Source organism: Deinococcus phoenicis, assembly GCF_000599865.1.
Classification (GTDB): domain Bacteria; phylum Deinococcota; class Deinococci; order Deinococcales; family Deinococcaceae; genus Deinococcus; species Deinococcus phoenicis.
In genome coordinates this window covers 53,864-94,591 of sequence record NZ_JHAC01000012.1, presented here as the reverse complement: position 1 = coordinate 94,591, position 40,728 = coordinate 53,864, and the positions used below count along the sequence as shown (strand labels likewise).

The 40,728-nt window shown below is 71.3% G+C and carries 40 protein-coding genes and 1 pseudogene (1 of these 41 running past the window's edge); 11 read left to right on the top strand and 30 right to left on the bottom strand.

All coding sequences use genetic code 11. From position 1 onward, the window contains the following. Positions 1-204: 204 nt before the first annotated feature. Positions 205-672 carry an S-ribosylhomocysteine lyase gene (locus tag DEIPH_RS04665; RefSeq protein ID WP_034354601.1) on the bottom strand — a complete coding sequence of 156 codons (468 nt, stop codon included), beginning with the start codon at positions 670-672 and terminating at the stop codon, positions 205-207. A gap of 100 nt (positions 673-772) precedes the next feature. Here DEIPH_RS04665 and lspA point away from each other — a divergent pair, with 100 nt between their 5' ends. Continuing rightward, a complete protein-coding gene (lspA, locus tag DEIPH_RS04660) occupies positions 773-1,294 on the top strand; it encodes a signal peptidase II (RefSeq protein ID WP_034354598.1) in 522 nt (173 codons plus the stop codon). Between the two features lie 98 nt (positions 1,295-1,392). On the opposite strand, the gene rpmB is transcribed toward lspA, so the two are convergent. Beyond that, entirely contained in the window at positions 1,393-1,608 is a 216-nt protein-coding gene (gene rpmB / locus DEIPH_RS04655) for a 50S ribosomal protein L28 (protein ID WP_034354595.1), read from the bottom strand. A 183-nt stretch (positions 1,609-1,791) separates the two neighbouring features. Then, a complete protein-coding gene (locus DEIPH_RS04650) occupies positions 1,792-2,061 on the bottom strand; it encodes a GlsB/YeaQ/YmgE family stress response membrane protein (protein ID WP_034354592.1) in 270 nt (89 codons plus the stop codon). A 329-nt stretch (positions 2,062-2,390) separates the two neighbouring features. Here DEIPH_RS04650 and thrC point away from each other — a divergent pair, with 329 nt between their 5' ends. Continuing rightward, on the top strand, positions 2,391-3,428 hold the full coding sequence (gene thrC / locus DEIPH_RS04645) for a threonine synthase (protein WP_034354588.1): 1,038 nt from the start codon (positions 2,391-2,393) through the stop codon (positions 3,426-3,428). A 175-nt stretch (positions 3,429-3,603) separates the two neighbouring features. Then, positions 3,604-4,512: a homoserine kinase gene (thrB, locus tag DEIPH_RS04640; protein WP_034354585.1), complete on the top strand. Its 909-nt coding sequence runs from the start codon at positions 3,604-3,606 to the stop codon at positions 4,510-4,512. A gap of 15 nt (positions 4,513-4,527) precedes the next feature. On the opposite strand, the gene DEIPH_RS04635 is transcribed toward thrB, so the two are convergent. Then, a complete protein-coding gene (locus DEIPH_RS04635; RefSeq protein WP_235183175.1) occupies positions 4,528-5,190 on the bottom strand; it encodes a hypothetical protein in 663 nt (220 codons plus the stop codon). A 30-nt stretch (positions 5,191-5,220) separates the two neighbouring features. Between DEIPH_RS04635 and DEIPH_RS04630 the strand changes: the two genes are divergently transcribed. Next, a complete protein-coding gene (locus tag DEIPH_RS04630; protein ID WP_034354582.1) occupies positions 5,221-6,372 on the top strand; it encodes an alpha/beta hydrolase family protein in 1,152 nt (383 codons plus the stop codon). A gap of 13 nt (positions 6,373-6,385) precedes the next feature. Here DEIPH_RS04630 and DEIPH_RS04625 read toward each other — a convergent pair whose 3' ends face one another. Beyond that, entirely contained in the window at positions 6,386-8,608 is a 2,223-nt protein-coding gene (locus tag DEIPH_RS04625; RefSeq protein WP_034354578.1) for an MMPL family transporter, read from the bottom strand. Between the two features lie 312 nt (positions 8,609-8,920). On the opposite strand from DEIPH_RS04625, the gene DEIPH_RS20115 reads away from it, so the two are divergent. Continuing rightward, positions 8,921-9,079 carry a hypothetical protein gene (locus DEIPH_RS20115; protein WP_161636033.1) on the top strand — a complete coding sequence of 53 codons (159 nt, stop codon included), beginning with the start codon at positions 8,921-8,923 and terminating at the stop codon, positions 9,077-9,079. A 4-nt stretch (positions 9,080-9,083) separates the two neighbouring features. On the opposite strand, the gene DEIPH_RS04620 is transcribed toward DEIPH_RS20115, so the two are convergent. After that, entirely contained in the window at positions 9,084-9,863 is a 780-nt protein-coding gene (locus DEIPH_RS04620) for an APH(3') family aminoglycoside O-phosphotransferase (RefSeq protein ID WP_034354575.1), read from the bottom strand. 31 nt (positions 9,864-9,894) lie between these two features. After that, positions 9,895-10,764, bottom strand: coding sequence for an alpha/beta hydrolase (locus tag DEIPH_RS04615; RefSeq protein ID WP_034354573.1), 870 nt, complete (start codon positions 10,762-10,764; stop codon positions 9,895-9,897). A 43-nt stretch (positions 10,765-10,807) separates the two neighbouring features. Between DEIPH_RS04615 and DEIPH_RS04610 the strand changes: the two genes are divergently transcribed. From DEIPH_RS04610 to DEIPH_RS04600, 3 genes are read left to right on the top strand one after another with little or no spacing between them, the layout of a single operon-like run. Beyond that, positions 10,808-11,707, top strand: a complete 900-nt coding sequence (locus tag DEIPH_RS04610) for a hypothetical protein (RefSeq protein ID WP_034354570.1) — start codon at positions 10,808-10,810, stop codon at positions 11,705-11,707. After that, on the top strand, positions 11,704-12,084 hold the full coding sequence (locus tag DEIPH_RS04605) for a hypothetical protein (RefSeq protein WP_034354566.1): 381 nt from the start codon (positions 11,704-11,706) through the stop codon (positions 12,082-12,084). Before DEIPH_RS04610 ends, DEIPH_RS04605 begins: the two co-directional genes overlap by 4 nt. 36 nt (positions 12,085-12,120) lie before the next feature. Continuing rightward, the gene (locus tag DEIPH_RS04600; protein ID WP_034354562.1) at positions 12,121-12,951 is read left to right on the top strand and encodes a CDP-alcohol phosphatidyltransferase family protein; all 831 of its coding nucleotides are present in this window, start codon (positions 12,121-12,123) and stop codon (positions 12,949-12,951) included. On the opposite strand, the gene DEIPH_RS04595 is transcribed toward DEIPH_RS04600, so the two are convergent. The 7 genes from DEIPH_RS04595 to DEIPH_RS04565 all read right to left on the bottom strand — a co-directional run bounded on the left by DEIPH_RS04595 (position 12,930) and on the right by DEIPH_RS04565 (position 19,081). Beyond that, positions 12,930-13,604 carry a DUF2270 domain-containing protein gene (locus DEIPH_RS04595; protein ID WP_034354559.1) on the bottom strand — a complete coding sequence of 225 codons (675 nt, stop codon included), beginning with the start codon at positions 13,602-13,604 and terminating at the stop codon, positions 12,930-12,932. The two genes, DEIPH_RS04600 and DEIPH_RS04595, sit on opposite strands and share 22 nt — an antisense overlap. A 63-nt stretch (positions 13,605-13,667) precedes the next feature. Continuing rightward, a complete protein-coding gene (locus tag DEIPH_RS04590; RefSeq protein WP_034354556.1) occupies positions 13,668-14,327 on the bottom strand; it encodes an MBL fold metallo-hydrolase in 660 nt (219 codons plus the stop codon). A 220-nt stretch (positions 14,328-14,547) separates the two neighbouring features. Then, on the bottom strand, positions 14,548-15,489 hold the full coding sequence (locus tag DEIPH_RS04585; protein ID WP_034354553.1) for a DNA polymerase III: 942 nt from the start codon (positions 15,487-15,489) through the stop codon (positions 14,548-14,550). A gap of 66 nt (positions 15,490-15,555) precedes the next feature. Further along, positions 15,556-16,308, bottom strand: a complete 753-nt coding sequence (locus DEIPH_RS04580) for a metallophosphoesterase family protein (RefSeq protein WP_034354550.1) — start codon at positions 16,306-16,308, stop codon at positions 15,556-15,558. 93 nt (positions 16,309-16,401) lie between these two features. Continuing rightward, positions 16,402-17,433, bottom strand: a complete 1,032-nt coding sequence (locus DEIPH_RS04575; protein ID WP_034354546.1) for a S66 family peptidase — start codon at positions 17,431-17,433, stop codon at positions 16,402-16,404. Positions 17,434-17,652: 219 nt separating this feature from the next. Further along, positions 17,653-18,162, bottom strand: a complete 510-nt coding sequence (locus tag DEIPH_RS04570) for a GNAT family N-acetyltransferase (RefSeq protein WP_034354543.1) — start codon at positions 18,160-18,162, stop codon at positions 17,653-17,655. Next, positions 18,155-19,081: a carbon-nitrogen hydrolase family protein gene (locus tag DEIPH_RS04565; RefSeq protein WP_034354540.1), complete on the bottom strand. Its 927-nt coding sequence runs from the start codon at positions 19,079-19,081 to the stop codon at positions 18,155-18,157. Before DEIPH_RS04565 ends, DEIPH_RS04570 begins: the two co-directional genes overlap by 8 nt. A gap of 154 nt (positions 19,082-19,235) precedes the next feature. Here DEIPH_RS04565 and DEIPH_RS04560 point away from each other — a divergent pair, with 154 nt between their 5' ends. Further along, entirely contained in the window at positions 19,236-19,619 is a 384-nt protein-coding gene (locus DEIPH_RS04560) for a hypothetical protein (RefSeq protein WP_235183174.1), read from the top strand. A gap of 44 nt (positions 19,620-19,663) precedes the next feature. Beyond that, positions 19,664-20,599 (top strand): metalloenzyme domain protein, encoded by a 936-nt coding sequence (locus DEIPH_RS04555; protein WP_034354535.1) that lies wholly within the window; start codon positions 19,664-19,666, stop codon positions 20,597-20,599. Between the two features lie 203 nt (positions 20,600-20,802). On the opposite strand, the gene DEIPH_RS04550 is transcribed toward DEIPH_RS04555, so the two are convergent. Together DEIPH_RS04550 and DEIPH_RS04545 are read right to left on the bottom strand one after the other, a co-directional pair. After that, positions 20,803-21,414: a phosphoribosylanthranilate isomerase gene (locus tag DEIPH_RS04550; RefSeq protein ID WP_034354531.1), complete on the bottom strand. Its 612-nt coding sequence runs from the start codon at positions 21,412-21,414 to the stop codon at positions 20,803-20,805. Then, complete coding sequence (locus DEIPH_RS04545) at positions 21,411-21,653, bottom strand: hypothetical protein (protein ID WP_034354528.1); 243 nt, start codon at positions 21,651-21,653, stop codon at positions 21,411-21,413. Before DEIPH_RS04545 ends, DEIPH_RS04550 begins: the two co-directional genes overlap by 4 nt. Before the next feature lie 64 nt (positions 21,654-21,717). Here DEIPH_RS04545 and DEIPH_RS04540 point away from each other — a divergent pair, with 64 nt between their 5' ends. Then, positions 21,718-22,956 carry a phosphotransferase gene (locus DEIPH_RS04540; protein WP_034354525.1) on the top strand — a complete coding sequence of 413 codons (1,239 nt, stop codon included), beginning with the start codon at positions 21,718-21,720 and terminating at the stop codon, positions 22,954-22,956. On the opposite strand, the gene cobT is transcribed toward DEIPH_RS04540, so the two are convergent. The 14 genes and pseudogenes from cobT to cobM all read right to left on the bottom strand — a co-directional run. Beyond that, on the bottom strand, positions 22,953-24,044 hold the full coding sequence (gene cobT, locus DEIPH_RS04535; protein ID WP_034354645.1) for a nicotinate-nucleotide--dimethylbenzimidazole phosphoribosyltransferase: 1,092 nt from the start codon (positions 24,042-24,044) through the stop codon (positions 22,953-22,955). The two genes, DEIPH_RS04540 and cobT, sit on opposite strands and share 4 nt — an antisense overlap. A 39-nt stretch (positions 24,045-24,083) precedes the next feature. After that, positions 24,084-24,599: pseudogene (gene cobU / locus DEIPH_RS20435) on the bottom strand (bifunctional adenosylcobinamide kinase/adenosylcobinamide-phosphate guanylyltransferase); the annotation flags it as partial. Next, positions 24,599-26,035 (bottom strand): cobyric acid synthase, encoded by a 1,437-nt coding sequence (locus tag DEIPH_RS04530; RefSeq protein WP_152544793.1) that lies wholly within the window; start codon positions 26,033-26,035, stop codon positions 24,599-24,601. The gene DEIPH_RS04530 and the pseudogene cobU, both read right to left, overlap by 1 nt. After that, on the bottom strand, positions 26,028-27,044 hold the full coding sequence (locus DEIPH_RS04525) for a pyridoxal phosphate-dependent aminotransferase (protein ID WP_034354522.1): 1,017 nt from the start codon (positions 27,042-27,044) through the stop codon (positions 26,028-26,030). The genes DEIPH_RS04530 and DEIPH_RS04525 overlap by 8 nt, the downstream gene beginning before the upstream one ends. Further along, positions 27,037-27,951, bottom strand: coding sequence for an adenosylcobinamide-phosphate synthase CbiB (gene cbiB / locus DEIPH_RS04520; protein WP_034354642.1), 915 nt, complete (start codon positions 27,949-27,951; stop codon positions 27,037-27,039). The genes DEIPH_RS04525 and cbiB overlap by 8 nt, the downstream gene beginning before the upstream one ends. Further along, entirely contained in the window at positions 27,948-29,273 is a 1,326-nt protein-coding gene (locus DEIPH_RS04515; protein ID WP_034354518.1) for a cobyrinate a,c-diamide synthase, read from the bottom strand. The genes cbiB and DEIPH_RS04515 overlap by 4 nt, the downstream gene beginning before the upstream one ends. Next, entirely contained in the window at positions 29,270-30,985 is a 1,716-nt protein-coding gene (locus DEIPH_RS04510; RefSeq protein WP_034354515.1) for a VWA domain-containing protein, read from the bottom strand. Before DEIPH_RS04510 ends, DEIPH_RS04515 begins: the two co-directional genes overlap by 4 nt. Next, positions 30,982-31,773 carry a class I SAM-dependent methyltransferase gene (locus tag DEIPH_RS04505; RefSeq protein WP_034354513.1) on the bottom strand — a complete coding sequence of 264 codons (792 nt, stop codon included), beginning with the start codon at positions 31,771-31,773 and terminating at the stop codon, positions 30,982-30,984. Before DEIPH_RS04505 ends, DEIPH_RS04510 begins: the two co-directional genes overlap by 4 nt. Beyond that, on the bottom strand, positions 31,770-36,140 hold the full coding sequence (cobN, locus tag DEIPH_RS04500; protein ID WP_034354510.1) for a cobaltochelatase subunit CobN: 4,371 nt from the start codon (positions 36,138-36,140) through the stop codon (positions 31,770-31,772). Before cobN ends, DEIPH_RS04505 begins: the two co-directional genes overlap by 4 nt. 10 nt (positions 36,141-36,150) lie before the next feature. After that, positions 36,151-37,131: a HoxN/HupN/NixA family nickel/cobalt transporter gene (locus DEIPH_RS04495; RefSeq protein ID WP_051517151.1), complete on the bottom strand. Its 981-nt coding sequence runs from the start codon at positions 37,129-37,131 to the stop codon at positions 36,151-36,153. A gap of 1 nt (position 37,132) precedes the next feature. Continuing rightward, positions 37,133-38,230 carry a CobW family GTP-binding protein gene (locus DEIPH_RS04490; protein WP_034354506.1) on the bottom strand — a complete coding sequence of 366 codons (1,098 nt, stop codon included), beginning with the start codon at positions 38,228-38,230 and terminating at the stop codon, positions 37,133-37,135. Next, complete coding sequence (gene cobJ / locus DEIPH_RS04485; protein WP_034354502.1) at positions 38,227-39,780, bottom strand: precorrin-3B C(17)-methyltransferase; 1,554 nt, start codon at positions 39,778-39,780, stop codon at positions 38,227-38,229. The genes DEIPH_RS04490 and cobJ overlap by 4 nt, the downstream gene beginning before the upstream one ends. Then, positions 39,777-40,553: a cobalamin biosynthesis protein gene (locus DEIPH_RS04480; protein WP_034354499.1), complete on the bottom strand. Its 777-nt coding sequence runs from the start codon at positions 40,551-40,553 to the stop codon at positions 39,777-39,779. Before DEIPH_RS04480 ends, cobJ begins: the two co-directional genes overlap by 4 nt. Then, a protein-coding gene (gene cobM / locus DEIPH_RS04475) for a precorrin-4 C(11)-methyltransferase (protein WP_034354496.1) crosses the window boundary here: on the bottom strand, positions 40,550-40,728 show its final stretch. The gene runs 589 nt beyond the window's last position; only the last 179 of its 768 coding nucleotides appear in the window; the start codon falls outside the window, past its right edge — the gene reads right to left on this strand; it ends in the stop codon at positions 40,550-40,552. The genes DEIPH_RS04480 and cobM overlap by 4 nt, the downstream gene beginning before the upstream one ends.

The window sequence follows — 40,728 nt, the reverse complement described above, 5'->3', positions numbered from 1 at the left end:
ACGCTCTTCGTTTGTCATGCTGCTCGCCTCAACCGAGGCTCAGAAAAGATACAGGCACCCGCTCCACCTGTCAACCCCCCATACGCCACGGCACCTTATAGATGGGATGGACTGCCAGAAGACGCCCTCTCAGACGAGCTTTCCAGACGAAACTTCCCCGGCTAGGCAGGTCGGGGAGGTCGGCCGCCGAGGGCCTCTGACGTTTCAGCGTTGCAGCAGAATCGTTTCCTGCACCTTGAGGCCCTGACTCAGAGCGTCACGGGCATGCTGACGGGCCGCGTCAAGGTCATGGTCACGGTAGTTGCCGCACTCCAGTTCGCTGACACCGGGAATGGGCCGGTCGTGGGCCTCGGTATCCCGCAGGGCGGCCTCGAAGGCGCGCAGGACACCCTCTTCATCCGGCGCACCGATGACGGCCATATACATGCCGGTTCGGCAGCCCATCGGGGAAACGTCCACCACGTTCTGAAGATGGTCGCGCAGGTAGCCGGCCAGCAGATGTTCGAGGGTGTGGATGGCCGCCGGATCAATCGCGCCCCGGTTGGGCTGAAGCAGGCGCAGATCGTATTTACTGATCTGGTCGCCGCGCGGGGTGGTCTTGACGCCCGCCAGCCGGATGTAAGGAGCCTGAACCTTGGTGTGGTCGAGATCGAAGGATTCCACGTTCGCCATGCCGTTCATTGTCGGTGGGCTGGGCCTGGACAATGTAACGCGGCGCCCGCCCCCCCTTCCCCACGGCTGCCGGGTCCGCCCGCTCCCTATACTGCGCGGCGTGCCCACCCTGCTCGACCGCCAGCGCTCCTTTCCCGCCTGGGTGCCGCTGCTTATCGCTGCCCTGCTGATCGCCGCCGACCAGGCCCTCAAGGCGTGGGCGCTGGCCCACCTCACCTACGGGGCCGCGCCCATTCCCTTTATTCCGGGGGTGCTGGACTGGGTGCTGACTTTTAACACCGGAGCGGCGTGGAGTCTCTTTTCGGGGTCGGCGGTCCCGCTGGCTGCGGCGCGGTTGCTGGTTGGGCTGGGGATTCTCACGTATGTGGTGGTTCGGCCCCCGGGCCGGTTTCTGTCCGTGGTGCTGAGCATGATCGCGGCGGGGGCCATCGGCAACACCATCGACGGCCTGCGCCTGGGGCGGGTGACCGACATGCTGCATGCGCCGCCGCTGAGTGCCGTCACGCGGGCGCTGAACGCCGGGGACTTCCCGATTTTCAACATCGCCGACGCCTGCGTGGTGGGAGGCACGCTGCTGCTCCTGATCGCCAGCTTCATCGGTGACCGGAAGCCGAAGGTCTGAGCGGCAAGCGGGCACACGGCCACTTGACCCTTCACAGAAAGCGCCCCTCTCCGGTCAGGACAGGGGCGCGCTCGGTTCAGCGAGAGGTGGGGCTGGGGTCAGATGAGGCTCTTGCGGCACTTGGTGCAGACGCGCATCCGCACGGCCACGCCGCCCCGGTTGACGGTGAGGGGCTGGAGGTTGGGCTTCTGGACCCGCTTGGTGATGCCGGTGACCTTGCGGCCGACGCCGCCCGCAGCCCGGGCCTTACCACGGCGAATAACCGAGTTCACCACGATCGGTCCCTTCCCGCATACTTCGCACACTTTCGACATGTTCGTACTCCTTCTTGAGCCTGGCCCGCTGTTGTGCCGGGGGCGGTGGCCTGAAAAAGGCCAGTGCCGCGCCGGGCAGGGTCAGGCAAGCCTTCCAACTGTAGCACACCGCGAGAAGACAGGAGGAGCTGGCGCACAAAAAAACCGGACCCCTCAGGGAGTCCGGCGGCAAGGCGCGGGAGCTTAACGCAGAACGCGCAGCGCCTTGAGAATCGCGATCAGAATAACGCTGCCCACGATGCCCCAGATGATGCTCCAGAAGCTGAAGCCGCTGCCGGCCACCTGGGCACCGCCGATGCCGAGCAGGTTCCCGAAGATCCACTGCGCGAGTAGCGCGCCGACAATACCGATCAAGATGTTCGCGACCGCACCTTGCTGGGCATCGGTCTTCATGATGAGGCTCGCGAGCCAGCCGCACAGGGCACCAACCAGAATCAGGATAATCCAACTCATCTTCTTCCCTCCAGGACGTTGAGATTCGAACGTCGTTCGTTCGTTGTGATCGCACAATGAGACCCGCTGCCCCCCCCTAGTGTGCCTACGCTTACCTTCTCAAGGCTGAGCAAAGGTGGGATGGATGTCCCGCTAATCCCACTTAAGCTCCGGGTACAGAAAGCGGCTGAAACGTCCTCATCTCTGACCGGAAACTGACGTGGGAACGGGGCTGGAGGTGGGCCGGCCCGCCTGTCTTACCTCCCCGGAATCTGGCAGGGGCCTGGGCCGTTAGCATGGGCGGACTGACCGCCCCCGGCCTGAAGAGGGCGGCACGGAGGAGCTGCCCCATGCCCGGACTGATCGAACGCTACCGCGAATACCTGCCTGTGACAGAACAGACGCCCCTGCTCAGCCTGCACGAAGGCAACACGCCCCTGATTCCCGCACCGAAGCTGAGCCGGCACCTGGGCGTGGACCTGTACCTGAAATACGAGGGGCTGAACCCGACCGGCAGTTTCAAGGACCGGGGCATGGTGATGGCGGTCGCCAAGGCGCTGGAGGACGGCGCGGACACGATCATCTGCGCCAGCACCGGGAACACCAGCGCCGCCGCCGCCGCCTACGCCGCCCGCGCGGGGCTGAAGTGCATCGTGCTGATTCCCGACGGGAACATCGCGCTGGGCAAGCTCGCGCAGGCGCTGGCCTACGGCGCACGCATCGTGGCCATCGACGGAAACTTCGACGCCGCCCTGCGGCTGGTGCGGCAGATCAGCGCCGAGCATCCCATCGCGCTGGTGAACTCCGTCAATCCCTACCGCCTGCAAGGCCAGAAGACGGGCGCCTTTGAGATCGTGGACGAACTGGGCCAGGCCCCGGACCTCCTCGCCATTCCGGTCGGCAACGCCGGGAATATCAGCGCGTACTGGATGGGCTTCCGCGAGTATCAGCAGGCCGGAAAAAGCAGCTCGCTGCCCCGGATGTGGGGCTTTCAGGCCGAGGGTGCGGCGCCCTTTGTCCGAAACGCCATTGTGGACGAGCCGCAGACCCTCGCCACGGCCATCCGCATCGGCAACCCGGCGAGTGCCGACCTGGCGCGTGCGGCGGTGCGGGAGAGTGGCGGCCTTTTCGATATGGCCTCCGACGAGGAGATCATGCACGCCTATAACCTCGTGGCGCAGGAGGGCGTGTTCTGCGAACCGGCCAGCGCGACCCCGGTCGCGGGATTGCTGAAGCTGCACGCGGCCGGAAAACTCGCGCCGGGCCAGACCGTCGTGGCGGTGCTGACCGGCAACGGCCTGAAGGACCCCGACGCGGCCCTGCGCGCGGTGGAAGCCCCGCAGGCGGTGGAGGCCAGCATGGAGCGGGTGCTGGAGAGCATCCTTTGAGGAACGGGGCGTGGGGTGTGGGCTTTGGGCTGCGGGGGGTGGCGGCCCGTGACCTGTGGCCTGTGGAGAAGGGGCCACCTTCTGCGGTCTGCCGCCTGCCTTCGGCCCCTGGATCTCTAGACGGGTTGACCCCCAGACACCCCAGACCCGCAGAGCCGCGCAGCGGAGACGGCGCATGACCTTTACTATCCGCGCCCCCGCCTCCAGCGCGAACCTGGGGCCGGGCTTCGACAGCCTGGGGCTGAGTGTGCCGCTCTTTACCACGCTGCGGGTAACAAAGCAGGCGGTGACAGAGGTGGTTCCGCTGGGGCCGGAGCTGGCGGACACACCCGCCGACGAGAGCAACTATGTCTACCGGGCGATGAGGCTGGCGGCGAAGCGGGCCGGGCGGCCCCTCCCACCTGCCCGTGTGGAGATCGAGACGGAGGTGCCGCTGGCGCGTGGCCTGGGCAGCAGCGCCGCTGCGCTGGTCGCGGGCATCGTGGCAGGAAATGAGTTGCTGGGAAGGCCCTTGGACGACGAGACGCTGCTGGACGTGGCGGCCCGCGAGGAAGGCCACCCGGACAACGTGGCCCCGGCGCTGTTCGGGGGCATCGTGGTTGCCACGCTGGACAAGCTGGGCACGCACTATGTCCGGCTGGACCCGCCCGCGCACCTGGGGGTCACGGTGCTGATTCCGGACTTCGAACTCAGCACCAGCAAGGCCCGCGCCGTGCTGCCAAAGGAATACAGCCGCGCCGACGCCGTGCATGCCCTCTCGCACGCCGCGCTGCTGGCCGCCGCGCTGGCACAGGGGCGGCTGGACCTGCTGCGGCACGCCATGCAGGACTATGTCCACCAGATCTGGCGCGCGCCGCTGGTGCCCGGCCTCAGCGACATTCTGGAGGAGGCGCACCGGCACGGGGCACTGGGGGCGGCCCTCAGCGGCGCGGGGCCGACGGTGCTGTGCTTTCACGATGTCCGCGAAAACACCGAGCGGCTGCACCGCTATCTGCACGGCGTGATGAACAAGAACGGGCTGACGGGGCGGGTGCTGGATCTGCCGATAGACACGGCGGGGACGGTGGTGGAACGGGGGCGCTGAAGGCGGAAGGGTCCCTCAGCGGTCCCCCTGGTCGCGGCACAGGAAGGTGCCCAGCAAGTACGTCTCGCCCCCACCGGTCCGGCCCAGATAGGGCGTGATGACCTGGGCCAACTGGCGCTGAAGGGCGCGGGCCTCCTGCGGCGTCAGGGTCAGCAGGTTCCAGCCCGAGAGCAGCACGGGCGAGGAGAGGTCGAGTGGGTCGAAGCGCTCGCCCTGCGCGGAGGCAATCTCGTAGTACGCCTCGCCGGAAGGGGTGAAGCAGGTCAGGGTGCCCCAGCCGGGCGGCCAACCCTCCCGCATGGCCGCCGCGAGGCTGCGCTCGAAGCGGTCGAGGTGAACGCGGCGGTTCTGAAGGCCGATCTGGCCGAGCGGCATCACCTCGAACGGCACGAAGAAGGCGGGGGCCGCCCGGTAGTGCCGGATGGCCCGGCCCGCCCGCGCCTCACGCCGGGTTTCTTGCAGCAGCCCCAGCGCCACGAAGCGGGTGACGAGCTTGTACATCGCCGGAATGCCCAGGCCCAGCCGCGCCGCCGCCTGCGCCACGGTCCGCTCTGCCCCCATGAAAGGGGCCAGCCGCCGCAACTGGTTCCGGTCGGTGACGACCTGCGCCCGCCGGACATCCCCGATCACCACCGGCCCGGCCACGGCGGGCAGGCTGCTTTCCTCCGGGGCTTTCATGGCAAGCAGCCTACCTTCTAGAGTGCGCGCATGAACAGCAAAGCGTTGCTCCTGGCGGGCCTGCTCGCCCTGGGACTGAGTTCCGCCCACGCGGGGGGCGTGGGTCAGGCCACGGCCTCCCAGGCCACCGTGACCCGCAGCCTCACGCTGAATCTGGGCGGCGTTCCCAGCCGCGCCGAGCTGACGCTGCCCGCCGGTCAGGGGAAAGCCCCGCTGGTGCTGCTGATCCAGGGCACCGGGCTGGAGGACCTGAACGGCAGCTACGCCACCTTCGGGGGTGGACGGGTGCCGGGGTCGCTGGGTGAACTGGCCCACGCCCTGACCCGCGCGGGCTTCGCGGTCATGCGCTTCGACAAGCGGCACGCGGCGGCGAGTTTCGACCCGCAGACGGCCCCCGCCGCCTCCGCGGCCTACGGAAAACTGAAGATGACCGACCTGCTGGCCGATGCCCGCACCGCGCTGAACACGGCGAAGGCGCAGCCGGGCGTGGACCCGGGCCGGGTCTTCGTCTACGGGTGGAGTGAGGGCAGCGTCCTGGCGGCCCACCTGGCGCTGGAGACGGGAGCCGGCGGGCTGATCGTGCAGGGGCCGGTGGTGGAGGGCTACGGGGAGACGTTCGCCCACCAGTTCGAGCGGGTGGGCCTGACCTACCTAGCCCCGTATGCGCCCGGGGGCAGCGTGGACCTCCAGGGCGTGCTGGCGGCCCTGACCGGCCCCGGCTCCGGGCTGGCAAAGATGCAGGCGCAACTCCTGCTGTCGCTGGATAGCACACCCCAGGCCCCCAAGCTCAGTACCGTGCTGGATACCGACGGCGACGGGCGCATCAACCTGCGCGGCGAGGCGTTGCCGCTGATTCAGACCTTCTACCGCAGCCTGGACACGCAGCCCGGCTTCTACGGCCCCGGCAGCGCCCTGCCCACCCTGGGCGCGCTGGCCCCGCGCCTGAAGCTCCCGGTACTGATTCTTCAGGGTGCGAATGACGGCAATATCGACCCGGCTTCTGCCCAGAAGCTGGACGCGGCGCTCGGGGCGGGTGGCAACACTGACCATACCCTGCGGCTGTATCCGGGCCTGGGCCACTCGCTCGGCCCCGCGCCCAGCTTCACCCAGGACACCTTCGCGCCGATGGCGCAGGGACCGATGAACGACATGGCAAGCTGGCTGCGGGCACACACCCGGTAGACAGACCTGACCCTCAGTGTTCGACCCGCACCCTGGGCAACAGCCGGTCCAGCCACCCCGGCAACCACCAGTTCCAGCGCCCCGCGAGCTTGAGGAAGGCGGGCACCAGCACCAGCCGGACCAGCGTGGCGTCCAGCGCCACCGCGACCGCCAGCCCCAGCCCGATGCTCTTGTTGGCGACGACGCGCCCGGCGATAAAGGCGCAGAAGACGATGAACATGATCAGCGCCGCCGAGGTGATGATGCGGGCCGTGCGGCCCACCGCCAGGACCACCGCCTCGTCGTTGGGGTGGCCGCGCAGGACTTCTTCCTGCACGCGGGAGAGCAGGAAAATCTCATAGTCCATGCTGAGGCCGAACAGCACCGCGAACAGCAGCAGCGGCAGGCTGGAATCCAGCACGCCCACATCACCTGGAATGCCCAGCGGCCCGGCCAGGAAGCCTTCCTGCACCACCAGCGTGACCACGCCGTAGGCCGCACCGACCGTCAGCGTGTTCATCAGGATGCTTTTGAGGGGCACCAGCAGGCTGCGAAAGGCCACCATCAGGAGCAGGAAGGTCGCGGCGAAGACGGTCAGGACGGCCGCGGGCAGCGCATCCGTGATCGCGTGGCTGAACTCGCGCTCGCCGATGGGAGCACCCCCCAGCAGGAAGCGGAAGCCGCTAGCGGAAAGTGTTTCCCGCAGCCGCGCCTCGAAGGGTTCGATCTGGTCGGCGCGCAGATACCGGTCGGGAATGACGGTCACCCGCAGCCACTCGCGGTCGGCGCTGAAGGAACGGCGGGTGAGCAGGCTGACCGCCCCCAGCGCGTCCGTTCCCCCACTTGCCGCCTCTCCCGCGAGGTCGGCAGGCGTGAGAAAGGGGCTGATGACAGTCTGCACGCCGGGCAGGGCGCGCAGGTCGGCCACCACCTGCCCGAAGCGGGCGCGGTCCGCCGGGCCGTACCTCTGCCCACCGAGGTCCAGAATCACCTCGAACTGGCTGAGCAGGCCGCCTGCGCCGAGGTCGCGCACGTCGGCCAGGGCGTCGCGGCTCTCCACGCCGGGCGTGAGGCCCCAGGCCCCCGCGTAGCCGGTCCGCATGTCGCGGGCGGGCAGGGCCAGCCCCAGCAGAAAGAGGGTGCTGAGGACCACGGCCAGCCAGGGCCGGGCAGTCACGCGGCGGGCGAAGGCGGTCCAGGCCCCCGACGCCGCCCCGCTCTGGCTCCAGCTCAGGCGCAGCCGGCGCGGGCTGTTCACGCGCTCGCCCAGCAGGGCCAGCAGCGCGGGCAGCGCCGTCACACTGGCGAGGACCGTCAGCAGGACGACCAGCACGCCGCCCAGCCCCATCGAGCGCACGAAGGCGATGGGCGGCAGAATCAGCGCGGCCATTGCGATCGCCACGGTCAGGCCGCTGAACAGCACGCTACGGCCGGCGGTCAGGACGGTGCGGGCCGCCGCCGCCCGCGCATCGCCCCCGCGGGTCAGTTCCTCGCGGAAGCGGTTGACCATCAAGAGGGCGTAGTCGATCCCCGCGCCCAGGCCCAGCATCGTAATCACGCTCTGGGCGAAGGTGGACACCTCGGTGAAGTGGGTCAGACTGGACAGCCCCGCCATCGCCACGGTGATGCTCAGCACGCCCACCAGCAGCGGCAACCCGGTGGCGACCAGCGCCCCGAACACGCCCAGCAGCACCAGCGCCGTGAGGGGCAGCGCGGCAAACTCGCTGCGCTTGGTATCCCCCTCCGCGAAGGCGGTGAAGTCGTCGGCAATCGCCTGCCCGCCGGTCACGCGCACGTTCAGCGCCGGGGATTCGGCGGCAGCAGCGTAAGCGCGCACGCGGGCGAGGGCCTGGGTCGCGCCTTCTCTCAGCGGAATCTGGGCCACCGTCAGGGCCATCGCGCCGTCCGGGCTGACGGTCGGCACGGCCCCCTGTGCCCCGGCCCGCAGCACGCGCGTCACCCCCGGCACCCCCTCCAGCCCGGCCACGAAGCGGTCGTAGGCGGCGCGGCCCTGCGGGGTGGTCAGCGGCGGCACCGAGCGGGTGACCAGCAGCGCCGTATTCGTGTCCTTTTCCCCGAAGCGTTCCCGCAGCAGGGCCGTGACGCGGGTGCTCTCGGCGTGTTGCAGCTCGCCGGGGTTGGCGCTGAGGTGGCGGGGGGCCAGCGAGGCCGGGTAGGCACTCAGGGCCGCCAGCAGCGCCCACAGCAGCAGCACCAGCCAGGGGCGACGGGTCACGAGCAGCGACAGGGCACGCACGGGGCAAGTAGAGCATGGCCCCTCGGCCAGTTGGCGGAGCGTGCCTGATACGAATTCCGGTTGAACAGTGACAAAAACTGTTCAACCCGAGCGGAGCGAGCCAGAAGGAAACGGTTGCCGGGAAAGGAGTTATTGAATCGGCGCTTTCCCGATTTGAGAACGGATTGGACGGCAACCGTATGAGCCATATTCGGGATGCGCTGGCCCGCTGGGAGCGCGTACGGTCAGGCTGTCCACTGGCGGTCCGCCGCGCGCCGTTCACGGCCCAACAAGGCCCGGCTTCCCCGGAAGCCCACGAGGAAGGTGAAGTCCATGCGGTACGAGTACGACGCCCGCCACGACGGAGCAGCGTTCCACCTGGAGGACCTGCACACGGAAGGTGCCTGCGAGCGCCTCTGGCGGGCCGGGGCAGGCGGCTTCCATGCGCTGAAGCGCCTGCGGGACTTGCTGGCCCGTCAGCAGCCGGAGTAACGGCTCAGAACAACTCGTCCAGCAGGCGGTAATACGCCAGCTTGCCCTCGTCTACCAGCGCGCGCCCGTAGAGGTCGAGGAAGCGTTCGGCGTGTTCCGGGCCGAAGTCGGCGGTCAGGTCACGGTGCGCCAGCGCGAGGTCGGCGTGGCGGTCGGCCAGCCCCGCGCGGCCCAGGTCCACGAAGCCCTCCACGTACTCGCCGTTCAGGATGACGTTCGGCAGGCAGGGGTCACCGTGCGTGACCACGATGTCCTCCCGCGCGGGCCGGGTGCGGATGAGTTCGTTAAACACATCTGCCGCGCTTCTGCCCTGCCGTTCGGCGTCGAAGTTGGTTTCGTCCACCTGTCCGGCCTGCACCTGTTCGCGGGCCAAGCGCAGGGTGACGGGCAAGGACATGTTGAAGGGGCATTCGCGGGCGGGCAGGGCGTGCAGTTCACGCAGGGCGCGGGCCAGCAGGTCGGTGACGCGCTCGGGGTGCAGCGCGGCATCGGGGTCGCTCATGGGGATGCCGGGCAGGCGGGTCATGGCGAGGTACTCGTGCGTGGGGGTCGTTTCGAAGCCCACCACGGCGGGCACCGGCACGCGGCGCCACAGCCAGCGCAGCCGCTCGCGCTCCTGCTGCAAGGTGCTGACGGGCAGCCCCCCGCGTTCCTGCACCTTCACCACGTACTTCTGGGAGCGCCACACGCCCGCGCCGCTGCACCCCTCCGTCACGGCCTCCCAGCGGGCGGCGGGCAGCACGCGGCGCAGCGGTTCGGGCAGGGTCAGGCGCTCGGCGGTCATGGGGAGCAGGATACGGGAGAACGCGGGCTGCTCAATCCCCGTGCAGGAAGGCGAGAAGGGCCGCCGCGAGTTCGGCGGGGGCTTCCTCGGCCATGTGGTGCCCGGAGTCGATGCCGTGGCCGCGCAGGTTTGCCGCCCAGGGCCGCCAGACCGCGAGGACATCGCCGTACAGGTCTTCCAGGTCGTCCTTCAGGGACCACAGCAGCAGGGTCGGGCAGCGCACCTGCCGCCCGGCCTGCCTGTCGGCCTCGTCGTGTGCGCGGTCGAGGCCCAGGCCCGCGCGGTAGTCCTCCACCATGCCGTGAACCACAGCGGGGTCGTGGATGGCGGCGCGGTAGTCGGCGTAGTTCTCCGCGCCCATCTGCGTGGCCTTGCCGGGCGTGTTCCCATACCAGGCGTCGGGGTCGGCCAGAATCGCCCGCTCGGGTTTCTCGGGCTGGCCGAAAAAGAACCAGTGCCACCACGCCCCGGCAAAACGGGCGTCGCATCTCTGGAGGGCTTCCGCGATGGGCACGGCGTCCAGCACCGCGAGCTTCGTGACGACCCCGGGGTGGTCCAGCGCGGCCCGGAAGGCCGTGTAGGCCCCCCGGTCATGGCCCACGACGGCGAACTGCTCGAAGCCCAGATGCGCCATCAGCTCCACGCAGTCGCGCGCCTTGGCCCGCTTGGAGGACCCGGCGTGATCCGGCGTGTCCTGCGGCTGCGAGGACTGCCCGAAGCCGCGCAGGTCGGGGCAGACGACCGTATGCTGTTCGGCCAGCCGGGGGGCCACCCGGTGCCAGGTCGTGTGCGTGCGCGGGTGCCCGTGCAGCAGCAGGACCGGCGGGCCGGAACCGCCGTGGCGGACACGCAAGGTGGCTTCCGAAAGCTCGACCCTCTCCAGCCTGAAGTCCTGGAACATGGGGAGACTTTATTCTCTCGCGGGTGCCTGTAGACTGCCGGGAATGAAGGTCGGACTGCTGGATACGCTGGGCGCGCGGCACGGGCGGTACTGGGCCGCGTTCCTGAAAGAACTCGGGCTGGAGGTCGCGGTGCCGGCCCTGCCCGCTGCGGAGGCCCTGGCGCTGGGCCGCTCGAGCCTGCCGGACGAGCCGGTGCAGGTGCAGCTCACGCTGGGGCGGGTGCTGGAACTCGGGCGGGTGGACGCGGTGCTGATTCCCCAGACCCCGGCGGTGGCGAGTGACGCCTGGGGCGAGGCCCTGACGGACCTGCTGCCCCGGCGCATCAGCGGCCTGCCGCAACTGATCGCCATTCCCGACGGCGGGGAGGCAATGCCCGCGGCGGCGACGGAGCTGGGCCAGCGCTTCACGCGCAATCCGGCCAGGGTGCGGCTGGCGCTGGAACGCGTCAAGCCGCTGGGGGCGGAGAAGCGCGCGGAGATGCCCCGCCTGAGCCTGGGGTCGCGGGTGACGGTCGCGGTGATCGGCCCACGTTCGCTGCTGGCCGACCCGGACCTGAGTGGCGGGCTGAAGGCGGCCCTGGACGCGCTGGGCCTGCACGGCGTCTATTCGCCGGAGCTGCCCGCCTCGCAGGTGGCGGAGCGGGGCGAGCGCATGGACAACGCGGCCCGCGCCCCCTCGGGCGAGAAGGAACTGTTCGGCGCGCTGAAGCTGCTGGAGGGCAAGAGCGCCGTGCGCGGCGTCCTGCTGGCCTCGCCCGCGCGGGACGGGGCGCACCGGGCCGCGCTGAACCGGCTGGCGGCCATGACCCACAAGCCCGCGCTCATCATCGACGTGGACGCCGGGCAGACCGAATGGCCCGAGCTGGAAACCTTCCGCGACCGGGTGACGCTGGGGGCCACGGCCCGCGCCGCCGCCTCGGACGATCCCGGGGAGGCCTCTTGAACCCCTGGCGCTGGCTGACCACCCCCGACCCGGACCCCGGCTTCACGCCCCGCAAGCTGCTGAAGCTGTTCGTGCGGGTGCTGCTGTTCGCGCTGCTGGCGTCGCTGCTCTCGGCGGCGGTGCGGGCGGCGGGGCTGGGGAAGTATCTGGACACCTGGTGGGGCACGCTGCTGTTCGTGCTGGTGCTGTACGTGCCGCTGGCGCGCTTTCTGACGGTGGACACCTTCGTGCCCCGGCGGCTGGCCCAGCAGCGGGGAAGCGCGGGCCGCACCGGCACCGGCAGGAGCACCCTGACCAGCGCCGAACGCCGCAAGGAGCGCAACCGCTACGCCGGCGTCCGCAAGGGACCGCCGCGCGGCAGTGGTGGCAGGCGCTGAGATTCAGCTCGGGAGGGCCTGGCGTGACGCCCGCACATGACGCACGCTAAGACCCGCCCCGCCCGCGAGTGGGCCGCCGAGAGCCTGTTCCGGCCCCTGGCCGGGCGGCTCCTGCCCCCCCTCGCCCGCCGGAAGGTGAATCCCGCAGCGGTCGTGCTGACCCATACGGCGCTGGGTGTGCTGGCCGGGGTGCTGCTGCGCCGGGGTCATCACCTCACGCCCGCCGCGCTCCTCCAGGTCAAGACGCTGCTGGACAACCTGGACGGGCAGCTCGCCCGCGCCACCGGACAGACCACCGAGACGGGCCGCTACCTGGACTCCGAGATGGACGTGGTGGTCAATGCCGCCGTGCTGGTCAGCCTGGCCGGGCGCTGGGGCCTGCCCCTGACCCTGCTGCAAAGCCTGATCCTGAGCGTGGATTACCTGTGGGAACGCGACCACCGCGCGGCGCGGGGCGAAGTGTTCCGCGAGCCGCCCGCCCAGGCCGGGGATCATCCGCAGGTGCTGGCGGCCCTGAAACTCGGCTACGCCCTGTACTTCACGCCGCAGGAGCGGATGCTGGGGGCGCTGTTCGAGCGCAGGCTGCGGGCGGCTGCGGGCGGCGCCCCCTCCCCCGCCGACCGCCTCGCCTACACGCCCCACGCCATCAACCGGGTCGCCGTGAACCTCGGCCTGAGTACGCAACTGCTCGCGCTGGGGGTCTGCCTGCTGCTCCGGCGGCCCCGCGCCTACCTGTGGAGCCTGCCCGCTCAGTCGGCGCTGCTGGCAGGGGTGCAGGTGTGGCGGGAAAGAAGGGTTGTGGGTCGTAGGAAGGCCTTTTCCCACATCCCACCGCCCATAACCTCCTATCCCTCTTCCAGCGGATAGGTCCGCGCCGCCCGCACCGCCAGAACGACGAGGTGGCCGTAGAACACGAACACGCCCAGAAAGACCAGCCAGCCGGGAAAGTTCCCGATATCGGCCAGGGAGAGCGCTTCCGGGAACTGCAACACCCAGCCTTTGGGCTGCTGAAGGTCGAGTTTGGCGAACCAGGCGAACAGGACCGCCGCATAGATCCACAGGTAGTTGCGGTTGAGCCGCCAGCCCAGCGCGTCGGCGCGGGTCATGGGGCTGCGGGGTTTGGCGAGTTCGGCCAGGATCAGCTGATGCCAGCCGGGGTCCACCTTCTCGCCCAGCATGGCCGGGAAGAAGAAACGTTCCATGATCCGCACGCGGTGGTTGGCGATCTCGAAGATGCGGAAGCGCCGGGCCTCCAGCCGCAGGAAAAAGTAGTTCATGAACATGGCGAACAGGAAGGTGGCGTGGCTGTTGTTGGGGTCGCCCAGCGCAAAGGAGGCCAGGCCCGCCGTCGTCACGACCGACCAGTTGGTGGTCATGTCCAGCCGCTGACGGTAGGCCGTGACCTTGCCGACTTCCGCCCGGTACAGGTGAATCAGGGCGTTGGCGGTGTTCGTGCTGTAGCTCAGGTCCGTCAGGGTCCGGTCGAGCACGGCGCCCGGCCCGCCGCCTGCCCCGGGCATCAGGCCACCCCTGCGCGCGTCATGGCTTCAGGGTAACCCTTCACCGCCTTACCGCAGGCCGGATCATCTCAGAAAAAGGTTCGTGCGCCGCTCGGCCCCGACCGTGGTGGCGCGGCCATGCCCCGGGTAGACCGCCGTCTCGTCGGGCAGGCTCAGCAGTTCGCGCCCGATGCCCTCGATCAGTTGCGGGTGGTTGCCGCCCGGCAGGTCGGTGCGCCCGATGCTGCCCTGAAAGAGCGTGTCGCCCGCCACCACGAACCCCGGGGCCTCTCCGGTGTCGGCCACGAACACCACGTGCCCCGGCGCGTGCCCCGGCAGTTCGCGCGCGGTCAGGGTCAGGTCGCCCGCCGTGAAGGTCTGTCCCTGTTCGATCCCGTGGTCGGGGTCTGCGGGCTGCGTGAAGGGCAGGCTCCAGCGGGCCGCCGACGCCGCGCCCAGGCGGTAGAGCGGCAGGTCGGCGGGGTGCAGGTACACCGGCACGCCCAGCGCCTCCCGCAGCGGCTGCACCGCCCCGATATGGTCGAAATGCCCGTGCGTCAGCAGGATGCCGCGCACCGTCACGCCCGCCCCGCGCACCAGGGCCAGCACCTCCTCCGCATCGTCGCCGGGGTCGAACAGGAAGCCCTCGCCGCCCTGCCCGGCCACCAGCACCGCATTTTCCTGAAGCGGCCCGGTCGGAAGCGTCCAGACTCGCGCCGCGCCGTGTTCCCTCGCCTTGATCATGGGAGGAGTGTAGGACGGAAAGGGGAAGGGGACGGGCTGACCACGCCTTCTACGTCCCACCCTTTCTCCGTCAAGGAGTGGTCAGACGGGATTGCTCCGATTCCCGAACATCCGGCGCTCTCCCGGATGTTCGTCCACCTCCGCAAGCCCGTCCTTTTTGCTTCTCGCCTCGCTCGGATGATTCAAAGGAATCATCGCAATTTGGTATCAGCGCGCACCCTCAGCTTTCCCCGAAGGCTTCGCGCAGGTTCAGGCCGAACACCTGAAAGCTCAGGCTGGGGCTGGCATAGGCTTCCAGCGCGTCTTGCAGGGCGTCCAGGGCCGCGTCGGCACGGGCGCGGGCCTGGGGCGCGTGCGTCCGCCAGGTGAAGCGCAGGGCCTCGGGATGCCAGGTCGCGTCCCAGCGTTTTTCCAGGCGCTCGGCGGCCTCCAGGGCAGTCAGCAGGCCGGTTGCCAGCGCGTCGGTGAACTCCGCCGCGTCCGTGAGGGCCGCCCGCACGGCTTCCCGCCCCTCCAGCACGCCCGCGCGTCCGGCGGCAAAGGCGACCAGCTCGGCGTCGGGGGCCTCGCCGGTCAGCGCCAGGGTGCGCTCGATGGCGCGGTCGGGGGCCGGGGACACGCTCAGGCGGGCGCTGCGGCTCTGAATGGTGGGGATCACCGAGCGCCGGTCCTCGGCCAGAAACACGAACAGCGCGCCGTGCGGGGGTTCCTCGACCAGCTTCAGCAGGGCGTTGGCGGCTTCCGGCCCCAGGTGTTCCGCGCCGTCCACGACCACCACGCGGCGGCGAAAGGTGGGCCGGACCTCCAGAAACTCGAAGACATGCGTCTCGTACTCGCGGGCCTTGTCCCGGGCCGCAAGAATCGCGCCGATGGGAATGATCTTGCGCCGCGCCGCCTTGCCGGTGGAGGTGGTGGCGCGCGGCTCGATCAGCAGCAGATCGGGGTGCGCGCCCGCCGCGAGGGCCAGGCAGGAGGGGCAGCCCCCGCACGCCTCGCCGTACATGCCGCGTGTGCCGGTGCAGTTGTGCTGCGCGGCGACCGCCAGCGCCACATCCCGCTTGCCCACCCGCGCCGGACCGGTCAGGAGCAGGGCATTACCCCGGAAGACGCCCGTCTGCTCAAGCAGCGGGCCGTGGAGGAGGGCAGTGGCGGCGGTGGTCATGGGAGGTTGGGGGCTGTGGGGTGGAGAGTGCGGGAGCAGGCCTTTTTTCCCCCCACAACCTACACCCTACTTCCCGATGGCCAGCCGCGCGGCCAGCACCGGGGGCAGCCCGGCGGCCAACACCGCCTCCTGCGTGCGGCCCACGTCGTAGGGCACCCGGAAGACCTCGAAGTGACCGCGCCTGCTGTCGAAGATGGCGTAGCTGGCGTGGGGGTTGCCGTCGCGCGGCTGGCCCACGCTGCCGGGATTGAGGATCAGGCGGGCACCGGGCGGCACCGGGTAGCTGCCGCCTTCGGGGAACGCCTGATGCTTGATCCACTCGCCCACCGGGGCATTCAGGGTGGCGTACACGGCGGGCACGTGGGTATGCCCCACGAAGCCCAGGCGGCCCTGCCACTGCGCGAACGCCTCGCGGGCCGCCGTGACGGAATCGGTATAGGCGTCCAGGCTGACGGGCGTGCCGTGCCGGTAGCGCGCGCCCACGTCGGGGTCGTCGGTGCCGTCGCGCCAGGTGCGGACCCAGGCCAGATCCCGCTCGGACAGGCGCTCCAGTTGCCACAGCAGCGCGGCAGAGACCACGCTCTCGCGCTTCTCGCGCCTGCCGTCGGCGTAGTCCAGCAGCATCTGTTCGTGGTTCCCCAGCAGGCACAGGGCGTCCAGGTCGCGCAGGGTGGTCAGCACCTCGCGCGGGTGCGGGCCGTAGCCCAGCGCGTCGCCCAGGTGGACCACCTGATCGAAACGCCTGGCCTCGGCGTCCCGCAGCACCGCCTCCAGCGCTGTGTGGTTCGCGTGAATGTCAGACAGCAGCAGGAGCCGCACCCCGCCATGATAGCGGGCCGTTGAGGAATGGACCGGGGGCGGCGGGGGCGAGAACAGCCGTGCTCCCCGGAGCCTGCCCCGCCGCCCCTCCGGTCAGGGCGTGACCGTCACGCGCCCCGCCCGCGGATCGAGCCGTGCCCGGCCCCCCAGCGGCAGCGTGAGTTGCGGGCTGGTGTGCCCGAAATCCACGCCCGCGACCACCGGCAGGTCAGGGCGGCCCGCCTCGGCCAGCACGCGGCGCACCCAGCGGAAGAGGGCCTCGACCATCTCAGGCGTGTAGTCGCGCGGGCGGGCCAGGAGCAGGCCAGCGGCCCGGCCCAGGATGCCCTGCGCGGCGTAATTTCTCAGCCAGTAGCCCACCTGATGAGGCGGCGGCACGTCATTACTGGTTTCCAGCGCCAGCACCGCGCCGTCCCACAGCGCCGGGGCGGGCCAGCCGGGCGTGCCGTTCAGCATGTCCAGCACCTCCAGGCAGCCGCCGATCAGGTGCCCCTCGGCGGCCTGCTCGCCCTGGAGCCAGGTCCAGCCGTCGCCGGGCGTGAACGGACGGCGAACCTCCTGCAAGCTTTCATCCTCCCAGTCCTGCCGGAACTGCGTCCACTCGGGGGCCGGGGACAGGTCGAAGGGGCTGGGGTCGTCCACCAGCGCGCGGCAAATCCCCTGCGCGACAAAAGGGTGAATCCCGCCGTTTTCCGCCAGATCGGTCAGCAGGGACGGGCCGTGGTAGGCCATCACGCCCGCGCGCAGAAACTGCATCAGGGTGACGGTGCTGTCGCTGTAGCCCAGGAACGCCTTGGGGTGCTGGCGGATCAGACCGGGGTCCAGATACGGCAGCAGCCGCACGCTGTCGTCCCCACCGATGATGCTGACCAGGCCGTGAATCTCGGGATTCCGGAGCGCCCAGTGCAGGTCGTCGGTGCGGGCCTGGGGGTTGGCGTCCAGGAAGTCCGGGCCGCGCAGCGCGTTGGGGGCAGGCACCACCTCCCACCCGAAGGTGTCCGCGACCTGCCGCACGCCCGCGCGGTAGCGGTTCATCACCTCGGTCACGAACCCGCTGGACAGGCTCAGGGCCGCCACACGCGAGCCGGGCGTCAGGCGGGGCGGGCGGATGAAGTGGGGCGTCATGCCGCAGCCTAGCGGAGGGTTCCGGAGGAGGCTATGGGCCGGATGGCGGAGCGCCCGGAGGTAGGACCTGGGCCAAACCTGGGCCAATCAACTCGGGGCATAAAAAAGCCGCCTCTTGGGCGGTGATAGAAATAAGATAGCGTGGGATGCAGGGGAAGTCAAATTATGCAGCCGGATTTTTCCCTGCCCGACTGGCCCCATCGCCCGACTGGCCCAGCCTCACAACCGCAGGCTCAGATGATGCTCGGCCAGCCCGCGCCCTTCGTGCCGCACCGCGTCGGGCTGGGTGCCCCACACCTGGAAGCCATGCCGCTCGTACAGGCGGCGGGCCGCGTGCTGCGTTTCGGTCACGCCTAGATGCAGCGAGGTCACGGCCCAGGTGCGGGCGTGGGCCACGCCGGCCCGCAGCAGGGCGTCTCCGCAGCCCTGGCCCCGCGCGGCGGGCAGGACCGACACGCCGAACACGTTACCCCGGTGCCGCAGCGCGGGCCGCTCCTCCCGCGCCACAGTCAGGATGCCGACGAGTTTCCCCGCCACGAACGCGCCGAATGTGACGGCCTCCGGCGTGGGGTCCAGCCGGGCGGCAATGTCCGCGAGGGGCCGCGCCGCGAACTCGGCGGCGGTGGTGATAAAGGCGAGCGGGTCCGTTTGCAGCGCGGTCAGGCGCACCTCCCGGTAGGCGGGCGCATCGGCGGCGGTCAGGGCACGGACGGAGGGCGGCTCAGCCATGCACGGCGGCTCCCAGCGGCACGACCTCGGCGGTGGTAGGGCGGTCCTGGGCCGCGTGGCGGTCGCGCCAGTTCAGGACGTGGCCTTGCTCCCGCACCCGGCGAATCAGGCTCAGGTCGAGGTCGGTGACCAGCCAGCCGGGCACGTTCCAGCCCCCTTCCGCGACCAGGCCGGTGTCCGGCAGGCCATCGTCGGCGGGGGCGTACACGGCGGCGCGGCCCACGGCCTGCTCGACGGCGTAGGTCCAGTCGGCCTGGGCCACCAGGGGCGCGTGGAGGGCGTAGCACTGGTTTTCCAGCGCGCGGGCCATGCCCCCGACCCGGACGCGGGTGTACCCGGCCCGCGCGCCCGTGAAGGACGGCACGGCCAGCACCTCGGCCCCGGCCTCCGCCATCCGGCGGGCCAGCGCGGGAAACTCGCTGTCGTAACAGATGGCGACACCGAAGCGCAGCGGCTCCTCTCCCGCACCCTCCGGCGGCAGCTCGAAGACGCGCACGCCCCCGCCCGCCGAGATGTCCCATTCCTCGGCCTCGAAGCGCGTCATCAGCAGCTTGTCCTGACAGGACCGGGTGCCGTCCGGGCCGAACACGAACGCCCGGTTCACGAACCCCCCCGCCTCCGCCACCGGCAGACTTCCCGCCACGAGGCCCACGCCGTACTGGCGGGCCAGCCCCGCGTGTAGCGCCACGAAACCGGGCACGAACGCCTGAAGCGCGGGCCGCAGCCCCAGGATGTCGTGGTGCAGGTCCGGCGGCAGCAGGCCGATCAGCTCCAGCGCCGCGTACTCCGGAAAGACCAGCAGCCGCCCCCCCTGCCCCGCCGCGTCCGCGACCCAGGCCGTCACCTTCGCCTCGTACGCGGCCCAGTCCGGGTGAAAGTCCACCGGATAGGCCGCCGCCGCCACACGCCAGACGCTCATGCGGCGAGTGTAGCGGGCCGGGCGGGGCGCTAGGCCACAAGGCGCAGGCGCCTCACCTTTCCCAGCACGCGCCCGATCTGTCCTTGACTCCCCCGCTTACTTACCGTACGGTAGGTCAGGAAGTTTGACCCCCGAGGAGACCGCTATGGATGAAATGATCGTTCAACCCCAACTGCACCTGATGGTCGGCGTGCTGGTGCTGCTGACCTCACTCGCGGCGGTGGTGACCACTGGCCGCGGAGCCTTCCGCCTGAAGCGGTTCGGGCGGACGGAACACGGCGTCTTTATCGCGGCCCAGATCGTGCTGATGCTTCAGGTGATGATCGGCATCAAGTTGCTGGATCAGGGCATGGGGACCCTTCAGAAGTACGTGCATTACATCGGTGGGGCCGGGGCGCTGGGCCTGCTGGTGCTGTACTACTGGCTCCCCAAAACCTCGGAGCAAAGCAGCGCCCGCCAGGCCCTGGGGGTATCGGTCGCCTCGCTGGTGTTCGTGGCGCTGGCCTTTTTTGTCGGTGGCCTGTACGCCCGGCAATGAGCCGGGGCGCGGCCTGAATCTCCCGTCTCGCCTACACTGCCCACATGACCGGACTCGTGTGGCTCGCGCTGGATGGCCTGGGCTATCCCGGGGACGCGCCGGACGGGTCGGTCTGGGAGGCGGCGTTGCCCACCCTGCGCCCGCTGATAGAGGCGGGCCGCGCGCTGGACGCGACGCTGGGCGTGCCGGGTCTGCCGCAGTCGGGCACCGGACAGGCGTGCTGGCTGACTGGCCTGGACGCCGTGCGGGCTATGGGCGAACCCGGAAAAGGGGAACACTTCGGCCCCCATCCGGGACCCACCCTGCAACGGCTGTTGCGGGCGGAAGCCCTGCCGGCGCGGCTGGCACAGGCCGGGGCACGGCTGGCGCTGGCCAACCATTACCCACCCGCGTACTTCGCTGCCCAGGTGGGGGGACAGACGGGCGGCCAGACAGGGGGCCAGTCCGGGAGAACGGGGGCGCAGCGGCCCCGCCTGGGCTGCTTTCCCTTCTCGTTCCTGGCCGCCGGGCTGCCGCTGAATCCGCCTGGCGTGCCCCCCGTTCCCGCGACACTGGGCCTGGGCTACGCGGACCCCTGGCCCGAGCAGACACCGCTGACCGAGGTGACGCGGCTGGGAACGGCCCTGGCGCTGGCCGCACGCACGCATGACCTGATCGTGTGTGACCTGTGGTTCGGTGACCACCTGGGCCACCGGGGCCGCACCCCCACACCGCCGCCGGTGCTGCGCGCGGGGCGGGCCTATCTGGAACGGGTGGACGCCCTGCTGACGGGGCTGCTCGACGCGGGCGCACGGGTAGTCCTGAGCAGCGACCACGGCAATCTGGAAGACCTGCGCGTGAAGGCCCACACTCTCGCCCGGGTTCCCTTTGCCGGGGTGGGCCTGGCGCTCGGCACTCCCCGGACGGTGGTGGAGGGGGGACAGGCCATCGCCGCCGCGTTCGGCCTGAAGCTCGACCTTGGCAGCGACGCGAAAAAGTGAGGCACGCCCGTTTCGATGCCAAAAGTTATCCACAGGGTTATCCACACCCCTTGTGGACAACCTGCGGGCAGACTGGAACAGCCCAATCGACACCGGAAGGCACTTTTCCCCTCCAGCACACGCTTTGAGGCGACTCGAATCGAGTTTGGCACCTTCAGCCGGGTTATCCACAGTGAAACGCAGCCCTGTGGATAACTCGGTTTTTACGCTCCTCGTGCGGCCTGCACGAACGCGCGCACCTGTTCGGGCGACTTCACCCCTGGCCCCTGCTCCAGACGGCTCACAGCGTCCACGCCGGCGGGCCGCAAAGCCCGGATCGCCTCCACCACGTTCGCGGGTCCCAGGCCCCCCGCCAGCCACGCCCCCGCCGGGAACACCTCCCGCAGGGCCGCCCAATCGAGCGGCACACCACCGCCCGGCTCGGGCGCGTCCAGCATGGGGGTGACGCCGGGGAAACTCAGGACTTCCAGCATGTCCGGCTGACCCAGATCCGTGGGCCGCAGAACACGCAGAACGGGATGATAGCGGGCGACTTCGCGCACGTAAAGACTTGACACCGGGCCGTGAAGCTGCACGGCACTCACCCGCGCGGCCTCGGCGGTCCGCAGCACGTCCATCAGCCCCTGGTTCAGGAAGACGCCCACCCGCGCCACCACCGGCCCGGCCGCCAGTCCGGCCTCCCGCGCCACCTCCGGCGACACCCGGCGTTTGCTGCCCGGCGCGAAGATGAAGCCCAGCGCGTCGGCCCCGGCCTCGGCCGAAAGCAGGGCGTCGTGGAGGGAGGTGGTCCCGCAGACCTTGACACGGACCGTCATTCGCGCGCTTCCAGGGCCGCCACACGGGCCTCCAGGGTGCGGACCTGGCGGGTCAGGGCCAGCAGCAGCAGGGCGTAGTGGTCGTAGAGCTTGGGGCGCTCCATGCGAAGCTCGCCGGACAGCCAGCCCTCCAGCAGGCGTTCGGCCCCCTCCAGCACGGCCTCGTCGGGCACGTCGCGGTAGGAGCGGCTCCCCAGAATCTCGCGGGCGAAATTGAGTTCACGGTCGGGGTCGGCCATACCTTCCCCATTCTGGGCCAAAGGGCGGATGTCTGCCCCGCGCGGCCCATGTCACCCTGAGGGTATGGCCTTCCCGCGCCGTGAGACGGCCCTGCACCTGCTGTTCCTCCATCCGGACGGTGCCCGGGTGGCCCTCCAGACCGTGACCGTCACCACGCCCACCTACTACGGCCAGCATGTGCTGGAGGCCGCGCCACCGGGAACACGCCTGCTGCGCCGCCTGCACTTCCGGGCGCTGGGCGAGGCAGAGGGCGTGCTGCGTGCCGAAACCGTCTGGCAGCTTCACACCGACGCGCCGGAAGGGCTGGATTGGCAACCCCTGGACGCCCTGACTGGACCCGGGCGGGACTGGGCCGGGGCCGCCCGCCTGCCCGCCACCCCCCGCCGCGCCCCCTGGATGCACCCGGACTGGCAGGCCGGGGCGCTGGCCTGGCTGGACGCCGAACTCGGCGCGCAGGGCCGCACCCGGCTGGGCGAGCCGACCGTGCTGAAGCACTGGCAAATCAGCCTGCTGTGGCAGGTGGAGACGACCGGGGGGCGGGTGTACTTCAAGGCGGTGCCCGACTTCTTTGGGCGGGAGGTGCAGGTGACGCCCCGGCTCGCCGCCGAACTCCCCGGCGCGGCCCCGCCCGTGCTGGCCGCCGACGAGGAACGCGGCTTTCTGCTGCTGCGGGAGGCCGGGCAGACGCAGGAAGCCCCGGACCTGCCCGCGCTGATGCGGCATCTGGCGTGGGTGCAGCGCCGGAGCCTGCCCCTGCTGCCGCGCCTGCCGCTGCAAGACCGCAGCCCCGGGCTTCTGCTCGCCCGGCTGGATGACCTCTTCTCGGATGCCTGTCTGCGGCCAGGCGAGGAAGGCGGGCTGACGGCAGACGAGGCGGCGGCCCTGCGTGCCCGGCGGCCCGAACTGGAAGCAGCACTCAAACACCTGGACGCCAGTCCCCTGCCCCTGACGCTGGGCCACGGCGACCTGCACGGCGGGAACGTGGTGGTAGACGGGGCGGGCCGCTTCACCGTGCTGGACTGGTCGGACGCCTGCCGCATCCATCCCTTTCTGGACGCGAACGCGGCCTATCTCTCCGCAGCGCCCGCCGGGGCGGTGGAGGAGGCCCACACCGCCTACCTGAGTGCCTGGACCGACCTCCTGCCGCTGGAAAACCTGCGGGCGCTGCACGCCGACGCGCTGCAAGTGGGGGAACTGCTGCGCGCCCTGGGCTATGTGGACGGTATCCAGCCCCACGTGGAGGACCCGGCGGAGTGGCACGGTGCCCACCTGTATCACCTGCGGAAGCTGCTGGAAGGTTAGCCCCCGCCCGGCACCCCCGCCTCGGCAAAGGTCCGCATCTCGCGCAGGGTGGCCGCCGCCGAGAGCAGCAGCGGCGCGGCCAGCACGCCCCCGGTGCCCTCGCCCAGCCTCAACCCCAGGCGGAACATCGGCTTCAGGTTCAGGTGGGCCAGTTGCGCCGCGTGCCCGATTTCGGCGCACTCGCCTGCCGGGAACAGGAAGTCGCGCAGGGCGGGGGCGAGGGCCACCCCGACCAGCGCGGCGCTGCCCTCCACGAAGCCGTCCAGAATCACGGCGCGGCGAGACGCGGCGGCCTGGAGCATCATGCCCAGCATCGCGGCGATTTCAAAGCCGCCCAGGTCGGCCAGCACACCCAGGGGGTCGGCGGGGTCGCTGGCGTGGCGGTCCAGTGCGCCCCGCACGGCTTCCACCTTCCGCGCGAGCGTGGCGTCGTCCACGCCCGTTCCCCGGCCCGTCACGGCTTCGGGGCCGAGGTTCAGCAGCCGGGCGGTGAGGGCGGCGGCGGGCGTGGTGTTGCCGATACCCATCTCGCCGGGAATCAGCAGGTCCGCGCCCTCCTCGATGGCGCGGCGGGCCAGGGCCGCTCCGGCCAGCACCAGGGCTTCCGTTTCCCCCCGGGTCATGGCGGCCTCGCGGCGCAGGTCGCGGGTGCCCCGGCGCACCGCCGCCCGCACCAGGGCTGGGTGCCCCGGCAGGTCGGCATTCACACCCGCGTCCATCACGTACACCCGCGCGCCGACGGTGCGGGCGATGGCATTCACGGCGGCCCCGCCCGGCCCGGCGGGGGTGTCGGCCAGGAAGTTCGCCACCATCGCGGGCGTGACCTCGGGGGGATAGGCGCTGACGCCGCCCCCCTCACTGTCCGGCTGCGCCACACCGTGGTCCCCGGCGGCCACCAGCACCGCCACGCCGCGCGGCTGGGGCTTCTCGGTGCCGAACACCCCGGCCAGCCGCACGGCCAGGCTTTCGAGGTCGCCCAGTGCCCCGGCGGGCTTGGTCAGCTGGGCCTGCCGCTCACGGGCGGCCTGCATGGCGGCGGGGTCGGCGGGGTGGACGGCAGAAATCAGGGCAGTGAGGTCGGGGTGCATGGGACTCCTGGGGGAAAGGAATGAGGGACGGGGCGCGGGCTTGAGGGGCAGGGGCAGGCCGCTCACCAGCAGCCACGCCTCGTCGCTGGCGGCGGCGGCGCGCTGGTTGACCCAGCCCAGCACGTCACGGTAGCGGCGGGCCAGGGCGTTGTCGGGAACGATGCCGAAACCCACCTCATTGGTCACGAGGACCGTCAGGCCGGGGCGGGCACGGGCGGCGGCGAGCAAGGCGTCCGCCTGCTCCAGAATCGCCCCGTCGGTGTGGTCGGCCAGCAGCAGGTTGCTGACCCAGAGGCTGAGGCAGTCGAGGAGGGCCGTGGGGGTCACGGCGGCCCGCAAGGCTCCCGGCACGTTCAGGGGTTCCTCCACCGTGGCCCAGCCCACCGGGCGGTCTGCGCGGTGGCGGCGGATGCGGTCTTCCATCTCCGCGTCGAACGCCTGCGCGGTGGCGAGGTAGGTCACGGCCTCGCCGGAAGCGGCGGCGAGACGCTCGGCAAAGCTGCTCTTGCCGCTGCGGGCACCTCCCGTCACGAAGACCAGTCGGGAGGAGGGCATTACAGCTGCCCCCGGCCAGCGAGCTTCTGGATGAGGGGCCAGTCCAGGCTGGCCTTGACCCGTGCGGCGACGGCGTCGAGGCGGGCGTCCAGGCTGTCCAGTTCTGCTGGCGGCGCCAGGCCCGCCCAGTCCAGAAAGCGTTCCAGATACGCGGGGTTTTCCAGCAGGCCGTGCAGGTAGGTGCCGCGCACGTTGCCCGAACGCCACAGCAGGCCCGGCGCGAGTTCCTGCACGCTGCCGCCCGCCTCGGTGCGTCCGTGGTGGATCTCGTAGCCGCTCAGATGCAGGCCCGTTTCCGCGTCGGTGAAGGTGGTCAGCCGGGTGGTCTTGTCGGGCGCGAACTCGGTCGAGAGGTCGAGGAGGCCCAGGCCCGGAACCTCTTCCCCCTGAGTACAGCCCCCACCCTCGATGCCGTGCCGGTCGGTGAGGGCCGTGCCCAGCATCTGCAACCCGCCGCACACGCCCAGCACCGGCACGCCCGCCTGCGCCGCCCGCGTGACCGCGCCCGCCAGCCCGGTCGCCCGCAGCCACGCGAGGTCGGCGGCGGTGCTCTTGCTGCCGGGCAGAATGATGGCCCGCGCGCCTGCCAGCTCGGCGGGCGAGGCCACCCAGCGCGCGAGCGGCCCCAGCGGCGCGAACTCGTCCAGATTGGACACGCGGGGCAGGCGGGCGATGGCGACGAAGCCATCTGAGGCATCCGCCTGTCCCCTTTGATCCTCAGCCCAGACCCCATCTTCTTCCGGCAACGGGATATCCAGCATCGGCACCACGCCCACCGTCGGCACGCCCGTCTGCTGTTCCAGCCACTCGGGGGCGGGGGCCAGCAGGCGCGGGTCACCCCGGAAGCGGTTGAGGATGAAGCCCTTCAGGAGCGCACGTTCTTCGGGGGTCAGGCAATGCCAGGTGCCCAGCAGGTGCGCGAAGGCCCCGCCCCGGTCGATGTCGCAGGCGAGCAGGACCGACGCCTGGGCTTCCAGCGCCACCCGCATGTTCACGATGTCGGAGGAGCGCAGGTTCACCTCGGCGGGGCTGCCCGCGCCCTCGATGACCACCACGTCGTACTCGGCCATGAGGCTGCGCAAGGCTCCCTGCACATGGGGCCACAGGTGCGCCTTGCGTTCGCGCCAGCCCAGGGCGGTCAGGTCCGGGTTCGCGCGGCCCAGCAGCACGACCGCTGAGCGGGTGTCGGCCTCGGGCTTGAGCAGCACCGGATTCATTCGCACGTCGGGCGCCACCCGCGCCGCCTGCGCCTGCACGAGCTGGGCGCGGCCCATTTCCAGGCCCGCCGGGGTCACGCCCGCGTTGTTGCTCATGTTCTGGGCCTTGAAGGGGGCGACCCGGTAGCCCTCGTCCGAGAGCGCGCGGCACAGCGCGGCGCACAGGTAGCTCTTGCCCGCATTGCTGGTGCAGCCCTGAATCATGATGGCTTTACCCATAGTGTCCTCCGTTCAGGGCGGCCCGCACAGCCTCCACCAGCCGCGCATTCTCCTCCGGCAGACGGGTCGAAACACGGAGGCGGCCCGGAAAACTGTAGCTGGTGCAGTCGCGCACCTTCACGCCGCGTTCGAGCAGGGCGGCGGTCAGGCGCGCCGCGTCCCCGACCTCCAGCGTCAGGTACGGCGTGCCGTGGTGCTCCACCGCCCCGAAGGGGCGCAGAGCGGCGGCCAGACCTTCCGCATTCTGGCGCACCCAGGGCAGCGTCTCGGCCAGAAACGCCCCCGCCTCCGGCAACGCCGCCAGTACCGCCGCCGTCCCGGCAGGAAGATGCCACGCGGGTGCGAGGTTGTCCATCCGCGCGACGACCTCGCGTGCGGCCAGGGCATAGGCGGGCCGCGCGCCGACCAGACCGTGTGCCTTGCCGGGCGACAGCAGGCGGACGACGGACACAGAGCGCGGGACCCAGGAAGCGGGCAGGAAGGGCGCATACGCCTCGTCCACGATGAGGAGGGCCTGTGCGGCGGCGCAGGTATCCGAGAGGGCTTGCAATTCTTCCGGCGTGTGCCGGTGGCCGGTCGGATTGTGCGGGTGGCCCACGTACACCAGGGCCGTGCCGGGGGGAAGCCGCGCCGGAACGGCCTTGATGACCTCCACCCGGCCCCAGGCGAGGGCCACCGCGCGGGCGAGTTCGCCGAAGGGGGCCTGTACGCTCAGCAACGTTCCACCGGGGGGAAGAAAGGCGCGGACGAGGCGGTGCAGCAGGTCGGACGCGCCCACGGACAGGGCCACCTCGTCCGCCTCGACACCGTGCCACGCGGCCAGCCGGGCGCGGACCCCGGCATAGCTGGGGTCGGGGTAATGCGCGTGGTCGGCGGCGCGCAGTGCCCGCATCAGCATGGGATTCGGCCCATAGGGATTCGCGTTCACGCTGAAATCCAGGCCGGTGAAGGGCGCGGCGGTCGGCCCGCCGTGCGGCGCGCGGGGCAGCAGGGGGGGCAGGTCAGGCACGGCGGCTCCGGGGAGGAGCAAAAAGCAGGGCAAGGACCCCCAGCCCCAGCGTCAGGCGGGCGAGGCGCAGGGCGCGGGGGATGTCCGCCGCCTGCGGAACACGTCCATCCGCGTTCAGCACGTACACGCCGCGCTTGTCCAGCCGCACGCCGAGCGCCCCGGCAAAGGCGCTCATGGGGTGCCCGGCATTCGGGCTGGCCGTCTTTCGCGCGTCCTGCCGCCAGGCCCGCCACGCGCCGGAGGTGTCCAGGCCGGCGGGCAGGCTCGCCAGCAGCGCGCACACGGCGGTCAGCCGCGCGGGGGCCAGGTTCAGCAGGTCGTCGGCGCGGGCGGCGACCTTGCCCGCGTCTTCCAGTTCGGGGGTGCGGTAGCCCCACATGGCGTCGGCGGTGTTGGCGTAGCGGTACAGGGCGGCCAGGGGCAGGCCACCGGCCCGGCAGCACAGCAGCGGCGCAACCACGCTGTCGGACAGGTTCTCCGCGAGGCTCTCGATGGCCGCGCCCGCGACCTCCGCCGCCGTCAGTTCCGCCGTATCCCGGCTGACGAGGTGCCACGCGAGCAGCCGCCGCGCTTCCGGCACCGCGCCCGCCGCCAGGGCCGCGTGGACCTCCGCGACCGCCGCGAACAGGGCACGCCGGGCCAGCAGCGGCTTGAGGAGGACGCCCCGCGTGACCCAGCCGCCCGGCAGCCGCCCGGCCAGCAGGCCCGCTCCGGCCACCAGACCCGCCCCGAGTGCCCAGCCCGCCGCACCCTCGCGCAACTGCGCGGCCGGCGTGGTGCCCCGCCAGCGCCCACGCGCCCCCTTCAGAAAATGCCCCATCCACACGACGGGATGCCACCGCGCCGGAGGTTCGCCCAGGCTGTCCAGCACAAGGGCCAGCAGCAGCGCGCGCCGCGTTCCCCTCACGAACACGCCTCCACCAGCCGTGCCGCCAGTTCCCCCGCCGCGCCGTAATGCACGTGCAGGTAACTGGCGAGGACGTTGCCGCGCGCGTAGCCCTCCTCCACCCGCACACCCCCCGCGCCGGCCCAGGTGTAAGCGGGGTGGGTGGGCGCGTGGGTCAGGACGCTGTGGTGGAACTCGTGCCCGCGCAGCACCGCGCCGGCCGGCACCAGGGGGGAGGGGCTGAGCGCGGTCGCGTCGCGGTAGCCCAGGGTGAGGCGCGGGGCCATCCGCGTGCGGTAGGGAATGACGCCGCACATCCCGAACATCTGCCCGGACTGGTCCTCCAGCGTCTCGCCCAGGTACATCAGGCCGCCGCATTCCCCGATGATGGGGCGGCCGGAGACGGCAAAGGTGCGGAGAGCGGCCCGCATGGACACGTTTGCGGTCAACCCGGCGGCGTGCGCCTCGGGATACCCACCGCCCAGCAGGACGCCGCCCACATCCGGCGGCAAGCCGGCGTCCCGCAGCGGGCTGAAGGGGAGCAGTTCGGCCCCCGCGTCCCGCAGGGCGTCGAGCGCGTCGGGGTAGTAGAAGTGAAAGGCCTCGTCCAGCGCGTAGGCGATGCGGGCGCGGGGCGTGGGGCGGCGCGGCGCGGGCGCGGGCAGAGGCAACGCGGGCGCGTCCGCCGCCGCCAGCAGGGCGTCCAGACGCAGGGTCGCGGCGGCCCGCAGCGCGTCGGCCTCGTCCCAGCTCGCCTGCTCGGCGCTGAGCAGTCCCAGGTGCCGGGCGGGGAGGTGCAGGGCCGGGTCACGCGAGACGTGGCCCAGCACCGGCAGTCCGATGTGCGTCAAGGCCACCTCGCACAGGGCCGCGTGCCGCTCGCCCGCCACGCGGTTCAGGATGACGCCGACCACGTTCAGGTCGGGTCCAAAGGAGCGCAGCCCGTGGGCCACCGCCGCCACCGTCCGGGCGCTGCCTCCCGCGTCGATGACCAGCACCACCGGGGCCTCCAGCAGGCGGGCGAGGTCGGCGGTGGAGTGCGCGTCGCTGGAGGGGTCGCGGCCATCGTAGAGGCCCATGACGCCTTCCAGAATGCTGATGTCCGCGTGTTCGGCGGCGCGGGCGAACAGGTCACGCAGCCGCCCGGGCGGCAGCAGGAACGAATCCAGGTTGCGGGCGGGCTGCCCGGCGGCGCGGCTCAGGTGCGTGGGGTCGAGGTAGTCCGGCCCCAGTTTGAAGGGCGCGACCTTCAGGCCCCGGCGGCGCAGCGCGAGGCACAGCAGCGAGGCCACCGTGGTCTTGCCGCTGCCCGAGTGCGGGGCGGCCAGGACGAGACGTTTCATGCCCGGCCCCCCAGCGTGGTCAAGTCGGCCCCCAGCGCCTCCGCGAGGGCGGCGGCGCGGTTCAGGCGGACGTGTCCGGTCTCGGTGTCCACGACCAGGGCGGGCACACCACGCAGGGCGCGGGCCGCGTTCAGGGCGTCGGCCCAGGCGTCCCCGCCAGGCGCGAGGGGCACGTTCGCGCGGCCATCGGTGAACAGCACGAGCTGCGCCGGCCGCTCGCCCGCCAGCACGTCGGCGGCCAGCCTCAGCGCGTGCGCGAGCGGCGTGCGGCCCCCGGTCGGCGCGGCGGTGATGGCGGCCTCGGCAGCGGCGGCGTCCGTGGTGAAGTCCAGGGCCAGGGTCGCCCCTGCCCCCCGGAAGGGCAGCAGCGCCACCCGGTCCCGCCGCCCCTGCTGCCCCAGCACCTCCAGCATCGCGCCCTTGACGGCCCCCATGCGTTCGCGGGTGCCCATACTGCCGCTGGCGTCCGCGACGAACAGCACGCGGCGGCCCGCGACCTCCTCCCGAACCGGAGACTGGAAGTCCTCACGCGTGAGGGTGACGCTGCCGCTCCCTTGCCTTGCGGTCCGGGTCAGGGCGGCGCGCAGGGTCGCGGGCACGGCCAGCACGGAGGGGTGGGGGTCGGGGACGCTCCGCACCACGCGGCCCGGCCCGCCCTCGCCCCGGCGGGAACCGGGGGCAGGCGCGGGGGGCAGGGTCAGGGGCGAGACGTTCGCGGTGGGCGCGAAGACCTCCTCCGGCGTGTCCTGCGGGGCGGGAGGGCGGTCCCCTTCGGGCGGGGGGGGCGTTTCCTCGGGTGGAGGCGGGGACGCTTCGGGCGGCGGGGCGGGTGGTGGCGGCGGGGGCGGCAGCCGGGGGTCACGGCGGTGCGCGAGGACCAGCGGCGCGGCGCGGTGCAGGTCGGCTTCCCGCACCTCCCCCCGGCCTTCCAGCGCGGCCAGGGCGCGGGCGGCGCGGTACAGCACCAGGTCGGCGCGCAGGCTCCGCACGCCCGCCCCGGCGCTCAGGGCGGCGATGGTAGCCAGCAGGGCGTCGGGCACCCGCACATGCGGCAGTTGTTCGCGGGCGGCGGCGAGGCGGGCGGCCAGCGCGGTTTCCTCGGTTTCCCAGACGGCAACAAACCGCACCGGGTCGGCCTCGAAGGCCATGCGGCGGCGCACGATTTCGGCACGCTCGGCGGGCGCAGCCGGGGCCTGCACGTCCACACACAGCCCGAAACGGTCGAGGAACTGCGGGCGCAATCCGCCCTCTTCGGGGTTCATGCTGCCCACCAGGGCGAGGCGGGCGGGGTGCTCGGCACTCAGGCCGTCGCGCTGCACGCGGTTCACGCCCATCGCGGCCACGTCCAGCAGCACGTCCACGAGGTGGTCGGCCAGCAGATTCACCTCGTCGATGTACAGCACGCCGCCGTCCGCCCCGGCCATCAGGCCGGGCTTGAGGCGCACCTCGCCCCGCAGCGCCGCGTCGAGGTCGAGGGTGCCCACCACCCGGTCTTCCGTCGCGCCCAGCGGCAGGTTCACGAAGGGGGCGGGCGTGCCGTCCGCAGTGGGCGGGAGCAGGGCGGCCAGCCCCCGCGCCGCCGTACTCTTGGCCGCGCCCCGGTCGCCGCGAATCAGCACGCCGCCGATGTCGGGTGACACGGCCAGCAGCGACAGGGCCAGCACTAGCCCCGGCTGGTGGGCGACGGCGGAGAGGGGGTAGAGGGGGGTCATGGACGCTCCCGCACAGGGACATGCAGCACATGCACGTCGAAGGTCCAGCGGTAGCGCCAGCCCCCGCCCTCCGGCGTGAGGTAAGGAAGCAGGAAAGCCAGCGCCTCCGCGTCCGGGAGGGGCAGGCGAGTCTGGGCGAGCAGGGCCGCCGTGTCGGGAAAGGTCAATTCGCGCTCCTCGGTGATGGGCCGGTGCTCCGGCGACTCGCCCAGCGCGTGCAGGGCGCGGCGCAGGCTGGAGGCCCGCTGCGCCCTGGGCTGCCCGGCAAGCTGGCGGCGCAGGGTGACGTGCGGGCTGCCCAGGCCGTCGTCCTCCAGCAGGTAGAGGTCACGGCGGGCGAGGCGCAGCAGGCCCGTCAGGGCCGCGCGCAGGTCGGGCAGGTAGGCCAGCGACCACGCACTCAGCACGGCGTCGTGGGGGGCGAGGGTGGGGTCTTGCAGGGCGTCCGCGAGTTCCTGACAGCGCATGTCCAGGTGCGCGGGCGGCCCCTTGCCGCGCAGCACGGCGAGCATGTCGGGCGAGTGGTCCAGCGCCGTCACCCGCGCCGCCGCGTCCGCGAGGGGCAGGGTCAGGCGGCCTGTCCCCGCGCCCACGTCGAGCAGCGAGTCTGCGCCCGTCAGCCGTTCCCGCAACCACGCCACCGTGTTGGGAAGCGGCGGCTGGCCCGCGTCGTAGTGGGCGGCCTTCTCGTGCCAGAAGGCCCGGTCGCGTTCCGGCTGCCAGCGCCCGGAGCGCACGGCGAGAACCTGGGCGGCCCACTCGGCAAAAATGTCCGTCTGGACCGTCATCCCCCCACCCGCCCCACTTCGCCCCGGTCTTCCAGCAGCCCCTCGCTCTCCGCGAGCAGGTTCTGGAGGGCATTCAACGTCTGCGGCTGGGGCGTCCAGAGGTCACGGGCATGCGCTTCCAGCAGCCGCCCCGCGATGGCATTGAGCGCCCAGGGGTTCGACTCACGCAGGAACGCCTGATTCTCCGGGTCGAGCGCGTAGGCCTGCGCCACCCCCTCATACATGAAGTCGTGGGCAATCTGGGCCGTGGCGTCGAAGCCGAAGAGGTAATCCACCGTCGCCGTCTGCTCCAGCCCGCCCTTGTAGCCGTGGCGGCGGATGCCCTCCAGCCACTTGGGATTGACCACCCGCGAGCGGTACACCCGCAGGGCCTCCTCACCCAGGTCGCGGACGCGGGCGCGCTCGGGGTTGGCCGTGTCCCCGAAATAGTGCCGGGGCTGGGTGCCGCTGAGGCTGCGGACGGAGGCAATCATGCCGCCGAAGAATTGCAGGTAGTCGTCACTGTCGAAGAGGTCGTGCTCGCGGTTGTCCTGGTTGTGCAGCACCAGTTGCGTCTGCGAGAGGCGGGCGCGGAAGTCCTCGCGGGCGTCGGTCCCGGCCTCGGCAGCGGTGTAGGCGTAGCCGCCCCAGTTGATGAAGGTGCGCGCGAAGTCGGCCTCGTCTTTCCAGTTCCCCTCGTGAATCAGGTCGAGGATGCCCGCGCCGTAGGTGCCGGGGGCGCTGCCGAAGAGGCGGTAACTGGCCCGGGCCTGCGCCTCCTCGGGCGGGAGGTCGGCCAGCCGCTCCGCGAGGTCGGCCAGGTAATGCTTGCGGGGGAAGTTCTGGTCTTCCGGTTCGTCGGCGTGCATGGCGAGGTTGACGGCTTCGTCGAGCAGGGTGATCAGGTGAGGGAAGGCGTCACGGAAAAAGCCGCTGAGCCGCACCGTCACGTCGATGCGGGGGCGGCCCAGCTCGGCCAGCGGGATGAGGTCCACGCCGGTCAGGCGGCGGCTCTGCGGGTGCCAAAGCGGACGCGCCCCCAGCAGCGCCAGAATCTGCGCCACGTCGTCCCCCTGCGTCCGCATGTTGGAGGTGCCCCACACGCTGATGGCGACGTGCTCAGGGTACGCGCCCGCTTCCCTCAGGTGGCGGTCGAGCACCTCCCGCGCGAGGCTGCTGCCCACCGTCCACGCGGCCTGCGAGGGCAGCGCGCGGGGGTCCACCGCGTAGAAATTCCGCCCGGTGGGGAGGATGTGCGCCAGCCCGCGTGAGGGGGCACCGCTCGGCCCGGCGGGAACGTAGCGCCCGGCGAGGCCCGCGAGCAGGTGCGTGATTTCGTCGCTGGTCGCGTCCAGATTCGGTTTCAGGACGCGGCAGACGTAGCCCAGCGTCTGCGGCAGCGTCCCGTAATGCTCCCGCACCCCCAGCGTGAGGGCCAGCGCGTCGGGGATGGCGGCGGGGTCGAAGTTCCGCGCCTGCAAGGTCTGATAGAGGTGCAGGGCGAGTTCGTCGAGGAGTTCGAGGGCGTCGCCGTTTGTCTGGATGGGGCGGCCCGCGAGGTCGGTGAGTTCCGGGTGGGCGTCCAGCCGTGCGCCGAGATTGTCCAGGAGTGCCCCCAAATCCAGCCCCAGCACCTCGGCCAGCCCCGCGTGTAGCCCCGGAACCTCCGCATTCGCCAGCCGGGTCAGGGCGCGCAGCATCTCGGGAAGCTGCTCGCCCTGTGGAGCCTGTCCGAAGATATGCAAGCCGTCCCGAATCTGCGCCGCGCCCAGTTCGCACAGGTAGCCGTCGATGTCTTCGAGCAGGTGCGCCACGTCCGCGCCGTTCATCTCGCTCAGCGTCACGGGCACGCCTTCCTCGGTGAACTCGTCGTCCCACTCGTGGACATGGTCGCCGTGGTCGCGGCGGAGCACCGTTCCCAAATCCAGGCCGAGGTCGGTCCCCAGGTTCGCCTGCTGCACCAGCTCCCAGATTTGCCCTTGCAACAGCGGCAGCTTGGCCGGGTCGAGCAGTTCGAGCTGGTAATACTCGTCCACCAGGGCGGCGAGTTCGGCCAGCGGGCCGTAAGTGTCCGCGCGGGTCAGCGGCGGCGGCAGGTGGTCGAGGATGGTCGCGTGGGCGCGGCGCTTGGCCTGGGTACCCTCGCCGGGGTCGTTGATGACGAAGGGGTAAAACAGCGGCAGGTCGCCCAGCAGCGAGTCGGGGAAGCACCCCGCGCTGAGGCCCACGCCCTTGCCGGGCAACCATTCCAACGTGCCGTGCTTGCCGACGTGAATCAGGGCGTCCGCGCCGAAGCCGCCGCAGTCCGGCGGCTCGCGCAGCCAGCGGTAGAGCGCGTGGTAGTGGTGCGTGGGCGGCAGGTCGGGCGTGTGGTAGATGGCGTCGGGGTCCATGCCGTAGCCGCGCGGGGGTTGCAGCGCCACGAAGACCTGCCCGAAGTGCAGCCCGGCCAGCGCCAGCGCCCCGTCATGCACATACGCCTCGCCGGGTGGATCGCCCCACTGCTCGCGCATCCGGCGCTGCTGACTGTCCGGCAGGTCGGCGAACCAGCGCGCGTAGAGGTCGGCGGGCACCCTCGCGGCGGCCTGCGCGAGCTGGGCGGGCATGAGCTGCGTGGTGTCGTAACTGGTGCGCTCAATCAGCGCGTGCATCAGCTCGTCACTCGTGGCGGGCAATTCGCCCACGTCGTACCCGTCCGCCTTCAGCGCGTGGAGGATCCGCAGCAGCGACGCCGCCGAGTCCAGCCCCACCGCGTTGCCCACCTGTGACGCCTTGGCGGTGGAGTTGGTGAAGACGAAGGCCAGCCGCTTTTCCGTGTTGGGCAGCCGCCGCAGTCGGGCCAGCCGCACGGTGATTCCGGCCAGCCGCGCGGTGCGCTCGGGGTCGGCGGCCAGGCGGCGGGCCTCCCCCGCTTCCTGCTCCTTGAACGCGAAGGGCACGCCGATGATGCGCCCGTCGAACTCCGGCAGGGCCACATTCATCGCGGTGTCGAGGGGATTCAGCCCGCGCGCGCTCGTCTCCCACGGCCCCCGCGCCCCGCCGCTCGTCAGGCCCTGCACGACGGGCACGCCCAGGCGCTCCAGCGCGCCGACATTCGCGCCCGCCGCCGTCACGTCCCCGGCTTGCACCTCGGCCATAGCGAAGGAGAGGGTGGAAATCAGGGCGTCCACCTCGCCGCGTAGGAGGGCGAAGGCTTTGGGGTCGCCGTTCTCGTCCACATCCTTCAGGCTGGTCGTGAACACCGGCAGGGCATCCGCTCCCACCTCGTCCAGCGCAGTCACCAGCGCGTCGATAAAGGCCGTGTTGCCGCTCAGCGCGTGGGCGCGGTACAGCAGCACGCCCACGGCGGGACGGTTCGGCGTGCGGAGGCGCTGCCAGTCGGCCAGTGTGGCGTTCTCGGGCAGGTCGGGGTGGTAAATCCCGTGTTCGGGCAGGGCCAGCGGGGGCTGCGCGCCGTAGCCGGTCAGGCGCAGCGTGTCGCTGAGGGACAGCAGCAGTTCGCGGGTGTTCTGCCAGCCGCTCGCGGCGAGGTAGGCGCGGGCGGTGTCGAGAACACCCGTCAAAAAGGCTTGCCGCTGCACGGGCGCGAGGCTGAGGGCCGCCAGTTCCGCGTCGGGTTCGTTCGTGCCGCTGACCAGCAGCAGGTGTTGCCCAGCTTTCCGGGCATGCGAGAGCAGCAGTTCGGCCCCCGGCACCGCCGAGAACTTCCCGTGAATCCGCACCAGCACGACCTCGGCCTGCCCCACCGCCCCCGACAGCAGCGTGCTCATCTGCGCCTCGGAACGCACACCGCCCAGGGCCACACCCGTCACGGGGCCGAAGCCCTGCGGCAGCGTTTCCTGTGCGGCCCGGAGGTTGAGCAGATCGGTGTCCGCATGCGTCAGAACCGCGAAGCCGGAGAGGTCGCCGGGCGCGTCCGGCGTGGCGAGGGGCAGGGCCGCCGTCCCCGCCGCCGCACTTCCCGCCGCATCCCAGGTGTAGTAGTTGAAGGTGTACTCCACCAGTTCAGGGGGCGGGGGCCGGTAGCCGTCCGCCGCCAGCATCGCGCCGATGTAGTCGAAGATGGCGCGCACCAGCCAGGGATCGTTGACGGAGTGGAACCACACGTCATGCCCGTCGAAGACGAGGTGGGCGACGTTGGACAGCGCGCACGGCCCCAAGCACCCCGATTTGGTGAGGTGGATGGCATTACGCAGCTTGCGCCGGGTCCACTCCTCCTTGTAGGCGTCCACGGGCGCGGCGGCATAGCCCTTGTCGGTGCGCCCGCAGCAGCAGCCGTGAAAGCAGTAGCTGAGGTGCCCGCGCCTGCGGACCACATTGATGGTGCGGCCATCGGCGCGGGTGACGCGCTGGCGGGAGGTAGGCGGGTGGGCGGGAATTCCGGTCACAGGCGCTCCATCACGTTCGCCGCCCGCGCGTCCAAAGCTGCGCGGCGGCGAACAGCACCAGAGCAGCGGCGGCCAGCCCGAAGCCCAGCGGGGACACGTCCACACTCTGGAAGGCGGCCAGGGCGCGGCCCGCCGCCGGGAAGTGTTCCCCCGCCCACTGCGCGAGCGTGACGACCCCGATGACCAGCGCCAGCACCCCGGAGAGACCCGTGATTAGCAGGTTGTAGGTGCGTTTGGCCCCCGGCCGGTCCAGTGCCCAGGCATAGGCATGCGTCATGAACGCGCCGTTGAGGGTGTCGAAGAGGGTCATGCCCGCGCCGAACAGCAGTGGCAGGGCCAGGATGGCCGTCCAGGTCAGCCCCTGCTGCCCCGCCTGCCCAGCGAGCGCGAGCAGGGCAATCTCAGAGGCGGTGTCGAAGCCCAGGCCCATCAGGAAGCCCAGCGGGAAGACGTGCCACTGCCGGTTCACCAGCCGGGTGAGGGGGGCCAGCAGCCGGGCCAGCAGGCCGCCGTGGTGATGCCCCTCCGGCTCCCCGCGCCCCATGCGCCAGACCGCGTGCAGGTTGAAGGCCGCGACCAGCAGCAGATACGCTCCCGCCACGAAGGGACCGACCCAGCCCCCGAACAGGCCGATATCCTCCTGCGCGCCCAGCAGCGCCTTGCCCACAAAAGCCGCCACCAGCGCCATCAGCAGCACCACGCTGGAATGTCCCAGGCTGAAGAACAGCCCGACGCCGTGCGCGGGGCGGCCCAGCGTCAGCAGCTTGCGCACGGTGTTGTCGATGACGGCGATGTGGTCGGCGTCCCAGGCGTGGCGCATCCCGAAGAGGTAGGCGGTCAGGCCCAGCCCCCACACCAGCGGGTTCTGGAGGGCGGAGGGGACCAGCAGCGCCAGCGCCAGCAGGTGCAGCGCCAGCACGCCCAACAGGTAGGGCGCGCTGCGGGCGAGGGTCAGCCGCGCGGTGACGGGCGGAAGGGCGGGGGCGCTCACGCTAGGCCCACCGCTGCGGCAGCGCCTTTTGCAGCGCCTCGATGACCTTCTTGCGGCTGACGTGGTAGCCGATGAAAATCAGCTCGTTGGGCGCGTCCGCCTTCGCGGGGGCGGGTTGCGCCTCCACCCGCGAGCGCACCGCCTGCACCGCGTGCCGGGTGCCGTCCTCGCCCTGCACGAAGCCCTTCACGCGCAGCACCGGGAAGACGCGGGCCACGTTCTGCACCGTCCGCACCAGTTCGGGCACGTTCTGCACGTCGTCACTCGTCAGGCGGAAGGACTGCCAGCCGGGGTCGTGTTCGTGAAAATGCTGGTGGGTGCTGAGGCTGTGGACGTGGGCGTCGAGGTCGCCGTGCGAGTGCCCGTCGAGGGTGGAGTGGTCATGCAGCGGCTGTGCGAGGTCGCCGGGCGTGCCACTGACGGGGGCCTGATGCGCGGCGCTGCGGCGGCTTCCGTGCAGGTTCAGGCCCAGCGTGAGCTGCGTGTCCAGCCGCGCCCCGTAGGCCAGTTCCAGAAAGCGCACGCGGGGGGCGCGGTGGCGCACGTCGGCCTCGGCCTCCAGCAGGTCGGCGTCGCTCAGGCCGTTAATCTTGTTCAGCACGGCCACGTCGGCGTATTCGAGCTGGGCATCGAACACGCGGGCGGCGCTGCGTTGCGTCTCGTCGCCCGCCTCTGCCCCGAAGGCCCCCGCCAGCAGCAGTGGCGTGTCCACCACGACCAGGGTGGCGTCCAGCACGAAGTCGGCGGCGAAGTCCGGCTCTTGCAGCGTGACCATCACGGCAGTGGGCACGGCCAGGCCGCTCGTCTCGATGAGCACGTGGTCGAAGGTATGGCGGCGCTCCAGCAGGGCGCGCAGCGTGCGGCGGAAGGCGTCGCCCTCGCCGCCGTAGGCCAGCAGGCCGCCGTGAACGTCGTGCAGTTCCACGCCGTCCCCCCGCGTTTCGAGCAGTGGGCCGTCGATGCTGACCTCCCCGAACTCGTTGACGATGAGGGCCAGGGTGCGGTCGTGCGTCTGGTTCAGCAGGTTGCCCAGCAGCGTGGTCTTGCCGCTGCCCAGAAAACCGCTGACGAGGGTGACGGGCGTTTTGGAAGAGGTCATGCAAGCTCCTTGAGTTGAAGGTTCAGAGCGTCCAGCAGCGCGTCTGCGGTGGCAAAGGCACCGGGCACGGGTGGCGGGCGGCGCACCACGATGAGGGGCAGGCGGAGGTCGCGGGCCGCCTCGCGTTTGGCCCCGAAGCCGCCCGCGTCGCCGCTGTCCTTGGTGACGACCGCGCCGATATTCCAGGCCCGCCACTGCGCCGCGTTGAACTCGCGGGAAAAGGGGCCAATCATCGCGCAGAGGCGGGCGGCGGGGATGCCGAGTTCCTGGGCGCGGCGCAGCACGTCGGGCTGCGGGGTCAGGCGCACGAAAACTTCCGCACCGGGGGCGGCGTGCAGGAAGGCTTCCAGGTCCTTGCTGCCCGTGGCGAGGAAGACCCGGCCATAAGCAAGGGCAGCCCGCGTGGCTTCCCCGAAGGAGTCCACCAGAATCAGGCCGTCCGTGTCAGCGGGCAGACCGCTGGGCCGCTCGTAGCGCAGGTAGGGCACACCCAGTTCGGCGGTCAGCTCGCGCAGTTGCGCGGTGATGGCCTGCGCGTAGGGGTGGGTGGCGTCCACGACGGCGCGGGCCGAACGCAGGGCGCGACGGCGGGCCTCCACACCGGGCGGGCCGCTGTAGAGGTGCAGGTTGGGGTGCGTCGGGGCCACCTGTGCGCCCAGGTCGGACGCCACGCTCAGCGTGACCGGCTGGCCCAGTTCTGCCAGGCGTAGCGCCAGCGCGTTGCCATCTCGGGTGCCGCTGTAGACCCAGACGGTACCGGTGGGCTGAGGCGCAGGCACACTTTCCCCCGCCCGCTCGGGCTGCCAGTCGTTGTAGCCGCGCGGCGTGTACATCCAGCGGCCTTTGCGGGTGGTGAAACGGTTGCCGATGACGATGGTGGTGAGCATGTCGAACTCGTCGCCCAGCAAGGCTTCCAGGGTGGTCACGCGCACCTCCTGCCCCTCGCGGTAGGCGTTGCGGACCACGCCGCAGACGGTATCGGGGCGCTTGTGTTCCAGCATCAGGCGCAGCACGCGGTAGACGCCCTCGCGCCGGGATTTGCTCTGCACGTTGTACAGCACGGCGGCGAGGTCGGCCTGGGCGATGTGGCTGGCCCGCTGCTCAATCCACTCCCAGGGGCACAGCAAATCCGAGAGGCTCAGCGTGGCGAAGTCGTGCGTGAGGGGCGACCCCAGCAGGCTGGCGCAGGCGGTGGCGCTGGTGATGCCGGGAATCACCTCCACGCCGAAGGGGGGGTCTTCGGGCAGGTCCTCGAAGACCAGGCCCGCCATCGCATACACGCCGATGTCGCCGGAGCTGACCAGGGCCACCCGCTTCCCCTCCGCCGCCTTCTGAATCGCCAGTTCTGCCCGGTACTTTTCCTGCGTCAGCGGCGGCGTCAGGAGTTCCTGGGTGGTCAGCAGCGGGCGCACCCAGGTCAGGTAGAGGTCGTAGGCGACAATCACGTCGGCCCCCGTCAGCGCCTGCCGGGCACGCTCGGGCACCAGCGACAGGTCGCCCGGCCCCACGGAAACGAGGCTGAGATGTCCGGTGCGGTGTGGACTCGTCATAACTTCTCCTCGAAAACAGCCGCGCCCCGGTCCTCCACCACGGCGACGGTCACGCCGTTCAGCGCGGTCTTGGGCACGGTCAGCCTGCCGCGTGGGCTGGCGAGCAGGGCGCAGGGTTCGCAGACGCCGCTCAGGCCGACGCTTTGCTGCACCCACTCGCTGTGCCGCGTCACGAAGGGGCGGGCCTCCAGGTCGGCGGCGGCGAAAATGCGCAGCGGCAGGCCGTGGCGTTCGCAGAAGGCGAGCAGGCCCGCCTCGTCCGCCTTGAGGTCCACGGTGGCGACCTCGCGCACGTCGGTCAGGGAGCGTTCCCCCAGGGTGTGTGCCACAGCGGCGGCAATCTGTTCCTCGCTCACGCCCCGGCGGCAGCCGATGCCCAGGGTCAGGGGCTTCACGGCCTCGGTCGCGGTGGTCACGACGGGCACCGCCCCGGTCAGGCGGGCCACCCGGTAGGCCAGGGCATTCGCGCCGCCCTCGTGCCCGCCCAGCAGCGCGACGGCGAAGCGGGCGGCGTCGTCCAGGACCACCACTGCGGGGTCAGTCAGCTTGCTGTGCGGCAGCCCCGACACGAAGCGGGTGGCAATGCCCGCCGCGCCGATGAAGACCCAGGCGCGGGCGGTGTGGAAGGCGGCGCGGAAGGCGTCCATCTGCCGTCCGGCCTCCTGCCAGGGACGGTGCAGCGCGGCCCCGAGTTCGTCCGCCAGCCGCGCGGCCAGCCCCTCCGACTCGCGGCGCACCGGCCAGACGGCCAGGCTCTGCGGGGCCGCCGTCACACCCCCTCCTTCTCCGCGCGGCGGAAGCGGTGGGCATAGGCCGGGTCGTAGAGGCGGCTGCTGGTGTCGGGGTCCGCGAGGGCGGGACTCACAATCAGCATGGTGGTCAGCGCCCACTCGCTCACCCGGATTTCGGAGAGCAGGCGCTCCAGGGTGCTGACGTGCTGGCGCTCGT

Coding starts and splice junctions, on each gene's coding strand:
- DEIPH_RS04555 (WP_034354535.1), top strand. CDS start 19,664: ATGACCGGACTCGTGTGGCTCGCGCTGGATGGCCTGGGCTATCCCGGG.
- DEIPH_RS04620 (WP_034354575.1), bottom strand. CDS start 9,863: ATGACCGCCGAGCGCCTGACCCTGCCCGAACCGCTGCGCCGCGTGCTG.
- thrB (WP_034354585.1), top strand. CDS start 3,604: ATGACCTTTACTATCCGCGCCCCCGCCTCCAGCGCGAACCTGGGGCCG.
- DEIPH_RS04575 (WP_034354546.1), bottom strand. CDS start 17,433: ATGACGCCCCACTTCATCCGCCCGCCCCGCCTGACGCCCGGCTCGCGT.
- DEIPH_RS04615 (WP_034354573.1), bottom strand. CDS start 10,764: ATGTTCCAGGACTTCAGGCTGGAGAGGGTCGAGCTTTCGGAAGCCACC.
- DEIPH_RS04545 (WP_034354528.1), bottom strand. CDS start 21,653: ATGGCCGACCCCGACCGTGAACTCAATTTCGCCCGCGAGATTCTGGGG.
- DEIPH_RS04505 (WP_034354513.1), bottom strand. CDS start 31,773: ATGACGGTCCAGACGGACATTTTTGCCGAGTGGGCCGCCCAGGTTCTC.
- DEIPH_RS04530 (WP_152544793.1), bottom strand. CDS start 26,035: ATGGGTAAAGCCATCATGATTCAGGGCTGCACCAGCAATGCGGGCAAG.
- DEIPH_RS04565 (WP_034354540.1), bottom strand. CDS start 19,081: ATGAGCGTCTGGCGTGTGGCGGCGGCGGCCTATCCGGTGGACTTTCAC.
- DEIPH_RS04665 (WP_034354601.1), bottom strand. CDS start 672: ATGGCGAACGTGGAATCCTTCGATCTCGACCACACCAAGGTTCAGGCT.
- DEIPH_RS04490 (WP_034354506.1), bottom strand. CDS start 38,230: ATGACCTCTTCCAAAACGCCCGTCACCCTCGTCAGCGGTTTTCTGGGC.
- thrC (WP_034354588.1), top strand. CDS start 2,391: ATGCCCGGACTGATCGAACGCTACCGCGAATACCTGCCTGTGACAGAA.
- DEIPH_RS04540 (WP_034354525.1), top strand. CDS start 21,718: ATGGCCTTCCCGCGCCGTGAGACGGCCCTGCACCTGCTGTTCCTCCAT.
- DEIPH_RS04650 (WP_034354592.1), bottom strand. CDS start 2,061: ATGAGTTGGATTATCCTGATTCTGGTTGGTGCCCTGTGCGGCTGGCTC.
- DEIPH_RS04585 (WP_034354553.1), bottom strand. CDS start 15,489: ATGACCACCGCCGCCACTGCCCTCCTCCACGGCCCGCTGCTTGAGCAG.
- DEIPH_RS04570 (WP_034354543.1), bottom strand. CDS start 18,162: ATGGCTGAGCCGCCCTCCGTCCGTGCCCTGACCGCCGCCGATGCGCCC.
- DEIPH_RS04630 (WP_034354582.1), top strand. CDS start 5,221: ATGAACAGCAAAGCGTTGCTCCTGGCGGGCCTGCTCGCCCTGGGACTG.
- DEIPH_RS04595 (WP_034354559.1), bottom strand. CDS start 13,604: ATGCCCGGGGCAGGCGGCGGGCCGGGCGCCGTGCTCGACCGGACCCTG.
- DEIPH_RS04590 (WP_034354556.1), bottom strand. CDS start 14,327: ATGATCAAGGCGAGGGAACACGGCGCGGCGCGAGTCTGGACGCTTCCG.
- DEIPH_RS04610 (WP_034354570.1), top strand. CDS start 10,808: ATGAAGGTCGGACTGCTGGATACGCTGGGCGCGCGGCACGGGCGGTAC.
- DEIPH_RS04600 (WP_034354562.1), top strand. CDS start 12,121: ATGACGCACGCTAAGACCCGCCCCGCCCGCGAGTGGGCCGCCGAGAGC.
- DEIPH_RS04515 (WP_034354518.1), bottom strand. CDS start 29,273: ATGAAACGTCTCGTCCTGGCCGCCCCGCACTCGGGCAGCGGCAAGACC.
- DEIPH_RS04560 (WP_235183174.1), top strand. CDS start 19,236: ATGATCGTTCAACCCCAACTGCACCTGATGGTCGGCGTGCTGGTGCTG.
- DEIPH_RS04635 (WP_235183175.1), bottom strand. CDS start 5,190: ATGAAAGCCCCGGAGGAAAGCAGCCTGCCCGCCGTGGCCGGGCCGGTG.
- DEIPH_RS04550 (WP_034354531.1), bottom strand. CDS start 21,414: ATGACGGTCCGTGTCAAGGTCTGCGGGACCACCTCCCTCCACGACGCC.
- DEIPH_RS20115 (WP_161636033.1), top strand. CDS start 8,921: ATGCGGTACGAGTACGACGCCCGCCACGACGGAGCAGCGTTCCACCTG.
- rpmB (WP_034354595.1), bottom strand. CDS start 1,608: ATGTCGAAAGTGTGCGAAGTATGCGGGAAGGGACCGATCGTGGTGAAC.
- cobJ (WP_034354502.1), bottom strand. CDS start 39,780: ATGACGAGTCCACACCGCACCGGACATCTCAGCCTCGTTTCCGTGGGG.
- cobT (WP_034354645.1), bottom strand. CDS start 24,044: ATGCACCCCGACCTCACTGCCCTGATTTCTGCCGTCCACCCCGCCGAC.
- DEIPH_RS04510 (WP_034354515.1), bottom strand. CDS start 30,985: ATGACCCCCCTCTACCCCCTCTCCGCCGTCGCCCACCAGCCGGGGCTA.